General features: G+C 68.6%; 46 protein-coding genes and 1 pseudogene (1 of these 47 running past the window's edge). 31 read left to right on the plus strand and 16 right to left on the minus strand.

The genetic code is table 11. The features are described 5' to 3' along the window. The coding region (locus BM417_RS44675; RefSeq protein ID WP_407656222.1) for a transposase at positions 1-251 on the minus strand (251 nt) is incomplete at its 3' end. A gap of 477 nt (positions 252-728) precedes the next feature. Beyond that, a complete protein-coding gene (locus BM417_RS44680; protein WP_093606202.1) occupies positions 729-1,352 on the minus strand; it encodes a hypothetical protein in 624 nt (207 codons plus the stop codon). 81 nt (positions 1,353-1,433) lie between these two features. Here BM417_RS44680 and BM417_RS44685 point away from each other — a divergent pair, with 81 nt between their 5' ends. From BM417_RS44685 to BM417_RS44725, 9 genes are all read left to right on the plus strand, one after another. After that, positions 1,434-2,681 (plus strand): PucR family transcriptional regulator, encoded by a 1,248-nt coding sequence (locus tag BM417_RS44685; RefSeq protein WP_245822827.1) that lies wholly within the window; start codon positions 1,434-1,436, stop codon positions 2,679-2,681. A gap of 328 nt (positions 2,682-3,009) precedes the next feature. After that, entirely contained in the window at positions 3,010-3,618 is a 609-nt protein-coding gene (locus BM417_RS44690; RefSeq protein WP_245822829.1) for a TetR/AcrR family transcriptional regulator, read from the plus strand. Next, on the plus strand, positions 3,615-5,285 hold the full coding sequence (locus tag BM417_RS44695; RefSeq protein ID WP_093606205.1) for an FAD-binding dehydrogenase: 1,671 nt from the start codon (positions 3,615-3,617) through the stop codon (positions 5,283-5,285). Before BM417_RS44690 ends, BM417_RS44695 begins: the two co-directional genes overlap by 4 nt. Before the next feature lie 140 nt (positions 5,286-5,425). Then, positions 5,426-5,662 (plus strand): RICIN domain-containing protein, encoded by a 237-nt coding sequence (locus BM417_RS49680; protein ID WP_245822831.1) that lies wholly within the window; start codon positions 5,426-5,428, stop codon positions 5,660-5,662. 371 nt (positions 5,663-6,033) lie between these two features. Then, the gene (locus tag BM417_RS44705) at positions 6,034-7,908 is read left to right on the plus strand and encodes a glycoside hydrolase family 44 protein (RefSeq protein WP_245822833.1); all 1,875 of its coding nucleotides are present in this window, start codon (positions 6,034-6,036) and stop codon (positions 7,906-7,908) included. A gap of 359 nt (positions 7,909-8,267) precedes the next feature. Then, positions 8,268-9,035 (plus strand): IclR family transcriptional regulator, encoded by a 768-nt coding sequence (locus BM417_RS44710; RefSeq protein ID WP_093606206.1) that lies wholly within the window; start codon positions 8,268-8,270, stop codon positions 9,033-9,035. Positions 9,036-9,124: 89 nt separating this feature from the next. Beyond that, complete coding sequence (locus BM417_RS44715; RefSeq protein WP_093606207.1) at positions 9,125-10,159, plus strand: aromatic ring-hydroxylating dioxygenase subunit alpha; 1,035 nt, start codon at positions 9,125-9,127, stop codon at positions 10,157-10,159. Then, positions 10,156-10,314: a hypothetical protein gene (locus tag BM417_RS44720; protein WP_093606208.1), complete on the plus strand. Its 159-nt coding sequence runs from the start codon at positions 10,156-10,158 to the stop codon at positions 10,312-10,314. Before BM417_RS44715 ends, BM417_RS44720 begins: the two co-directional genes overlap by 4 nt. Next, positions 10,311-11,240, plus strand: coding sequence for a PDR/VanB family oxidoreductase (locus BM417_RS44725; protein ID WP_093606209.1), 930 nt, complete (start codon positions 10,311-10,313; stop codon positions 11,238-11,240). Before BM417_RS44720 ends, BM417_RS44725 begins: the two co-directional genes overlap by 4 nt. Positions 11,241-11,360: 120 nt before the next feature. Here BM417_RS44725 and BM417_RS44730 read toward each other — a convergent pair whose 3' ends face one another. Beyond that, positions 11,361-11,780, minus strand: a complete 420-nt coding sequence (locus BM417_RS44730) for a MarR family winged helix-turn-helix transcriptional regulator (protein WP_245822835.1) — start codon at positions 11,778-11,780, stop codon at positions 11,361-11,363. Positions 11,781-11,847: 67 nt separating this feature from the next. On the opposite strand from BM417_RS44730, the gene BM417_RS44735 reads away from it, so the two are divergent. Together BM417_RS44735 and BM417_RS44740 are read left to right on the plus strand one after the other, a co-directional pair. Continuing rightward, positions 11,848-13,326, plus strand: a complete 1,479-nt coding sequence (locus BM417_RS44735) for an aldehyde dehydrogenase family protein (protein ID WP_093606211.1) — start codon at positions 11,848-11,850, stop codon at positions 13,324-13,326. A gap of 49 nt (positions 13,327-13,375) precedes the next feature. Beyond that, positions 13,376-14,488 carry an NAD(P)-dependent alcohol dehydrogenase gene (locus tag BM417_RS44740; protein WP_093606212.1) on the plus strand — a complete coding sequence of 371 codons (1,113 nt, stop codon included), beginning with the start codon at positions 13,376-13,378 and terminating at the stop codon, positions 14,486-14,488. Between the two features lie 28 nt (positions 14,489-14,516). Here BM417_RS44740 and BM417_RS44745 read toward each other — a convergent pair whose 3' ends face one another. Then, positions 14,517-15,152: a TetR/AcrR family transcriptional regulator gene (locus BM417_RS44745; protein WP_093606213.1), complete on the minus strand. Its 636-nt coding sequence runs from the start codon at positions 15,150-15,152 to the stop codon at positions 14,517-14,519. A gap of 58 nt (positions 15,153-15,210) precedes the next feature. Between BM417_RS44745 and BM417_RS44750 the strand changes: the two genes are divergently transcribed. Together BM417_RS44750 and BM417_RS44755 are read left to right on the plus strand one after the other, a co-directional pair. After that, complete coding sequence (locus BM417_RS44750; RefSeq protein ID WP_093606214.1) at positions 15,211-15,999, plus strand: SDR family oxidoreductase; 789 nt, start codon at positions 15,211-15,213, stop codon at positions 15,997-15,999. Positions 16,000-16,009: 10 nt separating this feature from the next. Then, entirely contained in the window at positions 16,010-17,095 is a 1,086-nt protein-coding gene (locus BM417_RS44755) for an NAD(P)H-dependent amine dehydrogenase family protein (protein ID WP_093606215.1), read from the plus strand. A 300-nt stretch (positions 17,096-17,395) separates the two neighbouring features. On the opposite strand, the gene BM417_RS44760 is transcribed toward BM417_RS44755, so the two are convergent. Then, positions 17,396-18,778, minus strand: a complete 1,383-nt coding sequence (locus tag BM417_RS44760; RefSeq protein ID WP_218164771.1) for a ferritin-like domain-containing protein — start codon at positions 18,776-18,778, stop codon at positions 17,396-17,398. Between the two features lie 362 nt (positions 18,779-19,140). On the opposite strand from BM417_RS44760, the gene BM417_RS44765 reads away from it, so the two are divergent. The 13 genes from BM417_RS44765 to BM417_RS44830 all read left to right on the plus strand — a co-directional run bounded on the left by BM417_RS44765 (position 19,141) and on the right by BM417_RS44830 (position 34,669). Further along, a complete protein-coding gene (locus BM417_RS44765; protein WP_093606217.1) occupies positions 19,141-19,503 on the plus strand; it encodes a cupin domain-containing protein in 363 nt (120 codons plus the stop codon). A gap of 399 nt (positions 19,504-19,902) precedes the next feature. Then, positions 19,903-20,847 (plus strand): RNA polymerase sigma-70 factor, encoded by a 945-nt coding sequence (locus BM417_RS44770; protein ID WP_093606218.1) that lies wholly within the window; start codon positions 19,903-19,905, stop codon positions 20,845-20,847. A gap of 82 nt (positions 20,848-20,929) precedes the next feature. Further along, positions 20,930-22,114 (plus strand): NAD(P)/FAD-dependent oxidoreductase, encoded by a 1,185-nt coding sequence (locus BM417_RS44775; RefSeq protein WP_093606219.1) that lies wholly within the window; start codon positions 20,930-20,932, stop codon positions 22,112-22,114. A 31-nt stretch (positions 22,115-22,145) separates the two neighbouring features. After that, positions 22,146-22,988, plus strand: a complete 843-nt coding sequence (locus tag BM417_RS44780; RefSeq protein ID WP_093606220.1) for an NAD(P)H-binding protein — start codon at positions 22,146-22,148, stop codon at positions 22,986-22,988. A gap of 39 nt (positions 22,989-23,027) precedes the next feature. After that, positions 23,028-23,846 carry an alpha/beta fold hydrolase gene (locus BM417_RS44785; RefSeq protein WP_093606221.1) on the plus strand — a complete coding sequence of 273 codons (819 nt, stop codon included), beginning with the start codon at positions 23,028-23,030 and terminating at the stop codon, positions 23,844-23,846. A gap of 198 nt (positions 23,847-24,044) precedes the next feature. Continuing rightward, on the plus strand, positions 24,045-25,514 hold the full coding sequence (locus tag BM417_RS44790; protein WP_093606264.1) for an FAD-dependent oxidoreductase: 1,470 nt from the start codon (positions 24,045-24,047) through the stop codon (positions 25,512-25,514). Further along, positions 25,511-26,557 (plus strand): hypothetical protein, encoded by a 1,047-nt coding sequence (locus BM417_RS44795; protein ID WP_093606222.1) that lies wholly within the window; start codon positions 25,511-25,513, stop codon positions 26,555-26,557. Before BM417_RS44790 ends, BM417_RS44795 begins: the two co-directional genes overlap by 4 nt. Before the next feature lie 28 nt (positions 26,558-26,585). Further along, complete coding sequence (locus tag BM417_RS44800) at positions 26,586-27,182, plus strand: TetR/AcrR family transcriptional regulator (RefSeq protein ID WP_093606265.1); 597 nt, start codon at positions 26,586-26,588, stop codon at positions 27,180-27,182. Positions 27,183-27,762: 580 nt separating this feature from the next. Continuing rightward, positions 27,763-29,034 (plus strand): RNA polymerase factor sigma-54, encoded by a 1,272-nt coding sequence (locus BM417_RS44810; RefSeq protein WP_143139095.1) that lies wholly within the window; start codon positions 27,763-27,765, stop codon positions 29,032-29,034. A gap of 71 nt (positions 29,035-29,105) precedes the next feature. Further along, entirely contained in the window at positions 29,106-30,764 is a 1,659-nt protein-coding gene (locus BM417_RS48340) for a hypothetical protein (RefSeq protein ID WP_093606224.1), read from the plus strand. Positions 30,765-30,768: 4 nt separating this feature from the next. After that, positions 30,769-32,121, plus strand: coding sequence for a hypothetical protein (locus BM417_RS44820; protein WP_093606225.1), 1,353 nt, complete (start codon positions 30,769-30,771; stop codon positions 32,119-32,121). After that, the gene (locus BM417_RS44825; RefSeq protein WP_093606226.1) at positions 32,118-33,899 is read left to right on the plus strand and encodes a hypothetical protein; all 1,782 of its coding nucleotides are present in this window, start codon (positions 32,118-32,120) and stop codon (positions 33,897-33,899) included. Before BM417_RS44820 ends, BM417_RS44825 begins: the two co-directional genes overlap by 4 nt. Further along, positions 33,899-34,669: an amidohydrolase family protein gene (locus BM417_RS44830; RefSeq protein WP_218164772.1), complete on the plus strand. Its 771-nt coding sequence runs from the start codon at positions 33,899-33,901 to the stop codon at positions 34,667-34,669. Before BM417_RS44825 ends, BM417_RS44830 begins: the two co-directional genes overlap by 1 nt. Here the strand turns inward: BM417_RS44830 and BM417_RS44835 are convergent. The 3 genes from BM417_RS44835 to BM417_RS44845 form a co-directional block, all read right to left on the minus strand. Beyond that, positions 34,614-35,804: a sigma 54-interacting transcriptional regulator gene (locus BM417_RS44835; RefSeq protein ID WP_177320972.1), complete on the minus strand. Its 1,191-nt coding sequence runs from the start codon at positions 35,802-35,804 to the stop codon at positions 34,614-34,616. The two genes, BM417_RS44830 and BM417_RS44835, sit on opposite strands and share 56 nt — an antisense overlap. A gap of 80 nt (positions 35,805-35,884) precedes the next feature. Then, on the minus strand, positions 35,885-36,469 hold the full coding sequence (locus BM417_RS47370) for a hypothetical protein (protein WP_143139096.1): 585 nt from the start codon (positions 36,467-36,469) through the stop codon (positions 35,885-35,887). Positions 36,470-36,481: 12 nt separating this feature from the next. Continuing rightward, complete coding sequence (locus BM417_RS44845) at positions 36,482-37,756, minus strand: phage tail tip lysozyme (RefSeq protein ID WP_177320973.1); 1,275 nt, start codon at positions 37,754-37,756, stop codon at positions 36,482-36,484. 462 nt (positions 37,757-38,218) lie between these two features. Here BM417_RS44845 and BM417_RS49685 point away from each other — a divergent pair. Continuing rightward, positions 38,219-38,899: pseudogene (locus BM417_RS49685) on the plus strand (DUF6345 domain-containing protein). A gap of 891 nt (positions 38,900-39,790) precedes the next feature. Here the strand turns inward: BM417_RS49685 and BM417_RS44860 are convergent. Further along, entirely contained in the window at positions 39,791-43,348 is a 3,558-nt protein-coding gene (locus BM417_RS44860) for a S8 family serine peptidase (RefSeq protein WP_093606232.1), read from the minus strand. Positions 43,349-43,470: 122 nt separating this feature from the next. Here BM417_RS44860 and BM417_RS44865 point away from each other — a divergent pair, with 122 nt between their 5' ends. Then, on the plus strand, positions 43,471-43,971 hold the full coding sequence (locus BM417_RS44865) for a SigE family RNA polymerase sigma factor (protein ID WP_177320974.1): 501 nt from the start codon (positions 43,471-43,473) through the stop codon (positions 43,969-43,971). Next, complete coding sequence (locus tag BM417_RS44870) at positions 43,971-45,038, plus strand: hypothetical protein (protein WP_093606234.1); 1,068 nt, start codon at positions 43,971-43,973, stop codon at positions 45,036-45,038. The genes BM417_RS44865 and BM417_RS44870 overlap by 1 nt, the downstream gene beginning before the upstream one ends. 276 nt (positions 45,039-45,314) lie before the next feature. Here BM417_RS44870 and BM417_RS44875 read toward each other — a convergent pair whose 3' ends face one another. The 6 genes from BM417_RS44875 to BM417_RS44895 all read right to left on the minus strand — a co-directional run bounded on the left by BM417_RS44875 (position 45,315) and on the right by BM417_RS44895 (position 56,152). Continuing rightward, positions 45,315-45,932, minus strand: a complete 618-nt coding sequence (locus tag BM417_RS44875; RefSeq protein WP_245822839.1) for an alpha/beta hydrolase — start codon at positions 45,930-45,932, stop codon at positions 45,315-45,317. A 132-nt stretch (positions 45,933-46,064) separates the two neighbouring features. After that, positions 46,065-46,193, minus strand: coding sequence for a hypothetical protein (locus BM417_RS50030; RefSeq protein ID WP_281251412.1), 129 nt, complete (start codon positions 46,191-46,193; stop codon positions 46,065-46,067). A 51-nt stretch (positions 46,194-46,244) separates the two neighbouring features. Continuing rightward, positions 46,245-51,731, minus strand: a complete 5,487-nt coding sequence (locus tag BM417_RS44880) for an SAV_2336 N-terminal domain-related protein (protein WP_093606235.1) — start codon at positions 51,729-51,731, stop codon at positions 46,245-46,247. 3 nt (positions 51,732-51,734) lie between these two features. Next, positions 51,735-52,652 (minus strand): AAA family ATPase, encoded by a 918-nt coding sequence (locus BM417_RS44885; protein ID WP_245822841.1) that lies wholly within the window; start codon positions 52,650-52,652, stop codon positions 51,735-51,737. Continuing rightward, the gene (locus tag BM417_RS44890) at positions 52,649-54,634 is read right to left on the minus strand and encodes a vWA-MoxR associated conflict system protein (RefSeq protein WP_093606236.1); all 1,986 of its coding nucleotides are present in this window, start codon (positions 54,632-54,634) and stop codon (positions 52,649-52,651) included. Before BM417_RS44890 ends, BM417_RS44885 begins: the two co-directional genes overlap by 4 nt. A gap of 15 nt (positions 54,635-54,649) precedes the next feature. After that, a complete protein-coding gene (locus tag BM417_RS44895) occupies positions 54,650-56,152 on the minus strand; it encodes an esterase/lipase family protein (RefSeq protein WP_093606237.1) in 1,503 nt (500 codons plus the stop codon). Positions 56,153-56,269: 117 nt separating this feature from the next. Here BM417_RS44895 and BM417_RS44900 point away from each other — a divergent pair, with 117 nt between their 5' ends. Both BM417_RS44900 and BM417_RS49690 read left to right on the plus strand, forming a co-directional pair. Then, complete coding sequence (locus BM417_RS44900) at positions 56,270-56,812, plus strand: hypothetical protein (RefSeq protein ID WP_093606238.1); 543 nt, start codon at positions 56,270-56,272, stop codon at positions 56,810-56,812. Positions 56,813-57,267: 455 nt separating this feature from the next. Next, positions 57,268-57,483 (plus strand): hypothetical protein, encoded by a 216-nt coding sequence (locus BM417_RS49690; RefSeq protein ID WP_245822843.1) that lies wholly within the window; start codon positions 57,268-57,270, stop codon positions 57,481-57,483. On the opposite strand, the gene pdxY is transcribed toward BM417_RS49690, so the two are convergent. Beyond that, positions 57,438-57,671 carry the end of a pyridoxal kinase PdxY gene (gene pdxY / locus BM417_RS44910; protein WP_093606239.1) on the minus strand. Its footprint extends 618 nt past the window's final position, so only the last 234 of its 852 coding nucleotides appear in the window; its start codon lies off the right edge, out of view; its stop codon occupies positions 57,438-57,440. The genes BM417_RS49690 and pdxY overlap by 46 nt on opposite strands.

Here is a 57,671-nt window from a genome sequence, read left to right on the forward strand (position 1 = left end):
AGCAGGTTCTCGTGCAGCCGCTGCCAGACGCCGGCCTGGTGCCAGTCCCGCAACCGACGCCAGGCGGTCATGCCGGAGCCGAAGCCGAGTTCCTGGGGCAAGAACTCCCACGGGATGCCGGTGTAGAGCACGAACAGGATGCCGCACAACACCTTGCGGTCATCGAGCCGCTTGCGGCCCGGATGGTCCGCGCGACGCGGGACCACCGGGAGCAGTGGCTCGATCCGCGCCCACAACTCGTCGGACACGATCCAGGGAAGCTGCTCGCCCTTCCTCACACCGTGATCAACACACCGATGATCAAACCTATTCCAAGATCATTCTGTTAGGAGTTCTAAGTGCTCATCTGCGCCGTGACCGCCGTATGCGTCTGTTCAGGCCTCTTGACCAGCGGTTTGGCGCATTTGAGTGCAGTGAGGTCGGTTCGAGGACTCATTCTGTGCGACCTGTGATCCGGGAACCGGACCGACCTGCGGATACGAGACTTCCGCAGGTCGGCGCGGCTCCGTTCAAGTCCATTGAGGACTGTTGGGGCACATTCAGTGCACTGGTCTGCTCCCGGCGTGCTCCCTGATCGTGCTCCCACTAATGCCGGCGAGTCTGTGGCGTCGCGCCGTGTGATCCGCCGCTGCTCTGCAGTTCGGCCTCGGCTTTCACCGCGTTCCGCAGATCCTCCGAGCTGATCAGCAAGAGGTGGGGTGCTCGCCTTTCTTCGGCGGTGGTGCGGACTAGACGACTTCCAGCCCAAGCACGTAACCGTCTGGGTCGAACTTGTTCGGGTCGGGAGCCCACCCGCTCGGGCCGCCGTTCTGGCTCGCCCACGGGGTGAACTGCACGGGCCCGTCCCCCTCACCAGCGTCGCGCGCGAAGATGAAGAACCGGAAGTCGCTGAACCCCGCGCCCGGCGGCAGGGGCCGGGTCTCGAGGAACAGCTGGTACTCGTCAGGATCGAACCTGTTGGCATCGGAGATCATCGGGTCGGTCGGCCCGCCGCCCGCGCTCGCCCAGTCCGTGAAGACGACAGGGCCGACCTCGCTGCCGTTGTTCTCCCGTGCCCGACCACCGATGCGGAAGTCGACGTTGCTGTTGAGCAGCCCGCCGCCGAACGCCGGGTCGAGGAAGATGCGGGCGCAGTCCGGGTCGAACCTGTTGAGGTCACTGGCAAACAGTGTGGCACTGGTGCCGAAGTTGGCGAACTTGGTGAACTGCGGAGTGCCGAACTCGGTTCTGCAGCCTCCGTCGTTCAGCTGGATACCGATCCGGAAGTTGGGCAAGGGGGCCGCACTGGCCGATGGCGCCAGTGTCACGGCTGCCACACCGGCCATCAGCAGCGCGGCGATCTTGCCTGTCATGTTACGCACGGCGTCTCCTTTACGAGTTATCTGTAGCAACACGGTTTCAAGAAGCCGACGGCGCCAGCTACGTGACTCCGCGTGAATCTCGCCCGTCAGAACCAAGATCGATTTGTCACTTCTGCGGGTTTGACCCGTGCACAGGGGGAGGAAGAAGGGGCGATGGAAGGTCTTTACAAGTTGTTGTGGGACCGGGCAGACAGCAACGCGCGCCGGGCCGTTGACGTCTACGTCAGCGAGCTGGCTGAGTTCCGTTCGGTGGCCGAGGATCCGCGTGCCCGAGCCTCGATGCTGGACTTCGCGGTGCTGCTCAGACGCCGGGAAGTCGAGCTCGCGGCCGATGGTGCGCCCTTCACTGACAAGGACTTGGCCGTACTGGCGGCCTACGGCGAACAGCGCGGCGCGCAGGGCGTTTCACTGAGCTCCCGGCAGCGCGTTCTTGATCTGCATGACGTGCTCACCCTGCGGGAGATCCACGAAGCGGCCGGTTTGAACGAGGTCGACCACGTGACGGCGATGATTGGCTGGCTTCCCCCCAACTGCCTGACGGGGCAGCGCGCATACGCTCAAGGTTTCCTGAACGGGCAGCAACGCTCGTTGTCCTTCGTCAAGCGTGTCCAGGACCTTGCTTCGACACTGCTCGCGGACATCTCCGTGGTGCCCGGCTTTGCGGAAAGCCTCAACATGCGGGTTGCCGACCGGTATGTGATCACGGTCGTCCGGTTTTCCGGCGGCCCCTTACCGACGGACAGACGGCGCGAGGAGGTCGTCGGCGCACTGCTGAAGCACTATCGGGTGCCGATGACCTGGTGCGAACCCAACGAACTGGTCGCTCTGCTCCCGTGTGACGACACCGAAGCGGCCCAAGAACACGCGTTGTGCCTCGTCCGGGACTTCGCACACATGGTCGGACGACCCTGCGCGACCGGCGCGGCCACAGGGCGGACTCACGCGCTGGGTGAGGCATCCGCTTTGGCGCGCCGAATCAGTCAGGTGGCCCGCATCGAGACCGTGCCCAGTCGCCTGCATCTTCTGGCAGACACCTTTGTCGAGCTCGGCGCCGCGCAGCTGCCGCAGGTCGATGACTGGTTGCACGAGCTCGCGCAGCGGCTGGCGAAAGGCCCTGATCTCGTGGCCACGCTGGACGCCTTCTATCGGCACGACATGAACCGGCTGCACACCGCCGGAACGTTGCACATCCACCCGCGAACACTCGACTACCGCTTTCGCCGTGTCCGTGAGCTTGTCGGGATGGATCCCGGTTCGTTGCAGGGCGTGCGCGTCCTCAGTGCCGTGGTCGCCAGGGTGCTGGCCGGCCGCTGGGGCTGACGAGGCTGTCACAACCTGCTTGTCGAGGAAGCGGGCTTGCAGGTCGCCGCGGACGTCCGCGCACTGTCGCTTCGATGCGCCGGCTCGTCCTGCTCCTGGCAACCGAGAACCCTCGTGGGGGTATCGGCGTATCCACGGTGAACTCGCGCTCTTTGGTGTCGCGATCGCTGCCTCCACGGTGTGGAAGATCCTCAAGACCGCCGGTGTCGGTCCGGCCCTGCGCCGCGCCCTTCGTCGTGCGGGTCACTCGTAGCTGCATACGTGGGCGTATCCGATACACTGACGTATCGAACGGGAGGTGGGCGTGGGCAGCGCATCGGAGCCGAGGGTGACGAAGCGGCGCGTCGAGACCCGCCAGCGGTTGCTGGAGGCGGCGCTGGCCGTGTTCGCCGAGCAGGGCTTCGGCCGGTCCACGGTGGAGCAGGTGTGCAGTCACGCCGGCTACACGCGTGGGGCGTTCTACTCGAACTTCTCGACCTTGGACGAGCTCTTCCTCGCCATGTGGGAGCAACGGTCCGCCGAACAGATCGACCGGATGCGAACGGCGTTCGAAGCCGTGGAACGCGCGTCTGTGCACGAGGTCGGCAGTGTTGTCGCGCATCTGTTGCAGGCGGTGCCGCTGGACGAGGAGTGGTACCGGGTCAGCGCCGAGTTCACCGCACACGCGCTGCGCAACCCGGACCTGCGGCGGGTGATCGTCGACCGGGAGCGGGCGATCGCGGCGGCGTCCACGCCGTTCGTGCTGGCGGCGCTGGCCAGGGTCGGCCGCACGGTGCCCGATCCCGACGCGCTGGCCCAGGCGTTGGTCGCCGTGCACGACGGCACCGCGCTCCAGTGTCTCAGCGAACCGGACAACCCCGCGGTCTGGCAGCGCCGGATCGACCTGTTCACCCATGTCGTCACCGCGTACAGCAACGAAAGCAGGGAGCGGTCGTGACCGAGGAAGCGGACGTCATCGTCGTCGGAGCCGGGCTCGCGGGCCTGGTCGCGACCTACGAGCTCACCAAGGCCGGGCGCCGGGTGGTGGTCGTCGAGCAGGAGAACCGTGCGAACCTGGGCGGTCAGGCGTTCTGGTCGCTCGGCGGGCTCTTCCTGGTCGACAGCCCGGAGCAGCGGCGCAACGGCATCAAGGACTCCTACGACCTGGCGTTGCAGGACTGGCTTGGCTCGGCGGGATTCGACCGCGACGACGAGGACCAGTGGGCCCGGCAGTGGGCGCAGGCCTACGTCCGGTTCGCGGCCACGGAGAAGCGGCAGTACCTGCACGATCTGGGGTTGCGGTTCACCCCGGTGGTCGGCTGGGCCGAGCGTGGCGGCGGCCTCGCCGACGGCCACGGCAACTCCGTCCCGCGCTTCCACCTGACCTGGGGAACGGGTCCGGAAGTGGTGCGGGTGTTCGCCGAACCGGTGCTCGCGGCCGAGCGCCGCGGCCTGGTGCGCTTCGCCTTCCGTCACCAGGTCGACGAGCTGGTGGTCGAGAACGGTGCCGCGGTGGGTGTGCGAGGCAGTGTCCTGGAGCCGTCCGACCTCGAACGGGGTCAGGCCTCGTCGCGGGTGCGGGTGGACGGCTTCGAACTGCGGGCCAAGGCCGTGATCGTGACGTCCGGCGGCATCGGGCACAACCACGACCTCATCCGCGCCAACTGGCCGGTCGACCGCCTCGGGCCGTGCCCGGAGACGATGATCTCCGGCGTGCCCGCGCACGTCGACGGGCGGATGCTGGCCATCAGCGAGAATGCCGGCGCGAACCTGGTCAACCGCGACCGGATGTGGCACTACACCGAGGGTGTGCACAACTGGAACCCGATCTGGCCCGACCACGCGATCAGGATCATCCCCGGTCCCTCGTCGCTGTGGTTCGACGCCAACGGAAAGCGGCTGCCTTCGCCGAACTTCCCCGGATTCGACACCAACGGCTCGATGAAGGCGATCTTGTCGACCGGCTACGACTACTCGTGGTTCGTGCTGAACCAGACGATCATCGGCAAGGAGTTCATGCTGTCGGGTTCCGAGCAGAACCCCGACATGACCGGCAAGGACATCCGCCTCGCCCTCGCGAGCCGGCTGGCCAAGGGCGCGTCGGGGCCGGTGGAGGCGTTCAAGCAGCACGGCGTGGACTTCGTCGTCGCCGGCAACGTCACCGAGCTCGTCGCCGGCATGAACAAGATCGCCCGCGGGCCGCAACTCGACGCCGCCGAGATCGAACGCCAGATCGCCGCCCGTGACCGGGAGCTGGGCAACGCGTTCTCCAAGGACCTCCAGCTCATGGCCATCGCGAACGCCCGCCGCACGCTGGGCGACAAGCTGGCGCGGGTCGTGAAGCCGCACCGCGTCCTCGACCCGGCACACGGTCCGTTGATCGCGGTCCGGCTCAACATCCTGACCCGCAAGACCCTGGGCGGAGTCCAGACCACCCTCGACTCGCAGGCGCTGCACGCCGACGGCACCCCGTTCCCCGGCCTGTACGCCGCGGGCGAGGTCGCCGGTTTCGGTGGAGGCGGGGTGCACGGCTACAACGCGCTCGAGGGAACGTTCCTCGGCGGCTGCATCTTCTCCGGCCGCGCCGCGGGCCGCGCCCTCGCCCGCACTCGCGGGTCGAACTGACAGGCGCCGGTACGGCGCTGGTTCACACCCAGGACGTGGGCGGGCCGTTCGCCTCGCCCGCCTACGTCGTGAAGCTGACGTTCCAGGCCGAGGAGGTCGGCGGCGGGTTCTTCAAGCTCACCAACCGCACCAACGGGTAGGTGATCGACGGCGCGGGCTCCACGCAGCCCGGTGGGAACCCCGTGCAGACCGTCTACACGGGAACAACGTCCCAGCAGTGGTCGATCACCGACGCCGGCGGCAACGTGTTCACGATCGCCAACCGCGTCACCGGGCTCGTCCTCGACAGCGGTGGCGACGTCGGCTCGGGGTCACGGCTCAAGCTCTGGAACGACAACGGAAGCCCCAACCTGCGCCGGCAGTTCCTCGTCGCCTGAGTTCGCACTCGCGGATGGCCTTCACGCTGAACGGCGTGGCGTGCCCATGAATCCGAACTGAGGAGCCTGCGGGAACCCATGTCCACGCACGACCGGACCGAAATGGAAAGGGTTTCATCGCGCGAACGGCGGAATCCCGTAACGCGGTTTTGGAGATGCAGTTCCAGCAGTTGGGCCACCCGCGTTGATCGCCGCGATTGTTCGACTCGAATGCCGTCGAATCGAATCTGGACGGCTTGACGTATTTCGTATTTCCCGCCAGCGTTCTGGCAAATGTCGGCGCACTGAATCGTGTCGAGGCGTCCGTGGTGAGCTACCGGCAACGGCGGAAGGCACGATCGCTCACGGCCACTGGTCTGGCAGCGTCTCTGGTGGCGGCGACGTTCACGGTCCAGACAGCCACGAACGCCACGGCGGCGACCGCCGGGCCCGCGCTGTCGGTGGATTCCGCCGCCGCCCGGCACGCGATCAGCCCCGACATTTACGGCTTGAACGGCGGTGATCCGGCGTTCAACACCGAGATCGGCCAGTCGGTGGCGCGCTGGGGCGGCAACGCGGCCAGCCGCTACAACTTCAAGAACCGCACCTACAACACGGGCAGTGACTGGTTCTTCGAGAACATCGTCGCCGACGAGCAACATTCCGTCGAATGGATGGTCGGCTCCAACCTCGATCGCGGTGTCAAGCCGGTCGTCACCGTGCCCATGATCGGCTGGGTGGCCAAGGACTCGCCGTCGTCTCATCCGTTCGCCTGCGGGTTTCCGGCGACCCGGTTCCCGGAGCAGGACAGGTTCGACGAGTGGGACCCCAACTGCGGCAACGGCCAGCTGGGCGGGCAGAACCTCACCGGCGTGCCCACCGACACCTCTATCAGGGCGGACGCGGCGTTCGCCGGCGAGATGGTGTCGTACCTCGTGAACAGGTTCGGCACGGCGGCGCAGGGTGGCGTGCCGATCTACGAGCTCGACAACGAGCCGGTGCTGTGGGCCCATACGCATCGTGATGTGCATCCCGAGCTGGTCACGTACGACGAACTCGGGAACAAGGGCACCGCGACCGCCGCGGCGATCAAGGCCGCCGACCCCGGCGCGGCGGTCCTCGGCCCGTCGGGCTGGGGGTACTGCGAGTGGGTCGCCTCCGGGGTGGACGGCTGCGGGCCGGGGCCCGATTCAGCCGCACACGGTGGGCTCAACCTCTCCCAGTGGTACCTGAAGAACATGAAGGACTTCAGTGACGCTCACGGTGGCACGCGCTACCTCGACTACTTCGACCAGCACTTCTACCCGCAGATCAGCGGTGGCAAGGACCCCGAGGCCAACGCGTTGCGGTTGCGGTCGACCCGGTCGTTGTGGGACCCGACGTACGTCGAGGAGTCCTGGATCGGCCCCGGCGGAGTCAACGCGCCGCCGCTGCAGTTCATCCGCACGATGAAGTCATGGATCGCCCAGTACTACCCAGGCACCAAGACCGCGATCACCGAGTACAACTGGGGTGCGCTGGACGACATCAACGGAGCGCTGGTGCAGGCCGACGTCCTGGGCGTCTTCGGACGTGAAGGCCTCGATCTCGCCACGATGTGGGGCGAGCCCAAGCCGACCGATCCAGGCGCGTACGCGTTCCGCATGTACCGCAACTACGACGGCGCGGGCAGCCGGTTCGGTGACGTCAGCGTGTCGGCGACCTCCGCCGATCAGGGGCGGCTGGCCGTCTACGCCGCGGAGCGCTCCTCCGACAAGGCGCTGACCGTCATGATCGTCAACAAGACCGCCGAGGACCTGACCTCACCGCTGTCGCTGGCGGGGTTCGACAGCACCGGTGCGGCACAGCGCTTCACCTACGGGCCGGCCAATCTGAATGCCATCGCGCGCGGCGACGATCTTCAGGTGACCAACGGCCGGGTCGATGCGACGTACCCGGCGAACTCCGTCACGCTGTTGGTCCTGCCGCCGGCCGGCTGCTCGGCGAGCCTGCGGGTCAACGGCGACTGGGGCACCGGGCACGTCGCGACGGTGACCGTCACCAACAACCGCGGCACGGCGATCACGGGGTGGCGGGTCAGCTGGACGTGGCCCGCCGGCCAGCAGGTCACCAACGCGTGGAACGCCACCCTGAAGCAGAACGGCGCGGGTGTGGCCGCCACGGACGTCGGGTGGAACGGCTCGATCGGTGCGGGTGGTGGCACGACCTTCGGGTTCCAGGCCACTGACGGGGCAGCTTCACCGAGATTGACCTGCACCCCCAGCTGAGCGAACCCGCAGAGGCGGATCGTGAGCGGAATGTGCGCAGGTCGGGGGAGCGGTCGTCGATTGCGAGCCGTTCGCCGTTCAGGGGATGCGGGTGGCGAAGCCTGCCAAGGACGGCGATGTCCGGCGCTACCTGCTTGCCGCTCTCGTGGTGTGCGGCCATCGGTGTCGGCATGGCTTCACCGGCGCCAGGCGCCGCTCAGGCGGCGCACCTCGGTGGGTTGATCAACGAGTACGAACCTGCAGCAGCTTGTCCGAATTAGACCTGAACGCGTCCTTCCCGGACGGCACGGACTGGTGGTCGTGACGTGCATCCGCAACGGAAATAGTGGCCACTGGATGGTTCCGGGGAAGATGGCGGGATGAGCGTGTCGAGAAGAGGCAGGCCCGCGGGCCCCACCGGGCCGGTGATCGGCCGTGCGTTGCGGCTCCTCGACGCGTTCGACGCCGAGCGCCGCGAGCTGACGTTGAGCGATCTCGCCCGGCGTGCGGGCATGCCGTTGTCGACCACGCACCGGCTGATGCAGGAGCTCTGCGCGTGGGGCGCCGTCGAACGAGGCACGGACGGGCTGTATCGGATCGGGTTGCGGTTGTGGGAGCTCGGCTCGCTCGCGCCACGTGGTCCGGGGCTGCGCGAGGCCGCGTTGCCGTTCCTCGAGGACCTCTCCCGGATCACCAGGGAGAACGTGCAGCTCGCCGTCAGGGAGGGCGCGGAGGTCGTCTTCGTCGAACGGATCGCGAGTTCCGACGCGGTGCCGGTGCTCACCCGCGTCGGCGACCGGTTCGCGCTCACCGCCACCGGTGTCGGCCTGGTCCTGCTCGCGCACGCCCCCGTCGAGGTGCAGGAGGAACTGCTCAACGGACCGATCGTCCGGTACACCGCCAAGACCGTCACCGATCCGGCGCAGTTGCGCCGGATGCTCGCCGACGTCCGGTCGAACGGCTTCTCGATCAGTGACCGCCAGGTCACGATGGACGCCCTGTCGGTCGGCGCGCCGATCCGCGACCGGCAGGGCGAGGTCGTCGCCGCGGTGTCGCTGGTCGTGCGGCACGGCAGCACCACTTCGCACGCACTGGCGCGGCTGGTGCGCACCAGCGCCCAGGCGATCTCCCGCGCACTGTCGGTCTAGGACAGTCTTCCATTTTCCGGAAAGTGCTCTACGGCACGGGCTGTGGCCTCCGCCACGCTGTGGTTTCCCACCACGGATGAGGAGCGCCGATGACCGGCTTCCCGCGCGACCAGTGGTACGTCGCGGCTTATGGTTCCGAGATCGAGCACGACCTGTTCAACCGCACCATCTGCGGCGAGCCGATCCTGTTCTGGCGCACTCGCGACGGCGCGGTGACGGCCATGCCGGACCGCTGTGTGCACCGCCGTTTCCCGTTGTCGCAAAAGCCTTCCCGGCTCGTCGACGACCAGGTGGTCTGCGGGTACCACGGCTTCACCTACGACGCGAACGGCAAGTGCGTCGCCGTGCCCGGCCAGACCCGCATCCCGCGCACCGCACGGCTTCTGCCCTACCCCGTCGTCGAGCAGGACTCGTTCGTGTGGGTCTTCATCGGCGACCCGGCGAACGCCGACGCGTCGCGGATCCCGCGGGCGCCGTGGCTCGTCTCGCCGGACTACACGACGGTCGCCGGCATGGAACCGTTGAACGCCCGGTACGAGCTGCTCGTCGACAACCTGCTGGACCTCTCGCACGAGACTTACCTGCACGGTGGTTACATCGGCACACCGGAGGTCGCGTCCACTCCGATCACGACCGAGGTCGACGAGGACGCCGGCGTCGTCTACGTGTCGCGGCACATGGACGACGCGGAATGCCCGCCGTTCTACGCCAAGTCCACCGGCCTGCAGGGCAGGATCGCGCGCTGGCAGGACATCGAGTACACGCCACCGTGCCTGTACAAACTGCACAGTCGCATCGCGCCGGTCGGCTCCGTGCCCAACCCGGACGGCACCGACCCGGACGCGTTCCACGTCGAGGTCGTGTACGCGATCACGCCGGAGACCGAGTCCTCGACGCACGACTTCTGGTGCGTGGCACGGGATTTCGCGCTCGGGGACGAGGAGGTCTCCGCGTTCCTCGCCGAGAACAACCGCACCGTCGTCATGCAGGACGTCGTGGCGTTGAACGTGCTGGAACAGGTCATCGCGAAGGAGCCGGACGGCTACCAGGAGCTGTCGATCAACATCGACACCGGTGGGCTGGCCGCACGGCGGATGCTCAAGCGCCTGTGTGAGAAGGCATGAACGCGCTCACCGGCGACCGCGTGTTCCGCATCCACTGGGTGCTGGGCACGGACCGGCTCCGCGCGGTGTGCCATTGCTCCGCCGAGCGCGAGTTCGAAGATCCCGTCGAGCTCTGGGCGTGGCTGCTCGATCATCCCAATGGGCACACGTCATGAAGCTTCTACTGGACGACAAGGAACCGATCGCCGACGGTGTGGTGCTCCTGACGCTGCGGCATCCGGACGGCGACCCGCTACCGGGCTGGACACCGGGTGCCCACGTCGACCTCGTACTCGCCGACGACCTGGTGCGCCAGTACTCGCTGTGCGGCGACCCCGACGACACCTCGATCATGCAGGTCGCTGTCCTTCGTGAACCAGACGGGCGCGGCGGCTCACAGCACGTGCACGACGTTCTCGCCGTGGGGCAGCAAATCGAAGTGCGAGGGCCGCGCAACCACTTCGAGCTCGTCGAGGCGAAGCGCTACCTGTTCATCGCCGGTGGCATCGGCATCACCCCGATCCTGCCGATGATCGCCCAGGTCGAGACGACAGGTCACGACTGGCGGTTGCTCTACGGCGGCAGAACGCGATCCTCCATGGCGTTCCGCGACGAGCTCGAGCACCTCGGCCAGGTCGAGATCCGTCCGGAGGACGAGCACGGCCTGTTGGACCTGCGGGCGGTGCTCGGTGAGCCGGACGAGGACACCGCCGTCTACTGCTGCGGTCCGGAAGGCCTGCTGACCGCCGTCGAGCAGCATTGTGCGGACTGGCGGGAAGGCGCACTCCACATCGAACGGTTCGCACCGAAAACCGTTGCGGCACAAGGGCCTCGGCACGAGTTCGAGATCGAGCTGTCGCAGACCGGTGCGGTGTTGCGGGTGCCGGCCGGGCAGTCCGTCCTCGAGGTCGTCGAACGAGCGGGCGTGGCCGTGTTGTCGTCCTGTCAGGAGGGCACCTGTGGCACCTGCGAGACGACCGTGCTCGCCGGGACACCCGATCACCGCGACTCCGTGCTCACCGACCAGGAGCGGGCGGCGGGCGACGCGATGATGATCTGCGTGTCCCGGTCCCGTTCACCCCGGCTGGTGCTGGACCTCTGAGGTAGACCCAAGAACTTCTTGACAGTTCAACAAGGCAGGCGCATCCTGTTAATATCAGGAATCCTGATATTCGAGATCCTGATATCGCCGCTCAACGAGGAGCTGAACCATGCGTGGTCACTAGGAACCGGCGAGAGCGGCGCGGCACCGGTTGAGCAGGTCGTGCAGCGCGGTTCGCTCGTTCTTGCTGAGCCTGCTCACCATCCGTTCCTCGATCGCCGCGACCTCGGCGGCGTGCTCGTCCAGGAACGCCCTGCCCTTGTCCGTGAGGCTGATCAGCAACCTCCTGCCGTGCGCGGGGTCCTGCTCTCGGACGATCAGCTCACGCCGCTCCAGTGCGGCGACCATGTCGGTCATCGTCTGCGCGGTCACGAACGAGTTGCGCGCCAGTTCCGCCGACGTGAGGCCGTCGCGGCCGGCCAGCACCGTCAGCGCGGTGTACTGCAGGGTCGTCACGCCGGCAGGGCGCAGCACCTCGTCCATGAGTGCACGCACCGCGAGCTCCACCTGCTTGACCTCGTACATCAGCGACGGTCGCAAGCGCCTCACCTTCCCCAACTCGATCTTCTCTCTCCTTCGAAGCCTGTCACAGAAAGGCAAATCCGCCATGACCACAGTCGACGACCGGCCGACCGCAACGGTGCGCCGCCCCGACGTCGCACCTGGCAAGTTGTTCATCGGAGGTCAGTGGCGCGCGGCCGAGAACGGGGTCCGGTTCGACGTGGTCGACCCGTCCACCGGCTCTGTCGTGACGTCCGTCGCCAGAGCGGGGAAGTCCGACGTGGACGACGCGGTCGCCGCGGCGCGCGCGGCGTTCGACGGCTGGGCGGCGACACCCGGCAGACATCGTGCCCGGATCCTGCACCGCGTCGCCGACGTCGTGCGGGCCAGGGCGGACGAGCTCGTCGCAACGGAGAGCCTCGACGTCGGCAAGCCGGTCTCGTTGTGCCGCCCGGTCGACGTGGAGACGACCGCCGAGCAGTACGAGTACTACGCGGCGCTGGCACAAAGCATCGACGGGGCGACGCGGCAGATCCCCATCCCCGCGCACGCCTACACCCGCCGCGAACCGATCGGGGTGGTCGCGGCGATCACACCGTTCAACTTCCCGCTGATCCTGTCGAGCTCGAAGATCGCGCCGGCGCTCGCGGCCGGCAACACGGTGGTGCACAAGCCCGCGGAGGACACGCCGCTCAGCGCGTTGCTGATGGCCGAGATCCTCGCCGAGGCCGGTGTGCCCGCGGGTGTGGTCAACGTGGTCACCGGGTTCGGCTCGGAGATCGGCGACCACCTGGTGTGCCACCCCGGTGTGGACAAGGTGGCGTTCACCGGGTCCACCGCGGTCGGCAGGCACGCGGCGAGCGTGGCGGGCGCGCAGCTCAAGCCGATGACGATGGAGCTGGGCGGCAACGCGGCGCACATCGTCTTCGAGGACGCCGACCTCGAGAAGGCGATCGGCGCGGCGATCAAGGGGTTCGTCTTCAACACGGGCCAGTTCTGCATGGGCGGACCCCGTCTCCTCGTCGCGTCGTCGTTGTACGACACCGTTGTGGGCGCGCTCGCCGACGCCGTGCCGCACGTCCCGCTCGGCGACCCGTTCGACCCGGCGACCGTGATCGGCCCGATGGCCGGCGAACGTCATCTGTCCAAGGTGGAACGCTATGTCGCACTGGCGAGAGCGGAGGGCGGCCGGATCGTCACCGGCGGGCAGCGCGTGGACCGGGACGGCTTCTTCTTCGAGCCGACGGTGATCGCGGACCTGCAAGGTCACTCTCCCGTCGTGCAGGAGGAGCTCTTCGGCCCGGTGCTGACCGTGCAGCGGTTCGCCAGCGAGGACGAGGCGGTCGCCATGGCCAACGGCACGCCCTACGGCCTCGCCGCCGGGCTGCAGACCGAGAACCTCGCCCGTGCGCACCGGGTGGCGGCCCGGCTGCAGGCGGGCATCGTCTGGGTCAACGACTGGGCGATGCTCGACCCGGCGATCCCGTTCGGCGGCGTCAAGGACTCTGGACACGGCCGCGAGTACGGCCCGGAGGCACTCGCCTCCTACACGCGCACCAAGTCAGTCGTCATCTCCCTGGCCTGATTCTCCGGCCGTCACCGTTCCGCTCGCCTGATCCCACGGGAGAACTTCCATGTCCACCACAACGACCGCGGCCGTCGTCGAGTCCGCCGGTTCCGGGTTCGCGCTCTCCGAGGTGACGCTGGACGACCTGCGACCGGACGAGGTCCGCGTCCGCGTCGTCGCCGCGGGTGTCTGCCACACCGACCTCGGCGTCGCCGCCGGCCACCTGCCGTTCCCGCTGCCGGGCGTGCTCGGCCACGAGGGCGCCGGGATCGTCGAGGACGTCGGCTCCTCGGTCACGAAGGTCGCCGCGGGCGACCAGGTGCTGCTGAGCTACACCTCGTGCGGCCGCTGCCCGCACTGCCGTGACGGCCACCCCGCCTACTGCGACACCTGGCTGCCGTCGAACCTGATCGGCGGCGAACGAGCCGACGGGACGTCGCCGATCTCCCGCGACGGCGTCCCGCTCGGCGGCCACTTCTTCGGCCAGTCGAGCTTCGCCCACCACGCCGTCGTCGACGAGCGCAGTCTGGTCAAGGTCCCCGCCGACGCACCGCTCGACCTGCTCGCCCCGCTCGGCTGCGGAATCATGACCGGCGTGGGCGCCGTCTGGAACGTGCTGGCGCCGCGCCCCGGCGCCACCCTGCTCGTCACCGGAGCCGGCGCGGTCGGGCTGTCCGCGATCATGGCGGCCCTGCTCACCCCGGCGACCCGGATCATCGCGGCCGATCGCGTGCCGCATCGGCTGGCGCTGGCCGCCGAACTCGGCGCCACCGACACCGTCGACACCACACACCAGGACCTCGGCGACGCGATCTCGAAGCTCACCTCCGGCCGCGGTGTCGACGGTGTCGTGGAGACGACCGGCAACGCCGGTGTGCTGCGCACTGCGATCTCCGCACTCGCGAGCCGCGGCACCGCGGTGATCGTCGGCGCGCCCTCGTTCGGCACCGAGGTGCCCGTCGACGTGAACTTCATGCTGCCCGGACGCCGCGTCGTCGGGCTCACCATGGGCGACGCCGAGACGCAGTCGCTGATCCCCGCGCTCGTCGACCTCGTCGCCGGCGGCAGGTTGCCGATCGACAGGCTGGTCACCCACTACGCGTTCGAGGACATCCAGCAGGCCGTTGACGACGTGCTGACCGGCGTGACGATCAAACCCGTGCTGCGGCTGGCCGGGTGACGACGGTGAGCCTGTCGATGGTCAGGCCTTACCGCGACGGCGATGCGGCGGTGGACACCGGGGCGGTGAGCATGCCGACGATCAGGTCGACCAGTTCAGCGGCCGAGTGCGGGTCGTCCGGCGGCAGGTCGCCCGCGCACACGGCCCGCTCACGGTCGGCGAGCAGGGCGAACAGCACGGTGGGAAGGACGCGCAGCCGACGGCGTCTGAGCGCGGGTGAAAGGTCCCGCAGCGCGCGGTCGAGGCGAATGATGATCAGCCGGACCGCGGCCCGCCCAGCTCGGTCGAGGTTGGTGTCCGCGGACAACGCGGAGTGAGTGCGGACCTGTTCGAGAAACCGCGCGTAGTGGGTGGCGCCGTGTTCATAGGGGACGGTCAGCATCGGCATCACCAGCGCCGAGACCAGAGCGCGGACGTCCTGTGCCTCACCGGTCGCCTCACTCTCGGCGAGCAGTTCGAGACGATGCTGCTCGAGGTCGGCGATGCGATGCTCGGCGACGGCGTCGATCAGCCCGTCCCTGGAGCCGAAGTGGTACTGGACGGCCGAGTTGTTGCGCTGGCCCGCGGCCGTCGCGATGTCGCGCAACGGCACCTCCGGGCCGTGCTCGGCGATCAACCGCTCGGCGGCGACGATGATCCGTTCCCTGGCGTCCGCGCTGGCCACGGCACCACGTTAACACGCGCATCTTGACTTTTAAGCACTAGAGCTTAAGAGTGGCCGGGTGGTGACGGACATGTTCAGGTTGCCCGGCGCGGTGGCTGTGGTGACCGGCGCGGGCCGCGGCATCGGCGCGGCATCGGCGATAGCGCTGGCAGAGGCCGGCGCGGACGTGGTGATCAGCGCGCGCACCGCGGAGCAGTTGGCAGAGGTCGCGGGCAAGATCGCGGCACTGGGACGGAGTGCCGTCGTCGTGCCGGCGGATCTGTCCGATGTGGACGCCGTGGCCGCGCTGGCGCACACGGCCGCCGAGCGATTCGGGCGGCTGGACGTGGTGGTGAACAACGTGGGCGGCACCATGCCCAACACGTTCCTGACGACGACGCCCGGCTTCCTGGAAGACGCCTTCCACTTCAACGTCACCACCGCACACGCGCTGACCAGTGCGGCGGTCCCGCTCATGCTCGACGGAGGTGGCGGGTCGGTGGTCAACATCGCCTCCGTCATGGGCCGGCTCGCCGGTCGGGGGTTCCTCGCCTACGGAACCGCGAAGGCGGCCCTGACCCACTACACGCGCCTGGCCGCCACGGACCTCGCGCCGAGGATCAGGGTGAACGCGATCGACGTGGGCTCGGTCCACACCTCGGCACTGGACGTGGTCGCCCGCGACGAGAAGATCAGGACCTCGATGGAACAGGCGACGCCGTTGCGCCGGCTGGGACACCCCGACGAGGTCGCGGCCGCGGTGCTGTTCCTGGCGTCACGTGCCTCCGGCTACACCACGGGATCAGTGCTGCGCGTCGACGGCGGGATCGGCGCGCCCAACCTCGACTTCAACCTGCCTGATCTCTGAGGAGGCCCAGATGCGCGTGGTGCAGTGGAGCACCGGCAACGTCGGCAGGTGGGCGTTGCGCGGCATCATCGACCACCCTGCTCTGGAACTGGCGGGCGTGTGGGTGTCCAACCCCGCCAAGAACGGCCGCGACGCCGGGGAACTGGCCGGGGTGGACCCGCTCGGGATCCGGGCGACCACGGACGCCGCCCAGCTGATCGCGGCTGAGCCGGACTGCGTCGTCTACACGGCGATGGCCGACAACCGGTTGACGGAGGCGATCGACGACCTGTGCCTGTTGCTGCGGGCAGGCATCAACGTGGTGGCCAGTGGTCCGGTGTTCCTGTCCTACCCGGAGGGCACAGTGCCACCCGAGCTGATCGAGCCCATTCGCCAGGCCGCGGCCGAGGGCGGAAGTTCGCTGTGGGTCAACGGAATCGATCCCGGCTGGGCCAACGACTGGCTACCCCTGCTGTTGTCCGGCACCTGTCAGCGCATCGACCTCATCCGCTGCTCGGAGATCACGGACTACTCCACCTACGACAACCCGCTGGTGCTGTTCGACATCATGGGCTTCGGCACACCGCTCGACCACACTCCGCTGCTGCTGCAGCCTGGTGTGCTCTCGCTCGCCTGGGGCAGCGTGGTCCGCCAACTGGCCGCCGCCCTGGACGTCCCGCTGGATTCGATCGTCGAACACCACGAGCGGTACCCGGCGCCGGCCCCCTTCACGGCCGCGGGCCGCACGATCGCAGAAGGCACCATGGCGGCATTGCGGTTCACCGTCAGCGGCATGATCGCGGATCAACCGGTGCTCGTGCTCGAACACGTCACCAGACTGCGCCCGGACCTCGCGCCGGACTGGCCACAGCCGGTCGGCACCGGCTGCTACCGCGTGGAGATCACCGGCGAACCCAACTACGTGCTGGACCTGCGACTGACCGGCGGCGACGGCGACCACAACACCGCGGGCGTGGCGTCCACCGCCATGCGTCTGGTCAACGCCGTTCCCGCGGTCGTCGGCGCACCACCCGGCCTGCTCACCGCACTCGACCTGCCCCTGACCACCGGACGCGGACTGGTGTCGGTTCCCGGACGCCGCGTCACGAACGCGTAAGTCACCCACCGCCCGGCTTCGCCGGAGGTGTACTGCCCGGAAAGTCATCGCCGCTCTGAGCAGTGATGTTCTTCCTGCTGTGAGCATGCTCGGGTGATCGTTTCGCTGTTCGTCGGCAGTTGACCAGACCGGTCCGCTATGAGCCGGCGGACCGGTTCTGGTTTGCCGCGCTGTCCAGGCTGGGTGGATCGTTCGCGCTGGAAGGTTGCCGGCTTGGTCATCGCCTCGGCGCCTCGACGGTCTGGGAGATCCTCGAGTCGCTCCGGCTCGATTCGGGTTGCAGATCCACCCCTGACCAGGTCATGCCCGCAGGCTGGGCGGCACGTACTCGAACGTCGGGCCCGCTGTCGCCCTCCCGTCCTCCACCGGCATCGTCATCAGTGCCTGGGCCTGGGCTTTCACCTGGTACATCGTGCCAACAGTGGCGCCCAGGCGCGCGGGATCGCCGTTGAACGCCTCTTCGAGCTGCTGCAGCAGCCGGCAGTAGGTGGTGTTGAACCGTTCCTGGGCCACGCGGATGTCGCTGCCCTCCGGGTGGTCGGTCGTGCGCGGGTTCGGCCGCATGGGCATGACCGCGTCGAAGTCGACCGCGATCGGCTCACCGGTTGGACCGGACCGCGGCGTGTCGCCGGTCTGGTAGCGGCGGCCGTGCTTGAGCTCCTGGAACCGGTAGAAGTGCGCCACCTCGTCCCGTTCGGGGTGGAAGACGTCGCGGTCGCCGTCCCAGACGTCGGTCCGTGCGGCTCCCTCGCCCTGCTCGGTGATCTCCGTGAGCGCCGCCAGTGCGGACTTCAGGTCGTGCACCGGGATGACCGCGCCACCACCGCCGCGCAGGTGGAACTCGCCGACCTGCCGGGCCGGGTCGCCGGTGAAGACGGCGTCCTCGCCCAGTTCGTCGCACAGTCTGCGGGTCCCAGCCTCGATGGCGGCGTAGAACTGCCCGATCGTTTCGTAGCCGTCCGCTTCGGGTGACGCGCCGACCGAAGCCGGCTTCTCGATCCGAAGGAACAGCTCCAGGGCCTCCGGGCCGAACGGGAGGAGCTGGATCTGGAGGGACCGGTCGCCGTGCGGCAACGGGTGCGGGTACGGCGGCAGCAACTCAGGGGTGTCGAGTCTGGGCTCGCCGCCGACCGCGTTGAGCAGGTTCGCAGCCAGTGCCAGGTGCAGCATCTCCTCCGCGAGCACGCTGCCCACGACCTGCGCGGCCTCGGCGTTGCGGTTCGGGTCCAGCGAGTACAGGGCGCAGAGGTACGGAGGGATGGTCGCGTGCTCCAGTTCGATGGCCCATTGCAGGTGCCGGCGGAGGTCCTCGACAGTCTCGATCGCATTGCCCGGGGGCCGTAGCTCGACCACGACCCGGTAGGAGGCGGGTTCCGAGGTGATGTTCAGGCCGGGGTCGTCGAACATGCGCTGCAGCGAGGCACGCCACTCGGGGTTGACGACGGCCTTGTCCAGATCGGTTCCCGAGCTCCACTCCGCGATGTGGACGAACCGCGTGTCCGGTCCGTCGGCGAGTGGCCTGTGCAGGCGGGAACGCACGAAGCCGGGCTGGGCCGACATGATCCGCGCGTTCTCCCGGTACACCTCGACGAAGTGCTCGGCCTCGTCGGCCGGCACGGTGTAGTTCTTGATCACGACGATCGGCTCGCTGATGCCGGTGCTCGATTCCAGGGATTGGCTCACGTTCAGGAAGACCGGACAGACCCCGAACCTGTGACAGCCGTTTCTCCGGCCGAACTCGACGGTGTGTCACAGCGGCCCGCCGAGGGTGACGGGAGGCCGCGTGTCCTGGCGGCGGGCCTATCCAGCCCCGCGGTGCGGGAAGCGCTTGACCGGCGGTTCGCCGCGGGGCGCCGAACCTGATCACTGCCACACTTCCGAACCGCGGCCACGGTGCCGCGTCATGGCCGCCGATCACCGTGCGTGCCCGTTATCTGACCGTCCGAGTTCCGGTATTTCGGCCCGGTGATTCGGGTCGTCTGCGGCGAGCGCCGGTGCCGCTGGCGTGTTCCGCTGGCTGATCGGCGAGTTTCAGGAGGTTGGTCATGTCCGGTCTGCTGGTCAAGAGTTTCAACGCACCCGAGGAGTCCCGCCCCTTCGAACAAGGCACGGGCCATCTGGACCTCATCAACTCCGACGCCGGCGCGGTCGGCCGGGCTGTGTTCGAGCCGGGTTGGCACTGGGCCGAGCACGTGAAGCCCATTGCCGGGACCGACAGTTGCCAGGTGGCACACAAGGGCTACTGCGTGTCCGGCCGGATGAAGATCGTCATGGACGACGGCGAGGAGGCGGAGATCGGCGCGGGCGACTTCATGATCGCCGCACCGGGCCACGACGCGTGGACAGTCGGCAAGGAGGCCTGCGTCATGATCGACTGGCAGGGTATGGACGACTACGCCAAGCGGTGATGCCGGGCGGATGCGCGGAAGGGCTGGAATGTTTCTGACGTTCCAGCCCGTTTGATCAGTCTTGATGTCCAAGAGGGGCACTTGGTCCCGATCTCCGCAGAACGGGGACGAGCCCGCTGTGTTCGAGCTCGTCGCACGTGCCGGTCTCGCTTGCGAGCAGTCCATCCGGCCTCCCACGGCCTCGCGGAGGACGGCAGAACCGACGCCGAAGACGTTCCGCGCAACCTGTTCGAGATGGCGCTGATCTTCAAGCTGGGGCCACGACCCGGAATTCGGTCAGCACACCCTCGGCGAGCCACCTCGGACGCGCGCCGCGTTGGGCGTGGCAGGCCCCATCGGGATGTCGGAAGTTGGTGGGAGCGACGGCGTTCGAACCACGTCGGATGGTTAACTGAGATCATGCTGGTCGGCGCGCATGAGGTCCAGGTGTTCGAGGCGGCCAGGGTGCGGTTGGAGGCAATCGCGTACCGCCTGCTGGGGTCGGCCAACGATGCCGAGGACGCGGTGCAGGACACGTTCCTGCGCTGGCAGTCCGCCGACAGGGCGCTCATCGAGACGCATGAGGCGTGGCTGACGAAGGTGCTCACCAACATCTGCCTGAATCGGCTCACTTCCGCGCGGGCCAGGCGGGAGACCTATGTGGGCCAGTGGCTTCCTGAGCCGGTCTTCGCCGGGGACGGGATGCTCGGCCCGTCCGACACCGTTGAGCAGCGTGAATCGGTCTCGATCGCGATGCTCACGCTGATGGAGCGGCTCTCGGCCAAGGAACGCGTTGTGTACGTGCTGCGCGAAGCGTTCGGATACTCGCACGGTGAGATCGCGGAGGTGCTCGACCTCACCGAGTCGAACTGTCAGCAGGTCTACCGGCGTGCCAAGCAGCACCTGACCGCCGACCGGCCCAGGGTGGAGGTCGACGCGACGGCGGCTCGCAGGATCGTCGAGGAGTTCCTCGCTGCGGCACTCAGCGGCAAGACCGAGTCGCTGGTGAGGATGCTGACCGACGATGCGATCAGCGCCGGCGACGGTGGCGGCGTGGTCCTGTCGGCGCCTCGGCCGATCATCGGTGCCCTCCGCGTGGCGAGGTTCCTTCGCACGCTGTTCAAGCCCAGCGAGGCCAAGTGGGAGATGATCGGCGGTCGCCCCGACCTGTTCGCCGCGGTCGCCAACGGCGCACCCGCGCTGGTGATGGTGGTCGGTGATCGGGTCGCCGGAGTCTTCTCGCTGGACGTGACCACAGACGGCATCGCGGCGGTCCACGCCCAGGCGAACCCTGGCAAGCTCGAACGCGCGACGAGCCAGTGGTCCGTGTCCGAACACGGGGAGCCGCTCACCGGCGACTGGTGACGCAGGTCACTCTCCGCTGCTGTCAGGTTTCGCGCCGCTGTCCGGTTCAGGAAGCAAACACCGACCGGACAGGAGCAAGACCATGAAGCACCGCATCGTCGTTCTCGGGGCTGGATACGCTGGAGCCAACGCCGCCGGGCGCCTGGCCAAGCGGCTGCACCCCGCCGACACCGAGATCACCCTCGTCAACGCCGATCCCGACTTCGTCGAGCGCGTCCGCCTGCACCAGCTCGCGGCCGGCCAGGACCTGTTGCCCCGCGCACTGACCGATGTCTTCGCGGGCACGGGTGTGCACGTGCGGCTGGCGCGGGTCACCGCAGTCGACGCCGAACGCAAGATCGTCGATGTCGTCGAGGCCGATGGTCCTGGCGAGATCCCTTACGACACGCTCGTCTACGCACTCGGCAGCACCGCCGGCAACTGCGGCGTACCTGGCGTCGCCGAGCACGCCCACAACATCGCCGGCAAGCAGCCCGCGCTGCGGTTGCGTGCGTCTCTGGCCGGCCTCGCCGAGGGCGGCACCGTGCTCGTCGTCGGTGGTGGCCTCACCGGCATCGAAGCCGTCACCGAGATCGCCGAAGCCCGACCGGACCTCGAGGTCTCACTCGCCGCCCGCGGTGGCCTCGGCGACTGGCTGGGGGAGAGGGCCCAGGGCCATCTCCGCAAGGCGTTCGACCGGCTCGGCATCACCTTGCACGAGCACACCGACATCGCGAGCGTCGAGCCGACCGGCGCGGTCACCGCCGACGGCCGTGCGATCCCCGCCCAGGTGACCGTCTGGACGGCCGGCTTCGCCGTCCATCCCATCGCCGCGGCCACGACTTTGCAGGTGTCCGCGACGGGGCAGATCGTGGTCGACGACACGATGCGGTCCGTGTCGCACGCGGACGTCTACGCCGTCGGCGATGCCGCGCTCGCTCCGGGCGCGAGCGGCACGCCACTGCGGATGTCGTGCGCCTCGGGAGTCCCCACGGCCTACCAGGCGGCCGATGCCATCGCTGCCCGCCTGACCGGACGCCAGCTGCCCCAGAACAAAATCGGCTACAACGGCCAGTGCATCAGCCTCGGCCGCCACGACGCCGTCATGCAGTGGGTGACCCCGGACGATCAGCCCAAGCCGTCCGCGGTCACGGGCAAGATGGCCGCACGCCTCAAGGAGCTGATCTGCAAGGCCGCCGCCTGGAGCATCTCCCACCCGACATCGATGTTCCCAACCCGTCGCCGCCACGCCATCCCGGCCGAAGAGGCCCTCGCGATCGCCGCGTGACATCCCGCCACCGCAAGGAGGAACGACCGTCATGATGCTGATCACCGGCGCCAACGGCGTCGTGGGACGTCAGGTGATGAACCTGCTCCTGCGAGACGGCACCGCCGTCACCGCGGTCACTCGCGGCCTTGGCAAGTCCCTGTTTCCCGGCAACGCGAAAGTCGTCGGCGGCGACCTGTTTCGTCCACAGTGGATCGAGCGGGTGCTGCAAGGAGTCGAAGCGATTCAGATCAGTCCGCGCGCCACCGGCCCCGGCCTCGCCGAGTTGCTGAAGCTGGCCGCCGAACAAGGCGTTCAGCGCGTGGTGCTGCTGTCGGCCACCACCGTGGAGTACCCAGCAGGGGAAGCCCGCTTCGCCGCCCAGTTCAAGTCAGCCGAGGACCTCGTTACGAGCTCTGGTCTGAAGTGGACGGTCCTGCGCCTGGCCGACTTCGCCGCCAACGCGCTGGCATGGGCGCCACAGATCAAGGCAGGCGATGTGGTGCGCGGCGCGTACGGCCACGCCGCCACCTCCCCGATCCACGAGACCGACATCGCCACGGTCGCCGTGGAAGCGCTCCGCGGCAGCACCCCGACGGAGTCGGTGTACACACTGACCGGTCCGCAGTCCCTGGACCAACACGAGAAGGTGCGGCTCATCGGCGCCGCCATCGACCGGACGCTGTCCTTCCAGGAGCTTCCACCTGAGCAAGTGCGGCACGGCATGCTCGCGCAAGGACTACCCGAGGAGGTCCCTTCCCGCCTGCTCGGCTCACTGGCCGACTACAGCGAACGTCCCGGCCCCACATCCCGCACCGTGGAAGACCTCCTGGGCCGTCCCGCGCTCACCTTCGCCGACTGGGCACACGACAACGCATCCGCCTTCCGCCCCTGACACCGCAACGACCTGCGCGGCCAGTGCTTTGATGGGATCATGGATCTCTCTCGGCGGTTCCACTGGCGCGGTCGTACCGTCGCCTGGGATGTCCGCGGTCAAGGCCCAGCGGTGGTGTTGTGTCATGGCACGCCGTGGTCGTCGCGCTTGTGGGAGCCGTACGCGCACGCCCTGAGTAGCGAGTTCACCGTCTATCTGTGGGACATGCCCGGATACGGCGCATCCTCGAAACACGCTGACCATCCGGTCGACCTCGCCGTCCAGGGTGAACTGTTCGCCGACCTGCTCGCACATTGGGAGCTGCGCGAACCACACGTCGTGGCCCACGATTACGGCGGAGCGGTCTCCCTGCGCGCGCACTTGTTGCACAGGGCCATGTACGGGTCGCTCGCGCTGGTGGACGTCGTCGCGTTGCGGCCGTGGGGCTCGGACTTCTTCCGGCTGGTCGCCGCCGGCGCCGACACGTTCGCGGCGCTGCCGCCGGCGGTCCATCGCGGTGCGCTGGAGGCCTACGTCCGCGGAGCCAGCCACCGCGGCCTGACCGACGAGCAACTGGCGACGCTGACCGAGCCGTGGCTGACCGCCGAGGGACAGGCCGCGTTCTACCGCCAGATCGCCCAGGCCGACGAACGGTTCACCGACGAGTTCCACGACCTGCTTTCGACGATCACCACGCCGACCCGCGTCATCTGGGGTGACCGTGACACGTGGATCCCGCCGGATCGCGGCCGCCGGCTCGTGGATCTCATCCCAGGCGCCGAACTGGAGATCATCGAGAACGCCGGGCATCTCGTGCAGTACGACGCACCAGTGGAGCTGGCTGTCGCACTGCACCGATGGCTCACCAGGACGGGCTGAGCCGGCACCGTGGCCGCATTAGCGTGCCGGGAGCGTTTCCCGGCGGGCCAGGGCCCTGCGATGAGTGCGTGCAGGGCACCGATGCGGCGCACGAGCCAGGCGTTGACCCAAAGCGGTAGCCCGTAAGCCGGATTGACGCCACCCCTCGTCATTCATACATTCGAGTCCTGGTTGTATGAATGACGAGGGGTGGTCCGCGTGACGCTGGGCAGAACCGCCGTCGTACTCGGTGGCAGCACCGCTGGTCTGTGCGCCGCCGGGGCGCTCGCCCCCTACTTCGACCAGGTGGTGGTGCTGGAACGGGACGAGCTCCCGGCCGCCGCGGAGCACCGGCGTGGCGTGCCGCAGAGCAAGCACCCGCACTTCCTGCTGAACTCGGGAAGGCGCGCGATCGGGGAGCTGTTCCCCGGATTCGAGGACGAGCTCATCGCCGCGGGCGGGTTGCATCTGATGCCGTCTCTGGACGCCGCCTACCTCGACGGGGAGGGCTGGTCGGCGCGCAAGCGCGGGGCGATGACGATGATCTACGGATCGCGGATCCTCATCGAACGCGTGTTGCGCGACGCTGTTCGAGTTCTGCCCAACACGACCATTCGCGAGGGTGTCTCGGTGCACGGCCTCACCACGCGGGACGGGGCGGTCACCGGGGTCGGCCTGTCCACGTCCGCCGGCGAGGAGCACCTCGACGCCGACCTCGTGGTGGACGCGATGGGGCGCGGGTCTTCGGTCAGCGGCTGGCTCGTGGCCGCCGGATGGCCCGAGCCCGAGGTGCGCACGCTCGACGCCAAGGTCACCTACACCTCGCGCTGGTACGAGCTGCCCTCACCGGCCGAGCGACCGGCGTCGTGGTGGTGGCAGCACCTGGTGATCATGCCCACCCCGGACAAGGGGGAGCACCCCGCCGAGCACGAGTTCCTGGTGAACTTCTTTCCCATCGAGGGGAACCGCGTCATCGCCTGCATGGGCTCGTGGGGAATCGACATGCCCCGCACCACCGAGGCGTTCGTCGAGTCGGCGCGCCGGGTGCGGACGCCGTTGTTCGCGGCCGCGATGGACCGGTGTTCACCCACCTCGGAGGTGCACCTGACCCGGTCGACGGGCAACAAGTGGCGGCGCTACGACCGCCTGAGCACACCTGGTCTGGTGTTCGTCGGCGACTCGATCTGCGCGTTCAACCCGTTCTACGCTCAGGGAATCAGTTCTGCGGCGATGTCCGCACTGTTGCTGCGCGAGCACCTGTCTCGCGCGCAACGCCTCGACGCGGAGTTCTGCACCAGGTTCCTCGTGGCGCAACGCAAATCGCTCACCGTGCCCTGGTCGCTGGCGATGGCGAGGGACCAGGGCTACGAGTGCGCGGTGGGCACCGAGAAGGTGCCGGAGTGGTGGCGTCGCGTTCTCGCGGCCATGTCCGGCCCGGCTTTCAGTCTCATCGTCGGTGCGGCGCGTGAGTACGAGGTGGTCGACGAGCACTTCGCGAAGGTGTTCAACATGGACGAGTCGCTGGGCGAGATGATGCGGAACCCGCGGGTGATCGCGGCGCTCGTGCGCTACCGGATCCGGACGGCGCTGGGACGGCAGCGGATTCCCTTCGGGTTCGATCCCCAGGCGGAGCCGCCGGCCACGGACTACTCGCCGAACGGTGCCGCGGCAACGGTTACCGCGCGATGAGCGCCGTGTGCGGGCCGGAGGCGGAAGCCGTCGCCCGCGGCCTCGGCTTCGACTGCCACGACGTGTCACCCGTGGTCTCGGTGCGGTTTCCGTGGGATCTCGCGCACTGGACGATGCCGCTGCTCGAGCTGCTCATCATCGGCGGCGCTGTTTTCGCTCTGGTGCACGCGTTGCGCCGCTACCGCCACGGCGATCCGATCAACCTGGCGCTGTGGTGGACGTCGCTGGTGTACCTCGCGGTGATCGAACCACCGCTGTACTTCCCGGAGTGGTTCGGACTCAACGAGATCTACGGTTTCATCTTCGCCCACAACCAGTTCACCGTGCAGTTCATGTGGGACAGGTTGCCGCTCTACATCATCGCGTTCTACCCGGTGATCAGTCAGCTCGCCTACGAGCTGGTGCGGTCGCTCGGCATCTTCCGGCGCCGCGGCGCACTCGTGGGGTCGGTCGCCGTCGCCTTCGCCTGCCAGGTGTTCTACGAGGTCTTCGACCACATCGGACCACACCTGAAGTGGTGGGCCTGGAACCCGGACAACCGCATCGTCAACCACCCCGCGCTGGCAGCGGTGCCGATGACGAGCATGCTGCTGTTCGCGTCCGTTTCGTTGGGGGCCATGACCTATCTGGTCGTGCGCCTGGCCGGCGAGCGCCGCGGGCGGTCGTTGGTGCCGCGCGTTCTGCTCGCCGGCGTCCTCACGCCGCCGACCATGGCGATCGCGGGCATTCCGTCGAGCTTCTTCAGCGGTAACGCCACCGCCCAGGCCTGGGTTCTCGGCGTCGAACTGGCACTGGTGTGGCTGGCCGGTGGTTGGATCGTCCTGTCGCAGCTGAGGTCGCCGGGGCCTGGTGAACCGCTGTCCGCCTTCGTCCGGATCTATCCGGTCGTCTACCTGGGCGGGATGGCGGTGTTCTGGATCAGCGCCCTTCCTGACGGCCCACCGATCGCAGGCGCGCTCTACGCGCTCACCTGTTTCATCGGGGCCGGTCTGTTGCTCGCGGCGCTGCGTCGCGTGCACCGGAAAGCACCTTCCACCGTCTGAGCCAACGCTCTGAGGGATGATGGTGCGCATGGGGTACCACGGCTGGCAGGGCAACCCGCCCGGCACCGAGGACGAGGCACGCCGCCGGATCGTCAAGGCGGCGATGGCGTGTGTGGACCGCGTCGGGCTCGCCAAGACCAGCATGTCCGTGGTCGCCGCCGAGGCGGGCGTGACGCGGCAGACCGTCTACCGCTACTTCCCACGCCTCGCGGACATCCTCAGCGCCGTCGCGCTGGCAGGCGTCGAGGACTTCGCCGCGCGGATGGCACGGCACCTCGCCTCGTTCGGCAGCCCGGCCGAGGTGGCCGTGGAGTCCGTGGTGTTCGGCGTCCTGGAGGTCCCGCGGGAGCCGTACCTGGGCCTGCTCCTGCAGGCAGGCGAGTCCGACTTCTTCACCGTCGCGGTGACCTCCCCCGAGTCCTTCGCGCTCGGCGCGCGCATCCTCCGCGACGTGCCGGTGGACTGGGCCGGTGCCGGGATCGACACCGACGACGAACTCCAAGGGCTCGCCGAGATCCTGATGCGGCTCTTCCTGTCGTTCCTGCAGCATCCCTCGACGCCGGCGCTCACCGACGACCAGCTGCGGGCTCTGGTTCGCCGGTGGATCGGGCCCGCTCTTCGGTAGCCGCCGCGTTCGTGTGGGGGTGCCAGAACTCTGCGTTCGGCCGCTGAGCCGCGGTGGTCGGGTTCCGTCGTTCGGACGGCATGATCGTGTGCGTGGCGCTGCGACTGTTCTAACTCGTCTTTGTCCAGCCAGGTGGGTGGTTGGTTCTTCTTGGCCGGTCGTCGGCGGCGAAGGATGTGGAGTTGCTGGTGCTGCGGCATGGGGTCGCGGTTTTGCGGCGTGCCCATGGCCGTCCGCGTCTGGACTCGGCTGATCGTGCGGTGTTCGCGACGTTGGTGCGGCGGCTGCCTGTCTGGTTGCGGGAGCACCGACTGGTGTCCGGGCACCGTGCTGCGATGGCATCGGCGCTTGGCCGCGAAGAAGTGGACCTACCCGAGTCGGACTGGGTGCCCGCGGGTCGATGAGAGAGTCCGCTGGTCGCCTGCAACGTTGGTCTCGTTCAGCCAGCCTGGCCTGGGAGGCGTTCACCGGCCTGACGCACGCCGTGTCCAGGACCCACCTCACCGGCGGTTGGCCCGGTTCTTGCAGAAGCGGAGACTGATGTGGCCTATCCGAGGTCACCTTGTCCGCGGAGGTTGGTTTGTCCATCGCACTCGAGATGAGGATGGCTCCCCGGCTCGGCCTCGAGGTGTCGCCGGCCATGGTCGTGTTCGGTGAGCTGCTGATGCTCCCGTACCCCGCCATGCAGTTCCTCATCGATGACGAGTTGTCGGCCAACGCGGCGCTGGAGCGGACGGACACCGAGGAGTGCCCGCTATGCCGCGGCGCGTGGCGAGCCCGGTGCCCTGTCTGCACGGTGCGAGCGGATCGCGCGGGTGGACCGTCGATGGCCGAGGCACGGGATGTGGCGGTGGCCGAGCCGGACACGCACGCCCTGCTTCGCGCGGTGCGGGCGGAGATCGGTACATCGGACGCGGCAGTCGTCGAGTACGTCATCGGGAGTCTCGACGAGCACGGGCTGCTAGACCAGTCGTGCGCACAGCTAGCCGTCGAACTGGGCGTCGCCGAGCCGCTGGTGGCACGGGCGGTGGACGTGATCCGCCGGACTGGGCCTCCGGGCGTCGGCGCCTTCACCGTCGCCGAGTGCCTGTTGCTTCAGCTGGACGCCTTGTGCCTCCAGGACGAACTGGTTCCGCTCGCGCGTGCGGTCATCAACGACCACCTGCCCGCGTTGGCCAAGGGTCGCTTCGCCGCGATCGCGACCGCACTCGGAGTGTCGCGCGGCAGCATCCGGCAGGTGCTCGAGCTGATCCGGCTGCGGCTGCGGCCGTACCCGGCGTTCGACGGCAACTCGGCGGCGACGGCGAGTCACGTCGTGCCGGACATGATCGTGCGGGCGCACGACGAGATCGACGGCGAGGTCGTCGTGGAGCTGGTCGAACCCGCCATGAACCGGTTGGCGATACGGCGGTGCGGGCGTGGCGACGGAACCGCTTCTCGTGCGCACTCGTTCCTCGCGCAGCTGCACGACCGGTGGGCGACGCTGCGCGGCGTCGCGGAATGCGCCGTCGAGCACCAGAAGGAGTTTCTCCTGTACGGGGGAGCGGCTCTCGCGCCGCTGACCCGCGCGTCGGTGGCGGGGGAGCTCGGCCTGCACGAGTCGACGGTGAGTCGTGCGGTCGCCGACAAGTACGTGCTGCTGCCCGACCGCACCGTGGTGCCGCTGTCCCGGTTCTTCGGCGTCAGCGGTGGCCTTGACGAGGAACTGCGCAGGCTTCTGGTGTCGGCCGCTGGTCCGGTGTCCGACCAGCACCTCACCGAGCTGCTGCGGGAGGCCGGCTATTCGGTCGCCCGGCGCACCGTCGCGAAGCATCGCGCGCGTCTCGGTTTTGCCGCTGCCTCACTGCGCTGAGCCCTGGTGGCACGGTTCTTGCAGAAGTCCTGGGGTGTACGCCCGAAAACGGGCCACCCCTGGAGGTAGCGGTGCAGGACCTCGATCTCGCGTCCGAACTGCTCGACGTGACCGACGAGGCTGGGCTCGGGCGGTTCCTGCGGCGGCTTCCCGATGGCGCACGCGGCGACTTCACCGAGGTTCTCGGAGAGCTCGCCCTGCGGACGCTGCCGACGCTGAACCCGGTGCACGGCGCCAGATCGGCGGCTCGCGTGTACGGCCTGGAGCTCGAAGGCATGAGCTCCGACGACCGCGACTTCGAGATCGCCCGGCAGTTCGTCCGGTTCGCCAGGGCGGTCGCCGCCGACGGTGGCATCACCGCGGCCGCGCGGGAGTACGCGCCGGGTCTGCCCTTCCCCCAACCAGTTCGAGAGGAGCCTCGCATGTTCGAGACGGGCACGCAGATGGCGAGTTACGAGTCGGACGAGTACCAGCGCGGTGAGCCGGAGTACGGCCCGTACGGCGAGACGGAAGGTGGCCAGTACGGGGAAAGCGGCTACTACGGGGAAAGCGGCTACTACGGGGAGAGCGGCTACTACGGCGAGAGCGGCCAGTACGGGGAGGCCGCGTACGGCGAGTCCGAGTTGGACGAGTCCGAGGACGGCGGCGAAGGCGAGGGTGAGGAGCAGTTCTTTCCGTTGCTGCTCAAGCTGGCCCCGTTGGCGGCGCAGGCGATCGGCGGACTGCTGGGTGGTGGGAAGAAGAAGCGGCAGGGCGAGCTGGAGCTCGACGAGTCCGAGTACCGCGACGGCGAGGCGGGTGACGCCGAAGAGCAGTTCCTCGGCGACATCTTCAAGAAGGTGCTCGGCTTCGGTGAGTCCGAGGAAGAGATGCCCCTCGCGCCCTCGCTGGAGGCGGATCTGGCCGGGCGCCTGCTCGAGGTCGCCGACGAGGAGGAGCTGAGCCGCCTGCTCGGTGGGATCGTGAACACCGTCGGACGGGCGGTGCAGGGCGTCCGCGGCGCGGCGAACTCCCCGCAGGGACGGGCGTTGATCCGTGCGGTCAAGCCGCTGGTGCGGGACGCGCTGCCGGCTCTCGGCAACGCGATCGCCCCGGGAATCGGCGGCCAGATCGGGTCGGCCGTGGGCTCGATGTTCGAGGCCGACGAGTCCGAGATGTCGGACGAGCAGGCGCAGTACGAGATGGCGCGCCGAGCGGTCCGGCTGGTGGCCGCGGCCGCCAGGAACGCCGCAGCGGCACCGCCGGACGCACCACCGCAGCTCGTCGGTGAGCTCAGCATCTTCCGGGCGGCACGGCGTTTCGCCCGGCCGCTCTACCGCCGCGCCCTGCGGAGGCTCTCACCGCTCGCCCGGCGTTACCACGGAAGGCGCTACGGCGGCTTCCGCCGCGGCTACCGCTACGGCTCCCGGTACCGGTCGTATCCGCGCTACGGCGGCTACCGCGGTCCGCGCTACGCGGGCGCTTACGGCTACCCGGTGAGAAGCGGCTTCCCCGAGCCCGGACCGGAACAGGCGCAGGAGCCCCCACCGCCGCCGGAGCAGCCGGGCTACCGCTGGGTGCGCGTGCCCGTCGGCGGGCAGGGTTCCGACGACATGCCACCCGGTGCGGACGCCCCGCCGGCGGAACCCTCTGACGGCGGGCAGCAGAGCGAGTACGGGTACGGGTACGGCAGCCAGCCGAGCGGCCGGTGGGTGCGCCGCGGCGGCAAGATCATCCTGTTGGGCACCTGATCCGATGTCCGCGAGCAGGCTGCTGGAGCAGGAGACCCGCGCGCTGCTGACGAGGCTCGCGGCGGTGCGGCCGTTCGTGCTCCAGGAGACCTTCGTCGCGGCGGCGGCGATCTCCCCGTCCGCGCTCGCCGGGATCGAGCAGCACCTGATCATCGGACGGCGGGAGGTGCACCGGCGCGCACACGGATTCCTCCGCTGGCTGCGGGGACCGGGGCACGACGCGCCCGCGGCCGAGCAGCAACGCCGCTTCTGGTTGCTGCGCCTGAGCTTCCAGGCCGCGCTGGCGCAGTTCGACCTGTTCTCGGAGGTGATCACCCAGCGCAGCGAGCACGAGACCGGCGTGCTGCTGTCCGGGCTCGACCTCGCGGCGGCGGAGGCGTTGCGCCTGCCCGGCGGGTACTTCGAGGGGCCGCCGGTCGTCGTGTCGCTGCACCGCGGGCTCGGTGGCGCCATCCGCCGGGCCAGGACCAGGCTTCCCGGCGGCGGCGACAACCCGGTGGCGATCATCCGGATCCCCAGGGAACGCATGATCGGCTACGGCGTTGCCTCGTCGCTGGTGCACGAGGTCGGTCACCAGGCCGCGGCGTTGCTCGGGCTGGTCGGCTCGATCAGGGAGCAGCTGCGCCGGTCCCCGGCCGGTCAGCGGCGGGCGTGGCGGATGCTCTCCCACTGGGTCTCCGAGATCGTTCCCGACCTCTGGGCCGTGGCGCGGATAGGGATCGGTTCCACGCTCGGACTGGTCAGCCTGGTGAGTCTGCCGCGCGGGTTCGTCTTCCGCGCGCCCGACGAGGACCCGCACCCGATCCCGTGGGTGCGAGTGCAGCTCAGCTGTGCGATCGGCGACCGCCTCTACCCGGACCCGCAGTGGCGGCGGCTCGCCGCGACGTGGCGGGATCTGTACCCGCTCACCGGAATCCGGCCCGAACTGGTGGAGGTCCTGGCCGAGCTGCGTGCGGCCATTCCCGAGTTCGCGTCGGTTCTCGTCGAGCACCGCCCGGCGAGCCTGCGCGGCTGGACGCTCGGCGAGGTGCTGCACAACCCCGACATCCAGCGGACCGCGCTGCTGGAGCGGTTCGACGCCTGGCAGGCCGATCCCGGCCGGATGCCGGCGGCACCTCCCACCCTCGTCTTCGCGGTCTTCGGCCAGGCGCGGGCCGACGGGCGCCTTTCACCGGAACGCGAAAGCCGCCTGCTGCGGCGGCTGATGGCGGGCTGGGCGGTCACCAGCACGCTCGAGACGGCCAGGGCCGTCGGCCGATCCGGCGCCGGGATGTTCGTCGGCCAGCCGGCCATCTGGACCGGCCGCCTCGGGACACCGCACCTACTCACGCTTGGAGAGACATCATGTCGCAAATGATCACCGCGGGCGGTTCGGCCGACGATGCAACCCACACCATCACCGCCTACCCGAGCCGGGTCACCGCGGGCGGGATCGTGTTGCTGGTCGCCGACACTCCTTGCGTTGACGGTCTTTACGACGCCTTGTGGGCGGTCGTCGGGCCGGTGGTGCTGACCGGGCAGAAGAGTCGCGTCGCCCTGCTCGGCGCCACCACGGTCACCGGAACACAGGTGAACCTGGAGCACGGGCCGGAGATTCGGGCCACCTTCGACACTCGCGACCTGCCCCTGGGCGCCTGGCGGGTCACCCTCACCCTCACCGAGGTCGGCGGAGGCGTCGAACCGAGGACGTACACGCTCGAGTCCAACCCGATCGAGGTGCTGGCCCGGCCGTTCGGAGCGGGTGACGACGTGGCGGTGACGCTCAAACGTGCCGCCGTGGCGCCGACGTCGGACCAGGCGTTGTGGGTCAGGATCCGCAACAGCACCAACGCGATCGGGTTCGACAACTTCAGCAACTTCATCGACGCGGTGGTGTGTGGTGAGACGCTGGACAAGGAGACGAGGCACAAGCTGCGCAAGGTCAAGAGGCGCACCGCGCTGCCGTTCCCGAACGTGGACAGGTACCGGTTGCTGAAGGCCGCGGCCGAGGTGTTCCTGATGATCCACTGCGGGGTCGCGCTCGACGACTTCCAGGACTTCGACCCGGACGAGGAGAGCCGGCGGCTGAACCGCGACGTGACGGAGCTCGGACTCGAAGGGGAGATGCGGGAGTACCTGACCGAGCTGTCCACGGGAGACGGCGGCTTCGTCGACACGTTGCCCTATCTGGCACTCATCCGGCGCAAGCTGCACGACGTGGCCATTGTCGGGGCCGGCGACGACGAGGACCGTGCGAACGTCTGCTACGGGATCCTCGCGGAGAAGCTGACCAACCCGTGCTTCATCGAGCTGCTCTGGTCCTATTGGAACGATGAGGGCCGGCTGTCGCAGACCTTGAACGCGATCGCGTGGCGGTTCCAGAACCGGCGCACCGCGGCGGGTGACCGCGACCCGCTGGTGAACCTGAACGTCGACCCGCTCAGGCCGCTCAACAACCTGTTGTGGGGCTTCATCCAGGACGAGGGGCACCGGCTCACCATGGTGCGTCGCGCCTTCGAGTACCAGAACGGCTACGGGCTGGTGCTCGCGGCCAAGCCGGGCCGCCCGGTGCGGCCCGCCGACTCCCGGTCGCAGTTCATCGAGGCGTTCCACCACCTGCTCAAGCTCGCTTCGGTGTTCTACCTGCACGACGACGACACCACCCGGATCGCTGACGGCTTCGGCGTGCTCAACGCGCTGAAGGAGACCCACCTGCTGCTGACCCAGGGCGCGCACAACCAGTACGGCGACATGCCGTTCGCCTCTCGCCACGAAATGCTTATGCACCAATGGATCCTGGCCAGGCCGGAGATGCGTGACTTCCTGCCGACCCGGACGATGGTGGCGTACCCCGAGGCCTGGATGGACCGGGTCGAGGCGATGAGCAGGATGCAGGGCTGGTCGGACGTGTCCGTGGTGCACTTCCGGGACCTCGCGGTGTACGGCGAGCAGATCCTGCTGAGCATCCGGTTCGGCAACTGGGCGGCGGTCAACGAGCCGGAGCGGGCCGCGAACCTCGTCCGGTACCTGAGGGCGGAGGTGCAGGGCTACGTGTACGCCTACCGCGCGGTGACCGGAGTGGACCTGACGGAGCGTTCGGACTACTCGGCACCGTCGTCGCACCTGCGTCAGCGCCGTGGAACGTACCGCGGCTGATGCTGGTCATCGACGCCCACTGTCACGCGGGGCAGGGGGACGGTTTCACCGGGCCGTGGGACACCTCCGCGCCGTTGCGCCGTTACCTGCGGCGCTGCGACGAGGCGGGCATCCACCGGTCGAACCTGCTCGCGGCGTTCCACACCGACTACGCCGCCGCCAACGAGGAGGTCGGCCGGATCGTCGCGAGCCGCCCGGAACGGTTCTCCGGCTTCGCTTTCGTGCACGCCGAACGCGACCGCGGCCGAATCCTGCCGATGGTGCGGCGGGCGGTGACCGGCCTGGGCCTGTGCGGGATCAAGGTGCACCGCCACGACGCCCGCATCAGCCGCGAGATCTGCGACGTGGCAAGGCGGTTCCGGCTGCCGGTGCTGTACGACGTGATGGGCGAGGTGGCCGCGGCCGAGCTGCTGGCCACCGCGTACCCCGACGTCGACTTCGTGTTCCCGCACCTGGGGAGCTTCGCCGACGACTGGAGCGCGCAGCTGGCGTTCTGCGGCCTGCTCGCCGAGCGGCCGAACATCTACACCGACACCTCGGCCGTGCGCCGGTTCGACCTGCTGGAGCGGGCGGTCGAGCGGGCGGGCCCGCACAAGGTGCTCTTCGGCACGGACGGCCCCTGGCTGCACCCCGGCCTCGAACTGGCCAAGGTGCGCCTGCTCGGCCTGCCACCGGCCGCGGAGGCGCAGGTGCTGGCGGGCAACTTCCTGCGACTCACCCGGCGGGCTCGGAAGCCAGCCGCGTCGCCACGTCGGCAGCCCGTGCCGTGATGTCCGCCAGGGAGGCGCCACGGGCGAGACCGCACCGGATGCTGTCCTCGAAGTCCTGGTCCGGCCAGCCGTCCACCCGCGGTGACTCCGGCCGTTCGTGCTCGGGAATGTCTCCCACCGTGATCACCCCGTCGCCGAGGTACCGGTGGATGATCCGCAGCACCAGCCCGCGCAGGTCCCGGACGTTGCCCGGATAGGCCCGGCGGACCAGCAACTCACGCACCGCGCCCTCGAGCTCCGGCGGTCGGCGATCCGGATGCACCTGGCCGAAGAAGTGCCGGAACAGCGGGATGATGTCCTCGGTCCGCTCCCGCAGGCTCGGCAGGTGCAGCGTGCACCCGGCGATCCGGTAGTAGAAGTCGTTGCGGAAGGAACCGTTGGCACGCTCAGCCTCCAGGTCCCGGTTCGTAGCGCACACCAGCCGGAACTTGCTGCGGCGCCACGTGTTGCTGCCAACCCGCTTGAACGTGCCCTCCTGGATGACCCGCAGCAGCTCGGCCTGCAACGTCACCGGGAGCTCACCGACCTCGTCCAGGAACAACGTGCCGCCGTCGGCCAGCTCGAACGCCCCTTCCCGCGGCGCCGACGCGCCGGTGAACGCACCCTTCTCGTGCCCGAAGAACTCACTGCCGGACAACGACGGCACCACGGTGCTGCAGTCGAGGATCACCAGCTTCTTCTTGTGCGGCCGCGGATCCAGCTCGTGGATCAGCTGGGCCACCCGCTCCTTGCCGGTGCCGCTCTCGCCGGTCACCAGCACGGCCGCACTCGTGAACCGCGCCACCTCGACGGCCTCCCGCAGCACCGTCTGCCACACCACGCTGTCGCCCACCAGGAACTCCTGAACGTGCCGGCAGGCAAGCAACTCGTCGATGGCCTCCCAACGCCGCAACCGCTCGGCGATGTGGTGCGCCTGCTCGCCGGTCCAGGTCACCACGTCCGATGCTCCCGCGCGCAGCAGATCCCAGCTGCCGGCGGCCCTCGGCAGGCTTGTGGCCGACAGCGCGAGGATCCGGTCGGATCGGTCGCTCGTGATCTCGCGGAGGCGGTCGATCACCTCCGGGGTCGCTGTGTCGAAGACGATCACGCCGTTCTGCGGCTGGTCATGGGTGCGTGGGCCGAGTTGGATGTCCATCGCGTCCAGGGCACTCGTCAGCTGCCGGACCACCGACTGGGGTGCTCCGAGGGCTTCGAGCCAGGCGTCCACGTGTCGGGTCAGGTGGCCTTGTCGGGTTTTTGTGTTTGGCGGCGGGGTTTTGTCGCCGGTTTCTGCCCGGTGGTCTTTTGGCTGGCGGGTTTTGGTGTCGCGGGCTTGGGCTTGGCCGCAGGGGGACTGGCCGCTGCCGCTTTGACTGCCGAGGCTTTGGCGGCTGAGGGACTGGCGGCTGGGGGACTGGCCGCTGGGGTGCTGGTTGCTGGAGCGCTGGTCGGTGGGGTGGTGGCCGCAGGAGTGGTGACCGCTGGGATGCTCGCGGCTGGTGCGCTGGTCGCGGTGATGCTGGCCGCCGGCGCGCTGGCTGCGGGCGGCTTGTACTTGGCCGATCCCCGCGGCCGCAACGGCAGAACCCCTTCGACGAACTCGAAGCCGGTCTCCGGCAGCGGATACGACTCCGCAGGTCGTCCGCGCCGGACGAAGCGGGCCTCCTTCACCGCGGTCGCCGCCTTCTCCGCCTCGTCCGCGGAGTCGTAGATCCGGCTGCCCCGCATCAGAACGCGCCGCCGGGTGCCGTCCGACTCGACCAGCTCCCACGAGTACCGGCCATCGGGCCGTCCGGCGATCTCGAACGAATATTCGGTCACAGCGCGGTCCTTTCAGCGAGTGGACGTGGAGCGGTGGATTCGCAGTGCCTCGGCGGCGTGCGTCCTGCGATGGCGCAGGACCGCCTGCACACCCGGATCGGACAAGGGCTTGTCGAGCACCGCCGCTGGGCGTTCGAAGCGCAGGACTACGACGTCGGACGCCTGGTTGGTCGTGACGCCGGGCGCTGTCAGCACGGCGTTGACGGAGCGGTAGTCGCGTCTCAGTTCGTGCACCAGGTAGTCGACCTGGGCGTCGAGGTCGAACAGGATCGCCGAGCCGGGGCGCCGTCCGTTGAAGACGTGGCGGAACAGTCCAGACCGGCGCTGGGGACTGGTCCACTGGGCCAGACCGATGCCGGGCGAACGGGGGCCGGTGCGGCGGCGGAAGTCGCGGTCGCGGATCTCGTCTGGCGTGAAGTCGCGCACCCTGCCCGTGAAGTCCCTCGCCCGCATCGGGGTGGCCTCGCGACTGCCCTCGATCCGGTTCGGCAGGACCGACGACTCGGCGATCAGGTTGCCGGCGATCCCCGCCGCGCCGTTCACCGGGAAGCCGTACCGGCGCACCAGCAGCTCCATCACCCGCTGGACCCGCGCCTGCAGCCCCGCCGGAACCGCGTGCAGCCCCGCCGGAACCGGTAGCAGTCCCGCCGAAACCGGGTGCGGGCCCGCCGAGCCCGGCCGCCGGTTCCGGCACTGCACCACCGCGAAGATCCGGCTTTGCGTGCCGCTCGGATCCAGCCGACCGTCGGGCCGCGTGCGCAGCCACTTCTCACCCACCGTCTGCCCGACGTTGCCACCGATCACGCGGATCCGGCCTGGACGCACCTCGACCACCACGTCGCAGTGCGTCGCCCGCCGCTGGTTGTCGCCGATGTTGTCGTAGGTGGCGCCGCTGTTCTGCCGCGCCGCGCACACCAGGTCGCCCACCGCCGGTTGCACCTCTATCGCCCGGTACGCCCAGAACGGGTTCGCGGTGTCGGCGCGCAGGCGGTTCTCGCGCGCCGCCCGGACATAGGTCTGGTGCGCCGCCGAGTACCGGAAGGTCGTCCCGGCTCCGGCCCTGCGCATCACGTAGGACACGAACACCGCACTCCACGGATGCGACGCCTGGTACGCGGCACTTCGCATCTCCTGGGCGGTCACGTCCCGTCCCACGCCCGTCCGGTAGTACTCCCGCAGGATCGGACTGGCCGCCGGTGACGTCTCCACCAGAGCCGCCCCGCCTCCTGGCCGCCACCGGCGGAACTGTTCACGGGCGACCTGGGCGATGGCCGCGCACAGAGGCATCAGCGGAGCCGGGCGAGGCGATGCTGACATCTCCCACTCGGGCTCCCGAATTCGCGCCGATCTGTAATCGGAGGTCGGCGGAAATTCATCCTGGCGATGTCGCCCACGCCGATCGAGCGCCAATCCTGGAGACGGCATTGTGCCCCCTTCGCGCTGTTCCTGGCTGTCCACCTCACTCTCCTGCAAGATTGGGGCCAGCAGAGGAGCGAAGAGATCGACAAGCCGGAGCGGTCGGCACCTGCCGCGCGGTGCTGGATGATTATTGTGGCGGATCGGGTGCAATCTGAAACAGGGGCCTTGGTCCCCCTTCCGTGCTCTCGCGAGGGTTAGAGGACCGTGCTCGCAGTATTCGAACCGTTGCGCTCGGTGAGATTCGGCGAAAATTCCATCCGACGCAGAGCGTCATAGCTGTTCCAGATGAGTTCCGCGTTCTACTCGTTATTGATGCTTTGTGGAGGTCTGATGACGATCGGTATTGAGTGGGTCAACAACTACCACTCGGCGAGTTCGAACTTGGCCAACAACGACGACAACGCACGAGGCATCTACGGCCGGTTGCACGGGCAATGTCAGGTCGAGTACGGCGACGACCTGGCCTGGGACCAGGACTTCGAGGAGGCGGAAGCTGGCACGCCGAGCGCGGGCAGCGACCAGATCTACGCGGACGACGTCGACATCGTCTTCTTCTCCGGGCATGGCATGCGCTTCGGAGCGTCATTCGGGGTTAAGACGCTCGATGACGGGGTTGCTCGTGCTTCGAACATGCGCCTCGGGAACAAGGATCTCGAATGGCTGGTGGCCGACGGGTGCGAGATGCTGGCGGACGACACCGGCACGGTGTTCAGCAGGTGGGGCCGGCCGACGTCCCGCGGTCTTCACTAAATCCTCGGATTTCACACTGTCGCCTACGACCGCAAGGATCGCGGCGAGCAGTTCGCTGATCGTCTGAACCAAGGCTGGACTGTGCGGGAGGCCTGGATTTGGGCCTGCATCGAGAGCGAGGATGACGACGTTTCCTTTGCCTACCGGCGGGCTGATGCCGAAGGCACGGACACCTACAACGACCATTGGCACGGCAAGGGGTTCGTGAGTGGCGACCCGGCGCAGCCCACGGTCCTGTTCTATTTGCGCGGAACCTGTTGATGAGTGATCGGAGGTGGATCATGCCCGACTTCGCCCGACGAGTCCACGTTGACGTCGACCGGCCAGTGGGTCCGGTCACCGTCTACCGGACGACATGTGGTCCTGTTTCGTCTGCGGAACTCAGGCAGGAGCTCGTGCGGCTGTGGGAGCGTTGGTGAGAGGCTTTCGCCATGTGTTCCAGCGCTATCTCGTGCCTGTCTACCTGGCAGAAGGCGTGGTGGAGGGCTCCGAGCTGGACGCGGACGTGTTCCGGATCTACATTCCTGCCGTCGACATGGACGCCAAACGCATGAAGGAACTGGGAGTAGTGCTTCGTGATGCACCCCGAGCTGCTCGGCCAGCCGCCGGATTGCCGGCTTGGGATCCGGCTCCCGATACAGCCGGACCGCTCGAGCCCTCAACTCGTCGGGTACTTCTTCGGTGCTGCCACTGATGACTTCCTTCAGGTCCTATCGGACCGTGCTTGAAAGTCTCCGAGCTACCGTAGAACCTCAGGTCAAGGCGTTTCGCGGCGAACTGTTGGACCGCACGCTGATCTTAAATCAGATCCACCTGTGGCACGCGCTGCGTGAGTACGGGCGGCATTGCAACGGGCCTCACCATAGATCGACAGGACCGTGTCGGCGGAGTCATCCACGAGTACCACCATCCCGCTCAACTTGCGTGGATGCAGTTTCGGCACGCAAAGCGCTGCCCCCGTTCACATGACGCGGTCGCGCCTGTTGCATGACCTGCAGCGCCGCAGTCGCCGACGAGTGCTCGGCGGCTTGATCAACGTGTACGAACCTGCAGCGGCCTGATACGCAGGTCAGGCCCACCGGACCACGTTTGACACCCCACAAGCTGCGCGGCGGACGCTGTCGCGACCGCCGCGCAGTCAGAAACCGCGGGTCAGTTCACCTGGTAGGCCCTGATGACCGTCTGGGTCACCGTGTTGCCGTCCTGGTCCGCGGCGTTCGCGCGCAGCGACACGAACCCCGACGCCGGGTTCCGGATGAGCGCCAACCAGGTGCCGTTCACGTGCAGCACCGGCACCCGCTGCCAGGTCTGCCCATCGTTGCAGGACACCTCGACCTGCTTCGGCTCGGCCCTGCCGCCCTGTGCGCCCGACTGGCGGTCAACGCGCAACGGCACCGAGAACAGTGCGTTGCGGGGCGCGTGGTTCCTCAGGTCGAGTTCGGGGTCGAAACCGATCGACAGCAATGGCAGTGGTGTGGCGGCGGTGGTGTGCCCGGACCGGAAGCTCCATTCCGCGCTGACCTTTGTGGACAGCGGCCATCCCGGGTTGCTTCGGCTCGCCTCGGCGGCGAGCCGGTAGTTCGCCGCGCCCGCGGGCACCGTGAACTGCCCGCTGCCGGGTTGGCCGCTGCGGGCGATCTCCTTGCCGTCGATGTGGAGCACGGTGTCGCCGGTGTCACTGGAACCGGGGAACCCGGCGTGGCCGGCCGAGTCGGAGAACAGCGGCAGACGGGTGTTGATCTTCTCGCCTTCGCGGTACGCCAGGTGCGGCTCGGTCGAGAATAAGCCCAGCGACCCGGTGACACCCGGCCCGATCACGGCCTTGCCCCAGTCCACAGTGGCCTTGTCGCCGGGCTTGAAGGTCCGTTTGGCGGCCGCGTAGTCCTGCGCGGCACCGCCCGCCAGCACGCTCACGGAGTTCGCCCAAGTGGCAGGGGAGTAGTACTCGGTCCGCTCCCGGGGAAGCGGAGTCGGCGTCGACTCCAGCGCGCCCTCCAGGTCGTACTTCCCGTCGGTGGCGAACATCGACGCGTAGCCCACACCTTCCGCCGGCGCCCGATAGGTCGTCTTCACCGTGGCCAGATCGCTGTTGCGCGGCCGGTAGGTCACGTTCGCCGGAATGTCCCCGTAGCTGGGGAACACGAGCTCGTACCGGTACGGGCTCACCGGCAAGCCGGTCAACGTCACGGCCGCATTCGGCGACTTCGCCAGCCGAGCGCCCTCGGGGCCGAACGTGGCTGTCAACGGGAGTGGCGGCGCCTCCATCAACCGCACGGGGCTGCCGGAGAAGTGGAACAGCGCGGAGTTCGCCCCCGCCTCGGCGATCGCACGCACCCGCGGGCTGAACTCGAGGCCTTCACCTTTGCCCAGGGTGAACACCGCGAGTTTGCCCTTGAGATCGGCCGCGGCGATCTCGCCGGGTGTGGCATGCCCAACGTCCACAGCGGACAGTGCGCGAGAGCCGGCCGGCTGCGGCGAGCCCCATATCCACTCCACGGGGACCTCGAACGACTCGGGCCTGTCGACCGTCAGCCGGACCTGGGGCCGTTCGAGCTTCATCCGGTCGAAGTAGCGGAATTCCTTGGTGTGCTTGGTGGTGGGCGCGGTGTAGTCGTTGTAGTCCGACATGCTGTAGTAGCCCACTCCACGTGCTCCGGTGTCGACGACCATCCCGTTCGTCCAGGAGAACGGGCGGGCGTCCTTCTCATCGGTCTGCACGGTGACTTTCTTGCTGTTCCTGGCGTCCAGCGTGACCGTGGTGTCCTTGTGCAGGTCGACCTCCGGATCGGCCACCCTGGTGCTCGTCGGCAGGGGCTGACCGGGCACCGCGGTCTGGATCGTGCCCAGCACGGCGTACCGGCCCGCAGGCAGCCGCACGGTGCTGTTGTTCCCCATCAGGTCGAAATCGTCCTGGCCCGTGCCCAGCGGAACCCACATCGCGTTCGCCAGCAGGCCGTCGGCCGGCGCAGCGCCGTTCTGGTCGATCAGCCTCGTCGTCAGGTCGTAGCTTTCCGGTTCCTTGTACGCGCCGACCGGCGTCTGGATCACCGTGTCGCCTGCGCCGCTCTTGGCAACGAGCCTGCCGCCGTGGACACCGATCTGGGCGGCGGAGTGGTCAAAGGTGACCGACACCGTGGCCTCGCCGTTGGCGGGCACCACGACCTGGTCGACGTTCGTGCGGAACGCCGGGACGTCCATGCTCAGCTGCAGCGAAACCGGTGTGCTGCCGGTGTTGCTGTACGTGATCTGCTTGGTCAGCGTGGGCTGGTTGTACGGCCACCGCACGAAACCGAGGCTCAGGCTCCCCGTGCTGGGGATGATCGTCTGCCTGGATGCCCGGCCCACGTCGAGCCGGCCGGAGCCCTGCTGGTAGATCGTGGCGTCGATCGGGGTCGCGCTGCCCATCAGCGCGGCCTTGATCTGCCGGCCGGTCCAGTCCGGATGCTGCGCGGCCAGGATCGCCGCGGCACCAGCCACGTGCGGCGTCGCCATGGAGGTACCGGTCAGCCGGGCGTGGTGCTCGTCGACAGCGCGGTCGGCGAGCGTGCCCTCGGCCCGTGCGGCCACGATGTCCTCACCGGGCGCGGAGATGTCCGGTTTGACGGCGTAGTCCTTGAACCGCGGTCCGGGCTGCGAGAACCTGCTGTACTTGTCCTGCTTGCTCACGCTGGCCACGGCCAGCGCGGCGTCCGCGGACGCCGGGCTCGCGACCGGCCTGCTCTGGCCGTCGTTTCCGGCCGCGACCACGAACAACGTGCCCTTCTCGGCCGAGAGCCGGTTGACCGCGATCTCCAGCGGGCTGCTGACGCTGTCACCGGACCCGCCACCCAGACTCATGTTCACGACCTTGGCGCCGCTGTCCGCGGCCCACTGCATGCCCGCGAGGATCGCGTCGAACGGGCAGCCGCCCGTCTGGCAGACCTTGCCGATCAGCAGGTCCGCGCCCTTGGCGACGCCGGTGTACTTGGCGCCACGGCCGGCGACGGTCGACGCCACGTGCGTGCCGTGCCCCACGTTGTCGACGATGCCTTCTCCGGTGAAGTCCTTCTCGCCCTTCACGATCCCGGCCAGGTCAGGGTGTTTCGGGTCGTAGCCGGTGTCGAGGACCGCGACCGTCGCGCCCGCGCCGGTGTACCCGGCCTGCCAGGCGGTCGGCGCGCCGACCTGCGGCACGCTCACGTCCAGTGACGGATGAACCTTGCCGTTGAGCCAGATCTTGCCCACGTCGGCCTTGTCGAACAGTTCCGCGGCCTTGTTCTTCGGCGTGGCCACCGCGGAGAGCCCGACCGTCGGCAGTTCACGGGTGATCTTGCCGAGCGTCCGGGCACCTGAGGACTCGACCAGCAGCGGGATCTCAGGCGTGTGGGCGTCGTCGTAGCCCAGGTCGATCAGGCCGGTCACGTCGAACAGCTTGCGATCCAGTCTGCCCGCCCGGATCAGCGGCTCGGCGACCGATGGGATCACCGTGACGCCCTTGGCGCTGACCGACTTGATGAACCGCACCGGCCCGAGCCGGGCGGCCGGCTGGATCTTCGCGTCCCAGGAGCCGTCCTTCCTGGTCACGGTCACCTTGTCGCCGGTGATCAGCGTGACCGTCCTGGGCGCCTCGGCCGGCGCCGGTGTGGGTTGTCGTGCGGCTGCCGGCAAGACGGCCACACCGGTGGCCACGACGGCGAAGACCGCCGCATGGATGAAACCGCGTTTGTGCACAGATCGCCCCTTGTGACGTCGGCTGGTATTTCCCCAGTACCTCTATGACTCGTCGAGTGGATCAACCTGTTTATTCGGGAAGCCGGTAAACGGATCGCCGTCGACGTGAGTCTTCAAAGGTGATGGCTGACTACGACGACTTCGCCCGAGCGCAACTACCGCGGTTGCTGCGGTACGCGACGATGCTCACCGGCGAGCGGGAGCAGGCGGCTGATCTGGTGCAGGACGTGCTGGTCAAGGTGTACCGGCACTGGTCCCGGATCAGCGGCACGGATCACCCCGACCGGTACGTACTGCGGATGGTGACCAACGGCTACCTGTCCTGGCGACATAGCTGGTCCGCACGTGTGTTCACGTCGGGTGACCTTCCCGATGAGGCACAGGCGGACGATTTCGCGTCGGACCACGCCGCGCGCGAGGACATGTGGCAGCGCTTGGCGCGGCTGCCCAAGCGCCAGCGGGCTGTGGTGGTGCTGCGGTACTACGAGCAGCTGCCCGACTCCGAGATCGCCGGGTTGCTCGGCTGCGCCCAGGCCACCGTCCGCGCACACGCCCACAAGGCATTGGCCGCACTGCGAAACGGCTTGGCCATCGAGCAGATGGCGGAGGCCAGGGAGACGTGATGAACATCGAGAACCTGATCAAGGACACCTTCACGGCGCGCGAACACGACGCGCCCGACAGCGATGCTGTCCTTGCCGCGGCGCGCCAACGCATCGACAGCAGGCGCTCCGGGCTGAGCCGGCCGTTGGCGGTCGCCGCCGGGGCGACCGTGCTGACTCTCGGCGCGGTCACCACCGTGGTGCTGAACCGGCCGGATCCCGTGGAGCAGTCCCAGACGATCGCCACCGCCAACGGATCTCAAGGCAGCCAAACCCCGGCCCCTACCGGCCAGGCCGCGGCGGGTCTGCAGATGCCCTACTCCCTCGGCTGGCTCCCACCGGGCGCAGTCGCCTACCGGGCGCACCGCATCAACGTCGGGTCCAGCGCGGCCAACCCGGACGCGCCCCTGTACGGCGGCGAGTACATGCTGACCGTCACGGCCGACGGCCAGGTCCTGGAGGTCGACGTTCAGCAGTTCCGGATGGTGCCGGTGGACCAGGCGACGTTCAAGTCGGGTCCAGGGAAGTCCGTGACGGTCAAAGGGCAGCGCGGGGTCGAGAGTTCGGTGTCCACCGGGCCGGGCGGGTACGAGCTGTACGTTGCGCACCCCGACGGCGGTTCGATGTACGTGCACGTGTCCGCCGCGCCGGGCAGCAACGCGCCCGCGCAGCAACTCGTCGACGCCGGCCGCCGGATCGCGGAGAACATCCAGTTCCCGGGCACGACGACCGTCACCCCGGCGTACGGCCTGCGCGACCTGCCCAACGGGATGCGGATCTGCGCCTTCAGCGTCGACCAGGGACTGGGCCTGGACCGGTCCGCGGCGGTGCCGGGGGCCAACACGAGCTACTCGCTGGGCACGTGCACCGTCCAGCCGACGGTCTTCGTCAACAGCGCTGTCGTCGGCGAACCGACCGGCACACCGGGACAACCCGTGCAGGGCCACGCGACCCGCTACGTCGACGACAACGGCTACCGCCAGTTGTGGGTCCTCGACGCGCTCGGGGGAGCCCCGGTCGTCATCGCCGGCCGGATACCCCAGGCCGACCTGTACGACATCGCCAACCGGCTCGTTCTGCCGCGCTGACCGCGGCTCGCACAGGGGTCACCCCAGAACCTGTTGCCGTCACTGGGGGTACAGGTTCTGGGGTGACCGGGATGGAGACGCGACTCCGGTGAGGTACGCGGGTCCGCGCTCCGCAGGCGACCCTGACCAGATCACCGCAGGAGCTTGTCTCGGTTCTCGGCCACCTGCGGGCACTGCACGACCACGTCCTACGCGACGCTAGATCGACTTGAGGACGCGGACGCGGTCGGCGGTGGCGCGCCGGGCCACGTCGGAGTCGAAGGTGATCGAGTCGAACTAGTGCGGTGCGCCGGGGTGCAGGTGGAACTCGACCGGTACGCCGGCGCGGCTGAGCTTCGTCGCGTAGGCCAGGCTCTCGTCGCGGAAGACGTCGAGCTGGCCGACCTCGACGTAGGCCGGTGGCAGGCCGGCCGCGTCCTCCAGCCTGGCGGGTGCCGCGGTGGCCGGGACGTCGGGGCCGCCGGCGGCGTCGCCGAGCAGGGCGGGCAATGCCGTGAGGTTGTCGTCGTAGGACCACAACGCGTAGGGCGCGACGTGCGGGGCGATCTCGGTGGTGCGGTCGTCGAGCATCGGCATGATCAGGATCTGCCTCGCGATGACCGGGCCGCCGCGGTCGCGGGCGAGGATCGACAGCGCCGCCGCCATCCCGCCCCCGGCGCTGTCGCCCAAGACGCCGATTCGTGCGGGGTCGACGCCCAGTTCGGTGGCGTGGTCGTGCAGCCGGCGCAGTGCTGTGTAGGCGTCTTCGAGCGGGGTGGGAAAGGGGTGTTCGGGCGCTCGGCGGTACTCGACGGACAGCATTGGCACACCGGTCGTGGACACGTAGCGGGAGACGGGGCCGTCGAACAGGTCGATGTGGCCGAGGATGTGCCCGCCGCCATGGAAGAACAGCACGGCGGGGCCCAGGGTCGCGCCTTCCTTGGTGTACCAGCGCAGCGTGATCTGTGCGCCATCGGGGCCAGCGCGGTGGCGATCCCGGGATCCAGCCCGAGTGACATGGTCTTTCTGCTGTCGGGTGGAGGGTTGTCAGATGCCGGAGACGAGGAAGACGACCTTGCCGCGGACCCCACCCGAGGCGGCCTGGACGTGGATCGCCTGCAGCTGGAGTCGTCCACGACCACGACGTTTCCGTTCGAGCGCGTCGCGGAGGCTCACACAGTGCGGGCGAAAGCCCGATTTGCGCGGCGGCGTCGTGCTCCTCGCTGATCAGGCTGGGGCGGACAGCACCCTGATCAGCGTGGCGAGGTTCGGCACGGAAGGCAGCAGGTAGGTGAGCTCGTTGATCCACGCCAGGCGCTCGTACGCCTCCGGCAGCACCAGACGAGCGTCTCCGGCGCGCACCCGTGCCACCACCTTGTACAGCGCGGCCAGAGGGTGCGGTTCCAGCGCCGTGACGGCCTGGAAGATCGCCTGCGGCGTCGCGGCAGGGGCCAGCCGGCGCAGCAATTCCGTGGCGAGCTCAGGGTTTTCCTGTGCGTCCAGCACGAGGTCGAGGACGTCGGAGTCCTCCTCGGCGAGCAGCAGCATCGCGTGCACTGCCCGGTTGTCCCGGACGTTCTTGAGGACTTCTCGGTCCAGTAGTTCGTCGCGTCGCGTCGCGAGAAGCTCTCGCCTGCGTGCGGGGGTTGCGTCGACGAACTCGTCGGCGAGGCTCGCCAGCAGCCACGGCCGGTACGCCTGCTCGACGCCCTGCTGCTGGGCGGTGGTGCGCCTGGACTGGATGATCTGCGCCTCGACGAGACTTGCTCCGTACAACGCCTCGGTGACCGCTACGTCCGCATCGGACGAGAGCAGTTCGGGATGGCTGAGGAGGAAGGCGCGTTCCTCGGCGTACGTGCGGGCGAACACCCAAGCGCGGGCGGTCCGGAGAAGCGTGCGATCGACGGTCAGCCAGTCCGGCGTCGTGTCCCAGGGCCAAGGGCCCGAGTCGTAGTGGCGGCGCGCGATCTCGTGCACGTCGTGGATCGCCTGACGGGACTGACCGACGTGCGTGAGCGCCCGGGACAACCACTTGGCGGCTTGGGGATCTCCGGCTCGCGCGGAGGCCGCGCGCAGCATGAGGAGTGTGGCGAGCGTTGGACCGATGAGCCGGGAGGTCACTCGTTCCCAGGTCTCGTCCACGATCTCCGGCTGCCGCAGGCCTGCGGAGACCGTGTCGAGCGTGAACAATGCCGCGGGGAGGGTGGTGGTCAGTTCTTGCGCGTTCTCCGGCAACAAGCACACCTCGACGGCGCGCAGCCCGGTCGCCACCGCCTCCCTCGGCTTGCCGGCATCACGCTGGCGGCGCATCAGGAGGTGCAACGCCTGACCGTGCACCCGCAGGCCGTCCGCGAGGTCGGCGGCCTGACGTGCGGTGTTCAGTGCGTCTTCGGTTCGGTTGATCAGGCTGTAGGCGGTGCTGAGGCTCAGCGCGGCGTCCGCGAGCTGGGGACGGAACGCCGCGTGCCGGCCGAGCGTGCCGCTGATCTCGGCGGCCTGCTGCGTGGTGCTGTCGGCGTCCGCCAGCCTGCCGAGCGTCAGGTAGTCGAGGCTCAGCTCGACCAGCGCGCCGACCAGAGCCGAGAGGCTCACCGGGTTCGTCTGGGAGAGCGCGTAGTACATCTCGACGGCCAGCTTGGAGCGTTGCATGGCCTCGTACCGCAGCCCGGTTTCGCGGCAGCGCGCCGCCAGACACATCGTCGCGCGCGCCAGCGGGGCGCCGTCCTCGACCGCGGCCACGGCGTCACGTGCGGTGGAGAGTGCTTCGTGGCGGCGGTTGAGCATCGCGTAGATCTCGCTGAGGTCGACCAGCGCGCCGCTGAGGTGGGAGGAGTAGGTCGGATCGTCATCACTGTGCGTGGTCGTCTTGGCGATGCGCTGAGCAAGTCGTTTTTGCGCAAGGCTTTCCGCCGTCGTCGGAGTCGCGGCGACCAGTTCGCGGTACCGCACGACGGCTTCTTCCGCGCGCGCAACGGCCTGCTGTAGCCGTCCGGCCTCGCGGTACCGCCAGCCGAGCTGGAGGAGGACATGAGCGAGGTCCGCCAGGTGCATCCGGGACGTCGGCACCAGCGCGCGGAAGTGCTCAGCCGCCTCCTCCAAAGGCGCGACGGCCTCGTCGCCACGACCCCACTGCGTGAGTTCGTTCGCGACCGTCGTGGCAGCGAACGCGATGTCCGGCAGGAGCGTCCTGTTCATCATGGCCAACTCGCGCAAGCCGTCCAATGCGAACCCACCCGCATTGCCGCAGTGCCGCCACGCGTACCGCCGCAGGTAGCCCGGCACGTTCGGCGGCACTCCCGCCTCCATGCGCTGCCGGTACAGCTGGATCAGCGCGTTCGCGACCAATTCCGCACCGGGCGCGAACACCCCGTCGCGGCTCGGAGCGAACGGCATCCGCAGGTGGTCGGCGAACGTCTGGTGCGTGAGCTTGAAGACCGTGCTTCCCTCCTCGCTGTCCTGGAGAACCTGCGGTCCCAGTTCGGTGAGCACGGCGTTGATGTCGTCGTGGCTGAACGTCTGGTTGGACAACGCCTCCGCCACCGCGAGCCACTCAGCCTCGGGGAATCCCGCGCCGTAGCTCCATGTCAGCGCGGTCAGCAACGCCCGCGCGGACGGCACCTTCGAGAGCTCGCGGTCGAACGCGGCATCCAGCGAGAACCCCACATCGGCACCACCGTCCGCGAGCACCTGCTCGGTGACCATCCAGGCGGTCAGGAACGGCAGTCTCGCCAGCTCGTCCACAAAGGACTGCGGGGCGTCAGGGCCCAGCCGTGCCAGCACATATGCGCGGACGTCGGGTTCGTTGTTCGAGTCGTCGAGGTCGAGCACCTCGACCGGTGACAGCTCGGTCAGCAGTGGCGCGCCACCCCCCACTCGGTGGGCCTGCCGGGTCGACACGATCACCGTGCAGTACTGCGCGATGCGGGTGAGGAGCGTTGTCGCGATCGAGAACGACTCACCTCGCGCTTCGTCCAGCCCGTCCACCACGACGACCGGTGTCGCGTCCGTGTGCCGAGCAAGAACTCCCACCAGTTCCGCCGCGTCGCGCCCGGACTCTTCGGGAGGTGGGATCAACCCGGCGGTCACCATCTGCCGGCTGATCACGTCGGCGACCCGGTTCGCGTCCATCGCCCGCACGTGGACGTTCGCCACGATCGAGTTCTCGCCGGGATCGGTGTGCCTCCAGGCCCGCCCGGCTGCGTACAAACGCGCACGTTCCACGGGGTTCGACAGGCTCACCACGCGGCCGACGAGCGCGGACTTGCCGGTGCCCGGTGAACCCGTGACGACCCGGAGACCGGGTACACCGGATCGAACCCAGCCGACAACGCGGTCGACCTCCGCCGTGCGGCCGCTGAACCACGAACGGCCGTTGGGCGAGTCGCCGCCGCGTGCCGCGAGCAGCAGGTGCTTCACGATCGACGGCGGTCTGTACAGCGGGTTCGGCAGCATCGGCTGGGCCGAGCCGTACTGCATGAACTGCGGCCGCTGCAGGTCGTTGTCCCATCCGTTCAGGAGTGCGGCTCCGAACGCCCCACCGTCGACCAGCGGCGTGCGGTCACTCCAGCGCCAGACGTCTTCGGCTGTCCTCGGCCCGACAGTGAGCAAGCGGCGTAGTGCGCGGCCGAACACACCTTCACGGGCTGTCTCGACGCTCGAACACGACATCAGCACGCCGGCCCAGTGCACCTGGCCCGCCAGCAGCTCCTCCTGGATCGCGGAGACCGTGCGGACGGCCTCGTCGAGCTGGTCGCCCGAGTAGCAGGCGTCGATGATGATGAGCACCTGGTGCGCACCCGACGCGGCACACCACAGCGCGAACTCGTGCAGCATGATCCCGTCGACCACGCCGTCGTTGTCCCTGGCCAGGAGCCTGAGGTTGCCCGCGACGGGGATCGCGTGCCCGCTCCACAACGCCACCAGCGCGCCGCCGTCCTGCGGCTTGGTGCGCAGCGCTTTCATGTGCGCGCGGATGTCGGCCTCGGTCGGGTCGGTCAGCGGCTCGCCTACGAGGCCCCTGAGCAGGGCGCCGAACGCCCGCACGTCGCTCGTGGCGTGTGGCAGTGGCTGCACCAGCTCGTACGAGCCGACACCGATGCCGACGAACCTCCCCTTCATCAAGGTGTCGGCGGTCGGTACCGGCGGAGGCACCTGTTGTTCGGGCTCGGGCAGCAGGACCGTGAGGGGCTCGGGCTCGGGTGACGGTTCGAGCAGCTCCGCGGCTTTCCGTGCCGCGCGGGCGAAGGGCCGGAGGTGCTCGGGCACCGTCAGTTCGCCGGCCTCGTCCAGCACGACGGCGGTGACCTCGCCGAGCGCCGAAGCCTCCGACCGGGTGTAGTCGGTCAGCGCGTTGACGAGGGTCCAGGTGTCCAATGTGGACGCATAGGTCAACAGCTGCTCGCTGACCCCGTCGCGGAGCGCGACCATCAGCTCCTCCGGCGTCGACCCGGCGGCCTCGTGGAACAGGCCGCTGGTCAGCACCTCGGCGAGGTCGGCGGGCTGTGCGTCGGGTACTAGCTCGCGCTGGATGAAACGCAACACCCGCACGTGCAGGATGTCCTGGTTCGCACAGAGGACGGCGATGCGCCACGCGGGGCCGGACGCGGTGAGGCGGAACGACTCCACGAGCTCCCTTCCGTCCGGCGGGTCATCGTCGAGGTAGTCGAGGTCCTCGGAGGACAGGTCGCCGGCGGGGGAGAGCAGGACGCCGTCGCATCCGGTGGGGTCCTTGGCCATCGCGGTGCGAGCCCACTGGGCCAGGGAGGTGACGGACAGGCCGACTACCGGCAGCGGAAGCCAAGGGGGTTCGCCGGGTTTGCGGCGCAGGAGCGGGGACAGGCCGAACTTGAGGTTGCTGTTGGGCGCTCCCGGCCTCGACTGGCGAAGACGGCTGGCCGGCTGGTCGAGCCCGGTGCGGCGCCACAGCTTCTGCGGCAGCGGGTTCAGCAGCAGGGTGTGCGTGGCGGAACCCCAGTCACGCAGCACCGACCAGATATCCTCGCGATACCAGCCTTCCGCGACGCAGTCGGACACGACGATCACGAGCCGCCGCTGGCGCGGGTCCCGCAGCGCACGCGGCTTCAGGCTGACCTCGTGCGTCTTGTGCAGCAACGGTTTGACCTGGTTCGGATCGATGTACCACTTCTCGACGGTCCGGAACGCGCCCATGCGGCGGAGCACGCTCATCAGCTCGGTGACAGTGTCGTCCCACGCCGCCATGGACGCGGATCCGTCGACCACCACGTCGACGTTGAACCAGCGCTCCTTCGCCGGGACGAGCACCGGGGTGAGGAGGTTGGTCGCCACGTAGTGCTCGATCGTGTCGTCGACGGAGAGCTCGCGGCGGGTGATGTTGAGGAACCGCTGCTTGAACGGACGAAGAGCGCGGGCGATGTCGAGGGTCTGCGCGAGCGCCCTGCCGGTGGGCAGCCCGGTCCGCGACCCCTGCCGGGCACCGGTCTCGTCGTCCTGCACCGGCGCGACGACGTCATCCTCGTTCGGCGGCTCCGGTTCCTCCAGAGGCGGCTTGTCCCATCGGGGTGAGTCGAGCTCCGGCATGGCCGGCGGCAGGGTCGCGTCGGGTGGTTTCGCCGGCGGGGGCGCGATCTCGGGTTCCGGCTGCATGGCGCGGGCGAGCCACAGCACGTCCGCGACCGACATCGCGTCGATGTCGGCCGAGAACGCCGTGAGGCCGCGGATCAGCCGGTCGAGCACGGCTCAGGCTTCCGAGAGGGCGCGCAGCAGGAGCTTCGACAGGGCTTGGCGTTGCTCGCCCTCCAGTCCGTTCACGAGGTAGATCGCGTTGAGCAGCTGGTCGGTCGCGACGGTCCGGCCGCTCGTCAGTTCCTGCATGAAACTGGTGAGCAGGTCACCCGCCTGCGCTGCCGCTTTGTCGCCCAGGTGCGCGCCCACGATCCTGGTCAGGTCGTTGACGTCCGGCTTCGGGACCTCGAAGCGGATGCAGCGCCGCAGGAACGGGGCGGGGAAGTCCCGTTCGCCGTTGCTCGTCATCACGATCACGGGGAACGTCGTGCACCGCACCTTGCCGTTGGAGATCAGGGCGGTGCCCTCGCCCCCGGCCTGGCGGACCTTGATCTGCTCGGTCTTGTGCCTGGAGAGCTCGGGAATCGTGTACTCGCCGCGTTCGAGGACGTTGAGGAGGTCGCTCGGCAGGTCGATGTCGCTCTTGTCGATCTCGTCGATCAGCACGGCGCGGGGCCGGTCTCCTGGCAGCAACGCGGTGCCGAGAGGACCGAGCTCGACGAAGCGGCCGATGTCGTCGGCCTCGTCGTGCTGGGTCGCGTCGAGCCTGCCCAGCGCGTCGTAGCGGTAGAGCGCGTCGGTGAGCGTGCTGCGGGAGGTGATGTGCCAGCGCAGCACCGTGCCGAGCTTCAGCTCGGTCGCGATCGAGTCCACCACCGTGGACTTGCCGGATCCCGGTGGCCCGGTGAGCAGCAGCGGGCGGTGCAGGCACAGCGCGGCGTTGACCGCGTCGACGAGTCCGGGCGGTGGCTGGAAGGTGCTCGCCGAACGTTTCTCGGTCAGCGGGAACTTCCGCCACGGCGGCGGCGCCGGCAGCGTGACGTCCCGCGCGATGTTGTCACCGCGGTAGTACGGCTCCCACGCCATGATCATCCTCCCGATCGTCCGAGGCTCGGCTGTGTCCTGAGATAGCTGCGGCAGAACGCCATCCAGTCCTGGTCGTCCCACACGGCCCTCACGACCGCAAGCGCCGGCGGCTCGTCCTGCGTCCAACTGGCGCGGTAGGCGTTGGCGAGGGCGCTGGGCAGCGACTTCCAGTGCAGGCGCAGCTCCTGGTCGATGTCGTCCCACGCGCATTGGTCCTTGCCGGGCCACAACAGCACCGGCGAGAACGACAGCAGCGTCGCCAGCAGGTCGTCGCACTGGTCCGGAAGGAAGCGCAGCCCCATGGCGCCCTGGTGCTTGCCGCTCGCCAGCAGCTCGCGGACCGTGTCGACGTCGCCGGTCTGGTGGGACTTCAGCCAGACCAGCGCGTCCGCGCCGCGCTGGTCGATGAACTCCCACCGCTGGGGCGCCTCGGACAGCATCCTGAGCATGTGGCGCCGCGAGCCGAGGCGTCCGCTCCACCGGACCACGACGTCGTGCCGCAGCCCGATCTTGCTGACCAGCGTGGTCTCCTCCGGGCGCCAGTGCGTCAACAGCGACGTCGGTACCGCGATCTCGACCTGTTTGAGCTCGTCGTTCTCGTCGGTGGCTTCGTAGATCGCCCACGCCAGCAGCTCGCCCACCGCGGCCTCGGCGGAGCTCTGCGTCGGCTCGCACGGTTCCGTTCTCTCATCGATCTGCTTGTCACCGTCGAACAGCCACGCCATGACCGAGGTCGGCCACTGCCCGGTCAGCGAGCCGTGCAGGCTGATCCGGAGCCGCCACTGCGTGGCGTTGCGGCGTTTGTCTGCCGCCTGGAGCGTGTCGTTCGCCCGGACCTCGTCGAGCAGGCCTACCGCCCAGGCGTAGAACCTCGGGTGCAGCACGTCCAGTCCTGCGTTGAGTGCGACGGTCGCGATGTAGTCGACCATCGCGGTCTTCCAGCTGTCGTTGCCGGGGGTGCGATGCAGGAACACGTGGGCGAGGTAGTCGGTCACCGTGATCGCGTTCACCGGCCCGGGCTTGCCGGGGAACGTCGTGATCATCGCCGCGCCCAGTCGTTGCGACGTGAGGTGGTGCGGCATCCAGCTCTTGACGAACGCGCCCGCCTTCAGCACTTCGCACAGGCCTCGCAGCACTACGCCGAGCTCGGAGACTTGGCCCGCGGCGGCCAGCATCGTGCCCAGGCCACTCACGTTCCACCGCTCGGGTTCAGGCGGCGGGGCGTCGAGCCGGGCCAGGTACGCCCGCACGACCGTGATCGCGGCCTCGCCCAGCACCACTTCCGCCGCGTCCGCGGAGGACACTTCGTGTGCCGTCACCTCGTATGGCCTGTACCGCGACCTCTCGTGCATGAGGAAAAGGCCGACGTCGACGACCTGGGTCAGCGCGCCCTTGACCACCCCGGTCAGCTGGGACAGGCCTCGGGTGACGGAGTCGTCGAACGTCAGGCGGTGTCTCCCTGCGGCCATCCCGGTGCACTCGATGAGGACGCAACGTCCCTTCGCCACCCATTCGGCCAGCTTGGCGGCCATGTCGTGCACGTCGTGGCCGGGCGGCAGCAGCCCACCGCTGAGCAGTTCCCAGTCGTCGGGACCGGGATCACCGCCGAGCGACTCGACGTCGTGGTCGAGCCGTACCGCGATCATCGCGTGCCGTTCCAGCAGCACCACCAGCGTGCGAAGACGCGCTCGCTGGCACAGCGCCGCGAACAGCAACGTCAGTTCGAGGCAGTTTCCGCCGCGGAGCATCTCCCACGGCTGCCTGATGACCTGCTCGTCCTGGTGGTAATCGGCGAAGTCGACCAGCGAGGTGTCGTACGGAATGCCTTTGGCGGCGAGGAACTCGTACACCCGGCGAACGGTCGCGAGGCGATCGCGGCGCAGCTCGGCGTCGACGTGGGGTTCGTCGAACACGCGGATCGTGTCGGCCACATGGACGTAGCAGGCAAGCCGTGCCGGCTCGTTCTTGTTCCACTTCTGCCAGTCCACACGCCCACCACTGTTTCAGCAGACTTCGACGACGTCGCTGACCGAGCACCCTGCCCAGTCGACCTTGAGCTCGTGGGTGCCGACGGAAAGCCCCCTCACGCGATATCTGTATCCCTCTTCGGTTTCCGACAGTTCGACGGGTACATCCCGAGAAATCGTCAAACGGGGAGGTTCGGTTACATCGGCACCGTTCAGCACGCAGTCGATCGTGACCGGTTCGCCGCTCGGGCTGACCTCGTCGACGCGGACGTCGAGGGTGACTTCCGCCGGCCTGGCGGCCTCTTCCCATTCCCTCTGTTCGGGCCCCTGCAGATCGGTGAGGCCGCCGGAGCCCATCATCAGCGTTTTCACCAGACTGGCCAACGTGTTCGGGACGGTGTGCATGGTGGAGTGCTTTCCGTTCTCCCACCACCACGGGCCGTCGTCGGAGAGCTCGATGGGCAGCGCGGAGAGTTCGGGCACGGTGCCGTCGCCCGTGCCGAACGCGAGGACGTCCGGTTCGTCCGACGCGAGCTCGGTCGACGCGCTCAGCGTGGTCTCCCCGACGACAGCCGACTGCAGGGTGCTCTGTCCGTGGCCGATGATCGGCCGCATCCGCACGAGCTCGTCGAGCCGCCTTCCCTGATGCGAGGAACGCTCCGGATCCATTGCGCGGTGGAAGTCCTCGTAGGCGTCGCGGGCGCGGGCGACGTCGAGCCCTCCGACGTTCCCGGTCAGCTCGCTCACCCGCACCACCGGCCCTCCCGGCCGCTGCGCCACCATCGGGTAGCGGGGGAGGAGCTGATAGACGGAGGTGAAGTTCCTGAGGACCTCGGACATCGCGGTGAAGTCGATGCCGAACAGGCTCAAACCGTTGGCCAGCATGTGCACCGCCTTGACCGAGCCGCGGAACGGGGTGCCGAAGGTGATGAACGTGCGGCAGTCCCGCCAGCCGCCGAGCACGTCGAGGTAGTACTTCGCCACCAGCCCGCCCATGCTGTGGCACACGAGAACGACCTTCGGCCCGCCGCCGATCTGGTACGCGCGCCACTTCGCCAGCTCGCGGTCGATCAGCGTCTTGAGCCCGAGCGCGGACACCCTGTTGTCCCGCCGCCAGTCGTAGGCGAACTCGAAGTAGTTCGCCGGCGCACCACCGGCGTCGGCGGGATCCCCGTGCCGGAGCTCGAAAGCCGCGTCGAGCGCCCGCCGCAGCGGCGTGTACTGGTTGAGCGTCGCGAACCCCGGCAGAGCGACCGGTGTGCTGATCAAGCCGGTCGCGACCACTCCGTCCCGGTGGTCGGGGTCATCGAGCTTCCCCCGGTCACCGGTGAGCCTGGCGAGCACGTCGTGCCGGTCGCGCAGCAGCGAACCTGCCATGCCGATCGACGGTTCCCAGACCGGCCCGTCCTGATCACGCAGCACGCTCCCGCCGATACCGGGCAGCACGACGATCATGTCCTTGAACCGTGCCCGTTGCGCCACGTCGTCCTCCACGCGTCCAGGACCGTTGAGCGTAGGCAGCGCGGCGAAAGCAGGCATCGCAATTCAGCGAGCAGACGAGAGCATCACCCGATCGGTGGCACGACCTGCTCACGCCCACCGACGAGCGGCCGATAGCAAGGTAGTCGCAACTCAACACGAACGAAGGGCTCGACCGTGGCCGACCGCCTGCAAGCGCTGATCGCCGTGTACCAGAGCGATCGGTCCGACCGCGTCACGACGCTGACCGTCAGCCTCGCCACGATGGGCGCGGCGGTCACCTACCTCGTAGGCATGATCGCCTTCTACGACAAGCTCGAGCTGTTGGGCTGGGCGATCAGCCTGTTGCCGTTTCCGCTCGTCTGCATCGCGGCCTTTCACTCGCAGCTGCTCAACCTCGCCGCGGTCCGAGCACGGTCGATCCTCACACTGGAACGGGAGATCCTCGGCGACGCGATGCCCGCATCCGTCGGCGCCACGGCAACCGAGCTCGCCACCAACATCCATACCGCCCCTGTGCCGCACCGCCTCACCTCGCTGATCTCGTACGGCGGAGTCGCCCTGATCAACCTGACCTTCATCGTGCTCATGCTGGTGAAGGCGGCGCGCCACCTGCAGGGGTGGGTGGCGGTGCCGGCAGTCGTCTACGCAGTGCTGTTGGTTCCCATTGCGGCTGCCTGGCGGCACAGCACGCGCAACCTGGATCCGCGCCAGATCTAGCGCCCTGTGCGATGTCAATCGGATCCAGCTGTCGGGAAGGATTGGACGATTCCTCGCCGTTCGTTGTTCCGCAATGCGGGCGGCCTGGCCGGATTGCGGTGATCGCGCCATTATCTTTTCGTGCTCAATATTGAAAGAATGGACTTCGGCTCGGTTTCCGGTTCTGAACCAGTGCGGACCCGTGGGCGACGCTGGACGATCTGCGTGGTATCGAGGTCAGCGAAGTCCTGGAAGACGGCGTCGGCGCGGTAGCGGACGCTGTTCGACTGAGGACAACCAGGATCCTGAGACATCACGCGGCCGGCAGTTCGGCAATGCGGAGAAGTTCGTCGGTCCATTGGGCGGCCAGATCGTGGATGAGTTCTTCGACATCGGGAAGTCGCGGTCGGCGCCGTGGGAGCGACGGGACGAGGCTTCGCGGTTGTTGGCGGCGTTGGTTCGGCAATCAGTTCTCGTTGATCGCTCCGCGGTTCGAGGCGTACGGCGTTGACCTGTGGGTGCCGGAGTCGGGCGCCAAGTACGACTTGCGGAACCCGTCGCACAAGATGCTGATGAGCGTGCTCGGTGGCATGAGCGAGTCCGAGCGGTCGCGGGTCGTCCTGCGCGGCGATCGCGCGACGCGGGCTCAGCGCACCTGCTCGGCCTTGAACTGCATCCGCGGCGTCGCGTAGAACTCCTGGGCCTGCACCAGCCGCAGCTCGCGCTCACCGGAGCGGTAGGTCAGGTCGATCAGGTCGAAGACGCTCGACGCGGTGCGCTCCAGCGCCAGCGCCGCGTCCTTCGTCTGCACGTAGTGGGCGGTGAACAGCGCGGCTGTGACGTCGCCGGACCCGTTCGCCTTGAACGGCAGGAGCGGGGT

The organism is Lentzea waywayandensis (assembly GCF_900115955.1).
Lineage (GTDB): Bacteria > Actinomycetota > Actinomycetes > Mycobacteriales > Pseudonocardiaceae > Lentzea > Lentzea waywayandensis.

Coding starts and splice junctions, on each gene's coding strand:
- BM417_RS44755 (WP_093606215.1), top strand. CDS start 16,010: ATGCGCGTGGTGCAGTGGAGCACCGGCAACGTCGGCAGGTGGGCGTTG.
- BM417_RS44710 (WP_093606206.1), top strand. CDS start 8,268: ATGAGCGTGTCGAGAAGAGGCAGGCCCGCGGGCCCCACCGGGCCGGTG.
- BM417_RS44800 (WP_093606265.1), top strand. CDS start 26,586: ATGGGGTACCACGGCTGGCAGGGCAACCCGCCCGGCACCGAGGACGAG.
- BM417_RS44725 (WP_093606209.1), top strand. CDS start 10,311: ATGAAGCTTCTACTGGACGACAAGGAACCGATCGCCGACGGTGTGGTG.
- BM417_RS44770 (WP_093606218.1), top strand. CDS start 19,903: ATGCTGGTCGGCGCGCATGAGGTCCAGGTGTTCGAGGCGGCCAGGGTG.
- BM417_RS44835 (WP_177320972.1), bottom strand. CDS start 35,804: ATGGACATCCAACTCGGCCCACGCACCCATGACCAGCCGCAGAACGGC.
- BM417_RS44795 (WP_093606222.1), top strand. CDS start 25,511: ATGAGCGCCGTGTGCGGGCCGGAGGCGGAAGCCGTCGCCCGCGGCCTC.
- BM417_RS44715 (WP_093606207.1), top strand. CDS start 9,125: ATGACCGGCTTCCCGCGCGACCAGTGGTACGTCGCGGCTTATGGTTCC.
- BM417_RS44895 (WP_093606237.1), bottom strand. CDS start 56,152: ATGCCTGCTTTCGCCGCGCTGCCTACGCTCAACGGTCCTGGACGCGTG.
- BM417_RS44825 (WP_093606226.1), top strand. CDS start 32,118: ATGATCACCGCGGGCGGTTCGGCCGACGATGCAACCCACACCATCACC.
- BM417_RS44845 (WP_177320973.1), bottom strand. CDS start 37,756: ATGCCTCTGTGCGCGGCCATCGCCCAGGTCGCCCGTGAACAGTTCCGC.
- BM417_RS44885 (WP_245822841.1), bottom strand. CDS start 52,652: ATGATCATGGCGTGGGAGCCGTACTACCGCGGTGACAACATCGCGCGG.
- BM417_RS44830 (WP_218164772.1), top strand. CDS start 33,899: ATGCTGGTCATCGACGCCCACTGTCACGCGGGGCAGGGGGACGGTTTC.
- BM417_RS44680 (WP_093606202.1), bottom strand. CDS start 1,352: ATGACAGGCAAGATCGCCGCGCTGCTGATGGCCGGTGTGGCAGCCGTG.
- BM417_RS44720 (WP_093606208.1), top strand. CDS start 10,156: ATGAACGCGCTCACCGGCGACCGCGTGTTCCGCATCCACTGGGTGCTG.
- BM417_RS44740 (WP_093606212.1), top strand. CDS start 13,376: ATGTCCACCACAACGACCGCGGCCGTCGTCGAGTCCGCCGGTTCCGGG.
- BM417_RS44765 (WP_093606217.1), top strand. CDS start 19,141: ATGTCCGGTCTGCTGGTCAAGAGTTTCAACGCACCCGAGGAGTCCCGC.
- BM417_RS44820 (WP_093606225.1), top strand. CDS start 30,769: ATGTCCGCGAGCAGGCTGCTGGAGCAGGAGACCCGCGCGCTGCTGACG.
- BM417_RS44870 (WP_093606234.1), top strand. CDS start 43,971: ATGAACATCGAGAACCTGATCAAGGACACCTTCACGGCGCGCGAACAC.
- BM417_RS44785 (WP_093606221.1), top strand. CDS start 23,028: ATGGATCTCTCTCGGCGGTTCCACTGGCGCGGTCGTACCGTCGCCTGG.
- BM417_RS44775 (WP_093606219.1), top strand. CDS start 20,930: ATGAAGCACCGCATCGTCGTTCTCGGGGCTGGATACGCTGGAGCCAAC.
- BM417_RS44780 (WP_093606220.1), top strand. CDS start 22,146: ATGATGCTGATCACCGGCGCCAACGGCGTCGTGGGACGTCAGGTGATG.
- BM417_RS44865 (WP_177320974.1), top strand. CDS start 43,471: ATGGCTGACTACGACGACTTCGCCCGAGCGCAACTACCGCGGTTGCTG.
- BM417_RS44735 (WP_093606211.1), top strand. CDS start 11,848: ATGACCACAGTCGACGACCGGCCGACCGCAACGGTGCGCCGCCCCGAC.